This window comes from Paenibacillus sp. M-152, from assembly GCF_003856555.1.
GTDB classification, from domain to species: Bacteria; Bacillota; Bacilli; order Paenibacillales; family Paenibacillaceae; genus Paenibacillus; species Paenibacillus polymyxa_C.
Window position 1 is genome coordinate 3,504,901 of record NZ_CP034141.1, and the last position, 57,671, is coordinate 3,562,571.

The following is a 57,671-nucleotide window of genomic DNA, read 5'->3' on the forward strand; positions in this document are numbered from 1 at the left end:
GTCCCTATGTAGGGCTCTCTATGGAAGGGTATGACAAGCTATTCCGTTTTATACCACTTGGTCCTACACAGTAAATTCCGAACCAAAAAAGCTCCCCCGAACGCGTCTTCGTCGGTGAGAGCTTGGGTAGTCAGCTTATTAATCCTGGGATTTGTTTTTCTTGGTTTTGCCCGAGGATTTCTGGGCAGTTGTATCGTTCTTCGCCTTACAACGATAACAAATACCGTGGAAGTCCAAACGATGGTCCACTACAGTAAAATTATATTCCCGTTCCAAACGCTCCTCTAACGGTCCAAGCCAATCTTCCAGTATTTCATCTACACTGCCGCACTGCACACATATCAAATGGTGGTGGTGATGTTTGGCTGTATCGCCGCGTAAGTCATAACGCGCAACGCCATCGCCAAAATTAATTTTCTCCACGACATGCAGTTCACTTAGCAGTTCTAGGGTACGGTATACGGTTGCCAGACCGATTTCGGGAGCTTTCTCTTTGACGAGCATAAATACATCTTCCGCACTCAGATGATCATCTTCGTTCTCAAGTAAAACTCTGACGGTGGCTTCCCGCTGAGGCGTTAGTTTGTAGCCCTGGGATTGCAGCTGCTGCTTAATTTTTTCGATCCGTGCTTCCATGTGTCTCCCTCCCCCTGCAAAGCTACTGCCTACTGCACTTTTTTTCACTCCTATTATTATAGGGGGTCTATACAAATAAAGTCAAACATTTTGAAATGAGATCAAGATGTCACGGAAGCCGTCAGCATAGGAGTGACCCATTGCATCATAACCGGGGTGACCCAGGTTTCAAAGGATGCGCTGCCGATAAGCAGCACCATCATCACAGCAGTCAATCCTGCGTAAGAAAGCAATGGACGCAACATCCCGTCTGATGGCCGAGTAGCAAGTATTTTAGTTTTGATCATATGAATGGAAAAAGTCATCGCAGCCACACTACAGACGAGCAGTACCGGAATCACGAGCAGGTTATGTGGAGCAACGGAAACCAATGAAAATAATAGTCCTTTCCATGAATATTGTCCTACCATATAACCTACAGAAAATCCGATCAGTACACCCTTAAGAAAATTCAATACAAGAATACCTGGGAGTCCGATGACCGAAAGCCCGCATACCCAGATGAGGCCCACCCATTTAAGATGTAGTGATACGCTGTCCCAAAAGGTCGAGGCCGCCTGCGAATCAGCAAAGCCCTGCTTGTTTTGATTGACCGTCACAAAAAAATCCTTCAGGTAACGGGACAAATCCTGTAACTGTTCCAGGGAGAGTGCATTTACCATGAGTGCGCCAAAGACAACTCCCACTAGAAACAGTACAGCCAAGAAAACATAATACGGCGTCTGATCCTTTAACGTATGACGAAACCATTGCATCGGGTCCTGCCCCTTTCATCTGCTTGTTTGTCCAAAAAACAACCGTAATCCGACGGCTGATGGCTAGAAATGGGGCAGCTTTTCGCTGCAAATCTAACATCACGAATGATGCGCCAAGCCAACGGCAGAGATATTTTATGGTTATGAACAAGTAGACGCTGATATGCCTTTTTAGGGAGACAAGACTTGACTAGGACACTTTACTAGGATTTCGCTATTTTTCCGTATGTTCCACCACCACCGGATACCAGCGCCAGGCGTCCTTCGCGTGAAAGCACAATCTGCTCTGCCAACACTTTACCGACGACCTCTAACAGTTCCTCTTGCGTAACCTCATGGAAAATATTCATTTCTGTCCCGAAGGCTGCTAACAGCTGGTTCAGCTTGGCTTTACCCAAGCCTGGAATAAATTCCAGCGGAATCTGGTAAACGTACGGAGGACGATGGGAGGGAATTACGGGCTGTTCACGATCGGCAATGCTCCAGATTCGATCGAGCACACCCCGCACCAGCTTGGTATGCCCACAGTTAGGGCAACGTTTGTCCGCCATCTGCTGCTCATCAATAATCGTACCGCAGCTTTGACAGTAAGAGCGATGGTATTTTCCAAGTTTGGGATTCAAACCGTAGTTGGCACACACTCGTCGTCCTTCACGCCGCTCCAAAGCCATCCTGAATTCATCGAAACTCGGCTTCGCCAATGATAATTTGTTGTACTCTCGTCCAATTTTCCCAAGTGAATGGGCATCTGAATTCGTGAGAAAGCTGAAACGATCCAGCTCCGAAATCAAACCAGCCATAGATGAATCTGCGCTCAGCCCCAGTTCCACCCCGCTAATGAGCTCCATATCCAGCAGTTCCTCCATACGGGCTGCAGAACTGCCGTAAATGCCCTTATGCGGAGTGAACACATGCGCAGGCACCATAATGCCTCCACGACCGTAAATTTGCTGCTGCAACTCACGTGGCGGTGCGTAGATCCGTTGTGAGCTGAGATTGACATTTTTCATATGCTTACTCAACCATTGGGTAAAATCCTCCATCGCCGCCAGATCAGGAAAATAAGCCAGTACGTGTGCTTCGGGACGACGTTCAGCCCGTATTTCCAGCTCCGTGCCAAGTAGAATCACTGTATCCCTGTATGCGATGCCACCACCGCTGATTTCTTCCATTTCACCTGTATGCAAATAGCTACGAATATCTTCCTGTACATTAGGCGCATGGCAGTCAATAATCCCGATAAGCCCAATCCCTTTGCGACCGGAGGCTTCCTTGGCTATATTGGCAAACGTTAGATCACGGCTACCACTAATTTTGACTGGAGCTCCTTTCTCCGTTCTGCCAATATGAATATGCAAGTCTGCAAAGTAGTTGTTAAGTTCTATTATATTTGTATCCATACGCTTAGAAGCTCCCTGTTTGTTGGCGAAGTTGCCATGCATAGACGGCCAGAATCGTCTTGGCATCACTAATGCGTCCTTCACGAATAAGCGTGTGCGCTTCTTCCAGGGTCACTTCAAATAGCTCCAGAAATTCATCCTCATCCGGTTCCATCTCACCTCGCTCCAGGTCTTCGGCCACATACAGATGTATGATTTCATCCGCAAAGCCAGGAGATGTATAAAAAGAGTGCAGCAGCTTCAACGATTTGGCTGTATAACCTGTTTCTTCTCGCAATTCACGTCCCGCTGCTTCCATCGGGTCTTCACCTTGCTCCAGCTTGCCTGCGGGGATTTCAACCTCACATCGCCCCATAGCTTGTCTGTACTGATCCACCACCAGCATTTTCCCTTCATGCAGAGCCAAAACTGCCACCGCACCTGGATGCTTTACGATTTCACGCTTTCCAGTGGAACCGTCGGGAAGCTCTACCGTGTCTACCTGTACCGTAATGACCTTTCCTTCAAAAATAGGCTGTGTGGACACGGTCTTTTCCTCCAGCGCAGGATTGGAAAAAGGCTTGCGAAGTGTATTGTTTGTTGGATTGTTCACTTGTTCGTTCGTTTGGTCGTTCATCAGACATGTTGCCTCCTTCGTCTTCTATCTTTCTTTCATTATTAATTATCTCCAACATTAGTCTAACTTGTCCACTTGGGACATATGCTGGGGGTAGTATATCAAAACTTCTGCTATAAGGAGATTTCAGAACATGAAAAGTTACCGAACTGAAACCACCCTTCATATTGTTGGAAAAGCCTGGCAGATACAAGCCCTCCTGCGTCAATGGCAAAAGGAATACGGACCTACAGCCACTATTGCTTCGCTAACTGTTCCAAAAAAGGTTCAGATCTAAAGGAGGAACACCGTTCCTGTCTTTAGCCTGAACCCTTTTTTCGGTATATTGTAAATGTAAGAAGTAAGTCTTACTTTGTAGTTTCTTGGATCAGAGCTACGACTACTTCAGCAACCTTCACTAGATCATCGGCCTTGATCTTTTCCTCTGTGGTGTGGATGTTCTGGTAGCCTACCGCCAAATTCACCGTTGGAATACCAAGCCCGTTGAATACATTGGCATCTGAGCCGCCACCGGAATGGAAGGTTGATGTTGCCATTCCCAGTCCTTGAATGGCACGCTGTGCAACCTGTACAACTTCATCATGCTCCGTAAAGCTGAATGCTGGATAGATGACTTCACTGCGGAACTCTCCCTGAGCACCAAATTCACGCGTAGTGGTTTCGAGCGCTTCACGCATATGCTGAATCTGATGATTAACCTTTTCCTGTACAATACTGCGAGCCTCCGCACGGATCAATACAAAATCGCAGACCACATTCGTCGCGCCGCCGCCCTCGAAACTGCCGATGTTAGCAGTCGTCTCCTTATCAATGCGTCCCAATTTCATTTTAGAAATTGCTTTAGAAGCGACTTGAATGGCACTAATGCCATCTTCAGGATTGACCCCCGCATGAGCGGACTTTCCAGTAATTCTCATTTCAATACGTGCCTGTGTGGGAGCAGCTATACAAATAGAACCGACTTCACCGTTCGAATCCAAAGCGTATCCGAAGTCAGAATCCAGGACTTCCGGCTTCATCGCCCGTGCACCCATTAAACCAGATTCCTCGCCAGCCGTAATCACGAACTGAATTTGACCATGGGGTATGTTCTGCTCGCGCACGACACGAATCGCCTCGAACAAAGCAGCAATCCCAGCCTTGTCGTCCGCACCCAGAATTGTTGAACCATCACTGCGAATCCAGCCATCCTCACCCAACTGCGGTTTGATTCCTTTGCCTGGAGTCACGGTATCCATGTGACAGGTGAAAAATATTTTGGGTGCTTGCTCCACACCTTCCGCTTTCCAGGTAACAATCAAATTGCCCGAACCATGTCCCGTTCTTTCGCGAGAATCATCTTCTACGACTTCCAGTCCTAGTGCATTAAACTTTTCTTTCAGAACACGTGATATTTCCTGTTCATGCTTCGTTTCACTATCCACCTGTACGAGTTCCACAAATTCCTGTACGATTCGGTCTTTTACTATCTCTACTGTCATTAAACTTTCCTCTCTTTCCCGATTACGTTACAATACGGATAGATGTTCTTATCTATGACTTAAACCTATCCTAAAGGAGTTACACATGTCTAACAAAAAATGGGTTCGTTTTTTCGTCTACGTTATGCTCGCAGCTATGATTGGTTCTACACTGTTCATGGTGATTGAGCCGTTTATTATGCCACTATAATAGCTATACCGCTCAAGGTTGAACTACTTCAAGATCCGTTGAAGCTATGTGTAGACGAGCTGCTGCACAAGCAAAGAGGCGGGCTCCCGTGTTAATTACACAATTGCCCGCCTGACCTTTATTGGAAGGAATGCGTTTGCCATTGCGCAGCAAATGAAAATTGCTGTTCAAAGTACGGTACAATTTCCTTCGCAATCTGTTCCACCGAAAAAGACTGCTGTGTACAGTCCTCTAATGATGTCACACCGTATTCCTGAATTCCGCACGGAACAATGCCTTCAAAGCCCTCATGCTGTATTCCTGACTTGATGTTAAAGGCAAAGCCATGGCTGGTTACGAAGCCTCGACGGTGCTTACATTTGTTAAATTTGACACCAATGGCCGCAATTTTAAGATTCCCGATCCATACCCCCGTATATTCAGGCTTACGGCTCCCTTCAATCCCATAAGATGCCAGCAACTGAATGATCACTTCTTCCAGACTTCGAAGGTATCCGTGCAGATTTAACGCCTCTCGGTTGCCAAGCACAAGTAGAGGATATCCGACAAGTTGCCCTGGTCCATGATATGTAATGTCTCCCCCACGATCAATCTGAAAGACGCTGATTCCCTGCTCTTTCAGCTGCTCTGGTGTAAGGAGCAAATGCTCAGGATGCCTCTGGGAACCAATGGTGTAGGTTGGTGGATGCTGGAGAAGCATAAGCGTTTCTCTCGCCTCCCCCGCATCCAGCTTTCCCACAATCTCCTTCTGGACATCCCAAGCATGGGCATATTCCATCCTATTCGTATAGGTTACATCAAGCGGTCGTCTATTCACGGCCTGTCACTTCCTCTCCGTCCATTTACCTAACTGTTCGGATGATTAGTACAGCTTCGTATCCAAGGTGTAGCCTTCTAGATTTTCTTTAACCCGTTGCAGGAATCGTCCGCAAATCACTCCATCTAAAATACGATGATCCAGCGACAGACACAGATTAGCCATTGAGCGCACCGCAATCATATCATCAATAACCACTGGTCTTTTGACAATGGATTCAAAGGTAAGAATTGCAGCCTGCGGATAATTAATCACCGGATAAGATAAAATTGAACCAAAGGAACCTGTGTTGTTGACGGTGAACGTTCCACCCTGCATGTCGTCCAGTTTGAGTGTACCTTCGCGAGTTTTACGTGCCAAATCGTCAATTTCACGAGCTAAGCCAGCAATATTTTTCTGATCGGCCTTTTTAATAACAGGAGTAAGAACGGAGTCCTCTGTACCTACGGCCAACGAAATATTGATGTCTCTTTTGATGATAATTTTATCCACTGCCCATACCGAATTCATGATCGGATATTCCTTGATTGCATTCACGACTGCTTTCATGAGAAAAGCAAGATACGTAATATTGATGCCTTCTTTTTGTTTGAACTCGTTTTTGATCTTGTTGCGGAGCATCACCAGATTGGTCACATCCACTTCAATCGTCGTCCAGGCATGAGGAATTTCCGAAACACTTTGCCGCATATTGCGGGCAATTGCACTACGAATGGGTGTAACATCAATAAAATACTCGGATCTGTTATTGTTGCCACCCTCAACTTCGATCATAGGAACTTTTGGAGCTTCCGTTAAATGAATGCCGCTGTTGCGCACCGGAATCGCAGGGTCCATATTTTGAACTGGTGCACTATGCTGAACGGCAGACTGCTGGAGTCCTGTAAAAGGAGATCCTTGTCCTTGCGTGGTTCCACTCGTCTGACCAGTCACTCCAGTTGGAGCAGAGCCGCCCTGCTGCACAAAATTCAACACGTCTTTGCGGGTAATTCTTCCCCCCATGCCTGTGCCTGGCACTCTGCTTAGGTCTACATTGTGCTCAGCAGCCAGTGTTTGGACCGCTGGAGAAAAACGTCCGCGCATGGACTGATCCGATCCAACACTCTGCTGGGATTGTGCTTGCACGTTGCTTTGAGATGCTGGTGCCGCAGGTGTCCCTCCTGTTGATGCTGTAGGTGCAGCCGACTTCGTCTGGATACGGCAAATCAACTCGCCTACCGCTACCGTCTGACCTTCCTCTGCCAACAGGTCACCCATAATCCCATCCAATGTGGAAGGAATTTCTGCGTTCACTTTATCTGTAATGACCTCGCAAATTGGCTCGAATTGCTCTACTGGATCACCAGGTTGTTTCAGCCATTTGGCGATTGTCGCTGATACGAGCGATTCAGCCAATTGCGGCATGGTCACGTCGTTCCATTGTGTTTGGTCTGACATTTTTTTCAACTCCTTAACATCATAGAAGGGCGCGTTTTATCGCTGCCCCACTACACTTTTGGAATGCTTTCGCCCGAATCTGCTCTATATTAATACATTGCGAGACGACGCATGGCTTCCTTCACTTTATCCTTGTTTAACATATAAAACTTCTCCATCGGTGGACTGATCGGCATGGCTGGCACATCAGGAGCGCACAGACGCTCAATCGGTGCATCCAGTTCGAACAGACACTCTTCATTAATAATAGCCGATACTTCGGCACCGATACCGCCCGTTTTGTTGTCCTCATGAACGATTAAAACCTTACCTGTATGTCGTGCAGCCTCAATAATGGCTTCGCGATCCAAAGGCTGGAGTGTGCGCAAATCCACAACATGTGCGGTAATGCCCTCTTCCTTCTCCAATTCCTCAGCTGCCTGCATAACAAAATGCAACGGCTGGCTATATCCGATGACCGTAATATCGTCACCCTCACGTAGCAGATTAGCCTTGCCAATTGGAACGATATAATCATCCTCAGGCACTTCACCCTTAATCAGCTTGTAGGATTTTTTATTTTCAAAAAACAGCACTGGATCAGGGTCACGAATGGCTGCTTTCAACAATCCTTTGGCATCATAAGGTGTAAATGGAGCAACAATTTTTAAACCCGGTGTACCAAAAAAGATAGATTCTGGACACTGAGAATGATATAAACCACCAAAAATACCGCCACCGATGGGGGCGCGGATCACCACAGGGCAATTCCAATCGTTATTAGAGCGGTAGCGGATTTTAGCCGCTTCACTAATAATCTGATTCGTCGCCGGCAGCATGAAGTCCGAATATTGCATTTCGGCAATCGGCTTCATTCCGTACATTGCCGCACCAATCGCAACTCCTGCAATCGCCGACTCTGCCAATGGCGTATCCATGACACGTTGCTCACCGAATTGGTCCATGAGCCCCTTAGTCGTTGTAAAAACACCGCCTTTTACGCCGACGTCCTCACCTAATACAAAAACCGTTTCATCCTGCTCCATTTCTTCTTTCATAGCAAGACGTATCGCATCAATATATTCCATAATCGCCATCGTTACCGACCCTCCCCATCGCTATCAGCATACACATGCAGCAGCGTATCTTCAGGCTTTGGAAAAGGCGCATTGTCTGCATATTCAATGGCTTCCTTGACTTCGAGCAGCAGCTCGGCCGACAGATCTGCATCTTTGGCCTCGTCCCAAATGCCGCATTCAATCAAGTAACTCTTCATGCGGGCTACGCCGTCCTTGGCCCAGTTTTCATCCACTTCCTCCTTGGTCCGGTAAGCCAGATCATTATCCGAGGTGGAGTGAGGGGACAGACGGTACATCATCGCTTCGATTAGCGTAGGACCTTCACCGCGGACAGCACGTTCACGTGCTTCCTTCACCGCGGCATATACGGCTAGCGCATCATTACCGTCGACACGAATACCAGGGAATCCGTAACCCAATGCCCGGTCGCTTACCTTGCCTGCCAACTGCTTATGAATCGGAACCGATATTGCATATTGATTGTTCTCACACATAATGATGACTGGCAGCTTCTGTACACCTGCAAAGTTACAGCCTTCGTGAAAATCCCCCTGATTGCTGGAGCCTTCCCCAAACGTAACAAACGATACAAAATCCTTTTTTTGCATCTTGGCGGCCAACGCAACACCCACTGCATGTGGAACCTGTGTCGTCACTGGACTGGAGCCTGTCACAATACGCAGCCGTTTACTACCAAAATGCCCTGGCATCTGGCGCCCTCCACTATTAGGGTCATCTGCCTTGGCAAATGCCGACAGCATCAATTCGCGCGGCGTCATGCCGACTGCAAGCACGAATCCGTAATCCCGGTAATAGGGAAGGAAATAGTCCTTTTCCCGGTCTAGAGCGAAAGCTGCACCTACTTGTGCCGCTTCCTGTCCAATGCCGGAAACGTGGAAATTAATTTTCCCTGCCCGTTGCAGGAGCATGTTGCGCTCGTCAAATCTTCTTGCGAGCAACATATATCTGTACATATCAATTACTTGTCCGTGAGTAAGTCCCAGCTGCTCATGTCTGAAGCCAGCGTCTACAGCGCCTTTAGAACTCATTGAGGCACCTCCTTAAATGTCAAACATCCTACTTTCAGCACCTAGTACCATCTTGTCTTAAAACCTGGTACTAAACTCTGACTAACCCCATTATAATCCTTTTCGCCCCAAAAAGAAAAGTACCGATTTATTTGAAACGTTTATATGCCTATCGCTTGTCCATCGACTGCCAGCATCGCTTCTCCCAAAATCTCCGACAACGTTGGATGCGGATGAATAAGCTGTCCGACTTCCCAAGGCGTAGCATCCAGCAATTGCGCAAGAGCGGCCTCGCTGATCAGATCCGTCACATGCGTACCGATCATATGTACACCGAGAATATCATTGGTTTTCTGGTCCGCCACCACTTTCACGAAGCCGTCTCGACTACCGTATACTAGCGATTTTCCGATAGCTTGGAAAGGGAACTTCCCTGTTTTCACCTGGTGTCCACGTTCACGGGCTTCCTGCTCCGTTAAGCCGACGCTTGCGGCTTCAGGACGTGTGTAAATACACCGCGGAATCATATAGTTGGGTACGCTGTGAAACTCTTCGCCCGCCAAATGATGAACTGCCTGCAAGCCTTCATGACTCGCGGCATGGGCCAGTTGTAAGCCGCCGATGCAATCCCCGATGGCGTAGATATGTGGCTCATTTGTCTGCAAATGCTCATTAACCGAGATAAAGCCACGCTCCACGCGGATATCCGTATTTTCCAGCCCGATATTTTCCACATTCGCCTGACGACCTACAGAAATGAGCAGTTTGGAAGCACTGAGGGTTTCGGTTTCTTCACCTTTTTGCACGTCAATCTGTACGCCTTCCTCATCCTTGCCGTAGGTTTCAGCCAACACTTGTGCCCCCGTCAGCACCTTGACACCACGCTTGGTTAACAAGCGCTGCATTTCACGCGAAACGTCCTCGTCCTCCGTAGGAATAAGTCGATTCGCGGCCTCAACCACCGTAACCTCCACGCCAAAATCATTTAGCATGGAAGCCCATTCCACGCCAATGACCCCACCACCCACGATAATCAGAGATGCTGGCAGGTTCTCCATAGTCAATGCTTCGTCACTGCTCAGAATAAATTCGCCATCTGGCTCCAGTCCAGACAGCACACGCGGACGTGATCCTGTTGCAATAATGAGGTGTGCCGGAACAATCGTCTCCATCTCACCATCTTCTAGTTCCACAGCCACTGTACCGCTTTTAGGAGAAAATATAGACGGTCCAATCACGCGTCCCTTACCGCTCAGCACCGTAATTTTATTTTTACGCATCAAAAATTGAACGCCCTGGTGTAGCTGCTCCACAACGGCTTCCTTACGTTCCTGAACCTTGGGAAATACAAGCTGTGCTCCCGATGTCTCAATACCATATTGCGCACTTTCTTTAATCGTTGCATATACTTCCGCACTGCGCAGCAAAGCCTTGCTCGGAATACAACCACGGTGCAGACAGGTTCCGCCGAGCTTGTCCTTTTCGATGATCACCACTTCCTTGCCGAGCTGGGCTGCGCGAATTGCTGCTACATACCCTCCGGTTCCTCCACCCAAAATAGCGACATCACAATGTATAGTCATGTTTCTCCTCCATTAACATTGATTATATATAGCTTATTGTACTCTCTTTATTTCACTGTACAAAATTTAGCGTTTAGGCATAGGCTGCAAATCATCATCTACCTAATCTAGATATCTCTCCATATCATTCATACAGTGCATCTCGTAATTTCGTAGCCATTCTTGGACTTTGTGCTGATTTGGCTCGCAACGCCTTGCGAAACGATTCATTTTGCTTGCTCAGAAAATCAAGCTCTGTCTCCAACTCAATGATTAGCTCCAGAGCTTGCGGGCTAATCAGTCCTTGTTCCAGTAATACTCTTTTTTTGGCACTATAATCCGTGTTTTTTTCGTCCATGCCTTCCACTCTTCCCTTCATTCCACTACGCTTCACCATATCATGCCCGCGGCGGCAGAGCAATGACGACCACCTTTACGATTTAGGAATAGACATACAAAAACATGTCGAAAAACAATATATTTTCTCTAGTCTGTATGTGGCTCGTTATGGTAATCTATAATGGCGTTTTCTTTCGGAGATGAAGATTTACAGCGTTATGTACATGTTAAGAGAGGGGAATTCGCTTTGCCTACAGGACGAATTACGATTATAACAGGCCCCATGTTCAGCGAAAAATCCGGCGAATTGATTCGCCGTTGTCAGAAACTAATCCAATACGGGCATCGCAAGGTGGTCGCTTACAAACCAGCTGAAGACAACCGTTATGCGGAGGATGAAATTGTAAGCCGAATCGGATATCGGCTGCCCGCTATCTCTATTCCAAGAAAACTCACGGATGAGCTCGTTCAGCGTATTTTGCAAGAAACGAAAGATGCCGATGTGGTTGCCTTTGACGAAGTCCAGTTTTTCAGTCGGCATATTATGTCGCTCATACAAGAGTTAGCTTATTGCGGAAAGCATGTCATTGCCGATGGGCTAAATCTGGATTACCGAGGCAAGGAGTTCGGCTATGTCGGTGGTCTGCTCGCTATGGCAGATGACATCGAGAAACTGACTTCCTTCTGCGCTGTATGCGGCAGCTCGGAAGCAGTATTTACGCAGCGTATGGTCAATGGAAAACCTTCCACTGTAGGACCTATCGTGATGATCGGTGACTCTGAGGCTTATGAGCCTCGTTGTCGTAATTGCTTTATACCTCCTCATAAAGTGAACTGCGAATAGTAAGCTACATGGGGCGGCAAACTCCATACGCCCACTTGTTTTCCATTACTTTTTTCTTGCATTTTTTTGGAACGGTTCAAGCTATTTCCCCGTATATCCGTTAAGCTGTACAAGTTTTTATTTTTTTGTGCATAATAACCATAAGATTATCGGGGGGACGGAATGATGAGTTTCTTTAACAAGATCTTAGCAAGTGCAGGAATCGGTTCAGCCAAAGTCGATACGTTGGTGGATCAGACTGTATATGTGCCTGGAGAAGAACTTAGTGGCATCATACGTATCAAAGGCGGTAAAATTGATCAGGAAATCGGCAAAATTGATATTGAACTCAAGACTGAATATATCGTAGAGCACGATGATAAAAAAACCGTCACCACCTGCTGCATTGCGCGGATCAAGGTATCTGATGGCTTTCATCTAAAGCAAGGACAGGAGCTTGAAACTCCTTTTTCCTTTAGGTTGCCTTTGGAAACTCCTGTTACTCATGCCAAACAGCCTGTCTGGCTGGAAACAGCATTGGACATTGGCATGGCTTTGGACCCGACCGATCGTGATTCACTCAAAATCGAGCCACATCCTTATATGAGTACGGTGTTTGAGGCGGTTCACCTGTTAGGCTTCCGATTCCGTTCCTCCACCTGTGAACGTCACCCCAAGCTTGGACGCGGTGTTCCATTCGTGCAGGAGTTTGAGTTTACGCCTGGCTCGGAGTATGCACGGGATATCGAGGAGCTAGAGCTGATTATGCAGTTGGAACCCGAGGGTGTCCATGTGCTTGTAGAAGTAGATCGTAGAGGCAGAGGCTTGTCCGGTTGGCTGGAAAATGCCTTTGATATGGATGAGCGTCATGCCTGGTTGAGCTTAAGCCGGGAAGAACTATCCTATGGACCAGATCATATAGCTGATGCGCTAGAGGAATTGATTGACAGGCAAATTCGCTAACAATGTAGTAAAACACTAACAAAAAAACTCCTAACCAATTTACTTACATACGGTTGGGAGTTTTTATTAATTATAAGAATTATTTGATGATGGTTCTCCATAGTCTGTATAGACTAAAGTGGCAGCATATCCTGTCTTTCCGCCTTATGCTTACACTCTTTACATACCCCATACAGCGAACCATTATCATCGGCATAAAAGGTTAATTTTTCTTCTTTTTTACAAAAGGAGCATTTTTGTTTACTCGTGCTCTGAATGGAGTCAGACAGTCCAAATCCAGCTTGGGCCTGAATATCTGCCGCTTTTGTATTCGCGCGTGTACCCGAAAACACTTTAGACTTCATTTCATTGCCAGTGCGGGATTGTCGGGCGGGCTTACGAGGGCGAAATTCAACAACATTACTGCCCCGATGTTCATCCGATTGTTGTTGATTGCCGCTACGTCCACGCCATGCCATAACAATCCAACCCAACGCCACCAACAACACGCCGACGATCACCCAAGTCAGACTATTCCACATGCTCTCATCCCCTCTTTGCTTTAAAATCTTTTACATCCATACCACTAGCCCGTTCAATGCGATGACTTTTGCCTATAACATATGATTGTATATATCCGTGTATACAGCCTCTGTGTTGTTCATTCGATTGATACCCATGTAAAAATCTACCCTCCAGGGCAACATCCGACTCTCCTCTTAACGAGACATTGATCACGTTCGGTAAATCTTGTTATGCCGAGGAGTATATTGATCCTTTTTACAAATTGTACATGATTCTTTTGAAAAACGGTAATATCCACTCCATGGACACCGTTCTCCTTATTCATAATGCTTATCTACTTTCCAAAGGTGAGGACAAAAATGTCCCAGATGGCTACATTACTCCCCTTGATAATAAAAATCAATGAATCTTTTCGTCAACGGATTAAATTTATCAAAACGTTTGCGATGCGGTAAAAAGCCTGACTTATGTACTTGTTCTGCTAGTGTTTCTACATCTTCAAATCGCTTGAAAAAGGGCAACGCAAAAGTGTAGATATCTTCCACAATCTCTTGGATCACTCGTTCTCTTTCTACTTCTGTGGACACAAGGTAATCCCTGTTGCCCGTATATTTCTTGGTTAGAGCGATCAACTCACTGTGAAAACAAGCCCCTGTACTATACTTCTTTTTTATACTTTTGGATTCCACGGTAATGTAAACTTTTAATGCACTATATTTGGTCGCGCCGAAACAAATTTCAAATATAAATTCCTTGTTTTCTTTTTTCAAAACTTTTCTGCTTTTCAGATATTTAAAATCATTCAAAAATAGCATAGCTATGATTTTGTTTATCGCTAACTGACGCAGGTCGCTTGCTTTAAGTTCAGTTTTATTGTCCATGATATGACTCCAACCCAAAAGAATTTCCCACCATTATATCATATCTTTCCAATTACAGGCTCCGCATATCTCCATCTTTTAATCGCAAATATATTTATTAAAAAATGAATAGAAAAAGCCGCTCACAATAGAGCGGCTTTTCCCCTGAAATATAGAACCGGTATACGATTTATACTTTAAATTTACCAATTTGTCCTTGTAGGTCTTCTGCCATTTTGGACAGGTTTCTTGCAGAGGAAGCAATTTCCTCCATCGATGCCAATTGCTCTTGAGTCGCGGCAGATACGTGCTGCGTCCCAGCTGCAGCCTCTTCAGCAATCGCTGAAATTTGTCTAACAAAGCCAACAATCTCATCGGTACTTGCAGACATTTGCTCCGATCCAGCAGAGACCTCTTCAATTTCACTGGCCACTTTATTAACGGTTTCCTGAATAAGCTCAAAGGATGCACCCGCATTTTGTACGACTTCCCGACCTGTCATGACATCTCGCCCATTGGACGCTACCGCCTCAATAGCATGCGAGGTATCCTTTTGTATCAATCCCACCAGCTCCGTAATTTGTTGAGCAGAATGAGCCGATTGTTCAGCCAACTTACGCACTTCACCTGCAACTACAGCAAATCCGCTACCGTGATCTCCTGCGCGGGCTGCTTCAATGGCCGCGTTCAGGGCAAGAAGATTGGTCTGACTTGAAATATTGGTGATGACATCAATAATCTTCCCGATTTCATCTGAACGCTCTCCCAATCCAGCCATAAGATCAGCCAAGCTATTCATAGAGTCATTCACACTATTCATTTGGACAACAGCCTGCTGGATCATTTGATTACCTTCAGCTGATTTGTGAGCCGCATCCTGAGCTGATGCAAAAACATTTTGCGCACGGATTGCAATTTGTTCTACACCGATGGACATTTCCTCAATAGCCTGGGACGATTTGGTCACCATATCCACCTGGTCACCTGTCCCTGTAGCAACTTCTTGCACTGTTTCGGTAATTTGCGCAGTTGCTTGGCTATTTTGCTCTGCGCTGGCCGTCAATTCCTCCGAGGAAGTGGTTACCAGCTCGGTCGTACTACTTACAGACTGAATCAGTTGACGAAGATTTGCAACCATCGTATTAAAAGAATGGGCCAAAATACTAATCTCATCCTTGCCTTTCACGACAATGGCTTCCCCAGTAAGGTCACCGGACGCAATGCTTTCAGCAGCACGACTGATGCGCAAAATGGGCTTAGAAATAATTTGGGCTATAATGATCGCCATGATCAATGCTAGTATAACGGCTGCAATACTCAAAACGATAACTAATTGTCTGCCTAAAATAAAGTTGTCAACAGCTTCTTTCGTAATCAGTTTTGATCCATCTGCATTCAACTTAATGAGCTGACTGATCATATCGTTTGAACTATACCATAACTTATAGGATTCTTGGTGAAGGATGCTTGATTGAGTGTAATCATTAGCTCTCCCTGCTGCAATCATTTCTGGTAACTTAGTCAAATACTCCGTATAAGTTTTGGAGAATTGTTCATACATTTCACGTTCCTTAGGAGTAGCAATTAATTTTTCGTATGTTTTTCGGTCTTCTTCAACTTTCTTTAAAACCTTATCATATTCGGCCTGAACCTTCTCCATTTCCTCCGTGTCACGTTCTACAATAATGTTTAATGAGAGCCGCTCTACATCAGATATATCACCATTTAGTGTTCCGAGGATGGTCACACTTGGCATCCAATGGCTATCAATTTCCATTGAAGTATCGCCTAACTTTTTCATTCGCGAGATCGATACTGTACTAATCAAAACCAACAGGATTATTACCGCAAGGAAACCCAATAACAATTTTGTTCGAATGTTAAATTTCATATATTCGCTCCTTAGTTCTCTTTATAATAGATATTATATCGACAAGAATCGACACATTGTTTATATCAAAATTAAAGAGAATTTCAGAACTGTTTACAAAAGGAAAATTTCTCTTCGTGATCGTTATATAATGATTGACGCTTATTTTATAAACCGCGTGTGAGTATTATTTTTCGTCCATCCAATTCATCCGTTAAAGCATTGCAAGCAAAAAAGAGATACCCCCAAAGCGGGTATCCCTTTATGTTTTACTTCCTAGCTATAATCATAAATCGTTCTGCATTTGTCCTAATTCCTTTTGGAGTTTGGTTGTCCAGAATGAATTGTTGGAGTATTTCAAAATCCATTTGTTTTTGTCCAAAGTCAGGAATAATGGGAGTGTGTTTCAAAAGAAAAACTAAGTCTGCAGGAGTCTGATAATATTCGATTGCATTAAATTCAAATGACTGAATATCGTTAAAGCCCGCTTCATTGAGATCTGTAATACATTGAGTTTTCAACGAGTCTTTCTAGTACCCAATGCCTGCCCTCTTCCAAACGCTTCTTTAATGTTTAATTTGTCATTTTCGCTCACTTGCTGTGTTAAAAATATACCACCCTTAACTAACACCTTAGCTATTTCTTTTGCAGAGAAACACGAATGTCGAGAAGAGATTATATTAAAGAATTCCTTGGGAAAATTCAAATTTTCAGCATCCATCTGTAGAAAACGAACATTCGCTATGTCTGCAGAATTTTTTCTTGCTGTATCAATCATTCCAGCAGATTGGTCAATTCCGACTAAAAGCAATGCAGAAGCCGCTATTGACAAAATAGCTTCCCCGCCACCCGTGCCGATATTAAGCAATATGTCCGACTTCTCGCACGTCTTCGACACTTCATTATAGAAGTCCCATTTTACTCCTTCAGAAATACATTTCACATTGCTAAAATCCCATCCGTTGATTTTTCCAACCTTATCATAAAATTCTTTATATTCAATTGAATTCATTTTTATCCACCTTCAAATAAGATAATAAACTACGGAATAGCAGACCGAGATCATTCGAAATTTTAGTTTTGTAGTCAATGAGGCAGACTCCCCCCTTGACAGCTGGTACGCGTTTTTTTCCAGCCCGGAAACTAAATACTTCGAACAATACGGAAAGACATCCATTCACCTCATTTGAAAGTTTGCTTTAATTATATTTCTAATCAGACATGCCACAGTAACCCATATAGAGACAAGTTTAACATAAAATTATAAAGATTTATTAAAAAAGTCTATAGCAACCTGCGTAGAAAACTCATGTGTTACACCTCAACGTAATGTGAATACAAAATGTCCTCAAAACCCGCAGATGCGACAGAATTGCCTACAATAGTCGCTGACCGCATCTTACCTGTGATAGTATTGCCAGCTATTGAGATATTTTCTAGTCTGTTGGCTGTATTGGCCACCAGATTAACCCCTACACTATTTGCATTATTGAGTTTTATTTGATTGTCTTTAATGTTTGCAGTCAATATTGATGTATCTTCGTCCTTACCGATTGCTATTTGTGCTCTAGCTTTATTCAAGCAATTTATTGCATTTTTTACTACACGTATATCTCCTGCAATAGATTGATCATGCCCAAGTTGTAACACCAGTTCGGACATTGAGTTGATTTTGTTATTCTCTATAGTTATATTTTTTGGATTAGTTCCGTCAAGTAGCAACCCCCATATCCCTAGGTTTTTAGCTCGATCAACTTGAATTGTGGCCGTCCCATAGGTGTCTTGAAGATTATTACTGATAGAATCTCTCACGGTTATATTTCTCGAACCGCAAATGTCTACGAAATGTTGATCATGATTTAACGATTGGACACGCTCAATAAGTACATTATTCGCATGTCCCAACGCAATCAAGTCCCCGTAAGTCCTCGGCTTGGAGGTAACATCACCGTCTGTAATCGTGAAATTTCGTAACACGATATTGCCAGCTGCTTTATATCCACCCTTTGTGTCGTAGCCTTTATTAACGAGCAATACGCCGTTTTGCTTCCGTTCACTACTAATCCGTTTGATGATGGTGACACCCATACCAGAGCCTTCTATAATCACTCCGGCGGGTATGACAATACATGCCTTACTGTGAATACTCTTAGCGATACTTAGGAGATACGTACCTTTGCCAAGGATAAGCTTACCGCCTCCCACTCTCTCGAGGTAGTCAAGTGCAGACTGGATAGCTTTTGTCTGATCAGTCCCGTCTCCACTGGCACCAAACATATTAGATGTAACCGTGTTTTTTATTCCTCTATCCAGTTTAGCTTGTAGATCAGAAATGCCGGTAGTGAAAAACCAAACAATCACTAACAAAATTATTGAAATTTTTATCCGCATCATCTAACAACCTTCCCTAGTAATAGTGTATGTTAATACCTTACATTTTAATGGGAAGTAAAGTCAATAATATAATAACATTGGCAGATTTACACTCTGATGCGCATAAGGAGATAGACCGATGAACGTATAACGACAGCATTATTCGTAGAGTCCATTGCAATTGCAAGATTACATCTGTTCGATCTTGTATTTGTCGTAATAGTGTTTGTTACGCGCCCATTAGCATCATTTCGAAGTACGGTTTTGCTTAATGATATTCCTACTATAAAATGAACTCTCCGCAATTACCTCGCTCGTAGTCTCTCCTCATTAAATGCTTGGTATAATTCAACCTTGCATCTCTTAATTGCTCTTTGAACGTTCATACGATGAATCCAAGTATAGGGGCCCTCTATCGGTGAGTTACCCTAATTTGATGGATTTGCAAATTTGCGACATCTTGCAAAAAAATAACGCCCACCTCCGAAGAGATAAGCGTTATTCAAATAATTTTCACTTTTTTAGTATTAGTTTCAGCAAAAATACCTATTGATATGTGTGTAAAGCGTAAAATTCAACTCAATTGCGAAGAGCTTCATCGGAATCTCCGGCGCAACGATCGATAAATTATTGAGAATTTGCGTTCTACTCATGTTCATTTTTTCGCGTCTCATCAGACTTTCAGGACACCTTATTCTCAATCCGCAGCTTGTCTGCGACCATCGCTATAAATTCTGAGTTGGTTGGTTTGGACTTGCTGATATTGATAGTGTAACCGAACAGGTGGGAGATGCTGTCGATATTTCCACGGGTCCATGCTACCTCGATGGCATGGCGAATGGCGCGTTCTACGCGAGATGCCGTCGTTTTGAACTTTTCGGCAATTGCCGGATATAGGGTTTTGGTGATGGCTCCCAATATTTCGATATTATTGTACACCATCGTAATGGCTTCGCGTAGATATTGATAGCCCTTGATGTGAGCTGGTACGCCGATCTCATGGATGATAGCCGTGATGCTGGCATCCAGGTTTTTCGTCTTACCCATAGGCACAACGTTGGACCGCATGGATGAAACGGTTACCGGGCTATTGCTGACTAATTGCGGTCCTACCAATTGGCGTATACGGTTAGCAAGCACTTCCATGTCAAACGGCTTCAAAATATAATAAGATGCCCCGAGTTGAACGGCCCTCTGTGTAATATTTTCTTGACCGAATGCAGTCAGCATAATGATTTTCGGTTGTGGAGTCAGGTTCATTTCTCTTAAACGCTCCAATACACCGAGACCATCCAGATGAGGCATAATAATATCTAAAATAAGTACATCAGGTATGTTGCGGGATTCTGCGATGCGTTGGAGTACTTCTTCACCGTTAAAGGCGATTCCTGTAACTTCCATATCCTCCTGATCGGAAATATATTCAGCAAGCAAATTCGTAAATTCCCGGTTGTCATCAGCCAACAATACCTCAATTTTTTGCAATGTACTTCCTCCTTATTGAGTGTTATTCCATTGGGACATCTGTTTGCATTAAATAAATATTTCTTGTCGGAGTATATGATTTCGACATCGAATTATGAATTCCTTCTGTCGAAAATTATTTTTATTTATTTTTTTTATTAATTCAATTATAATTGAATTTTTATCTTGCAATTCTGAGTTATTCCCCTGCTTTTCGACAAAAAAATCTTAAGGCCACTAGCTCGCCTTAAGATTAGAGGATGACTTCAAGCTCAATTTATTATGCATGATTCCTGCATCACGCAACATCCATTCGATAAAACATCCGTAACCTGATTTAGGATCATTAACGAATACATGTGTTACAGCTCCGATCAGCTTACCATTTTGGATAATCGGACTCCCACTCATTCCTTGCACGATTCCGCCGGTCTTATCTAATAGCTTAGGATCTACAACCCGAATCACAAGCCCTTTGGTTGCCGGTTTATCCTGCTGAGAAATGTGTACAATTTCTGCCTGAAAACGCTGAATTTGTTGACCTTCCAATACAGTCAATATTTCTGCCGGTCCTTCTTTTACTTCATTCGCAAGTCCCACCGGAATGGGCGTCGAATACAATCCATTCTGCGGCTCATCTGACATTTTCCCAAATATTCCAAAGCTCGTATTTCGTTCTATATTTCCTAAGATCCGATGATCTTTGAGAAAATGAGCACGTTTTTCTCCTGGTTCCCCACTCTGGCTCTTCGCAATTGACGTCACATTGGATTGCACAATCTCTCCACTACCCACAACAATGGGAGTTTGAGTATTCATATCGGTAATTACATGACCCAAGGCCCCGTAAACCCCCTGGTCCGGTGCATAAAACGTTAATGTACCTACGCCTGCAGCCGAGTCTCTAATATACAACCCAAGCCGCCACGCTTTATCATCTTGATCGTATGCTGGGGTTAACTTGGTGGAAATCGTCTGCTCACCTCGACAAAGCGTGATGTCCAGCGGCTTTTTGTTTTTACCTGCCTCGTCCACGGCTTCCGCTACCCTGGCGAGACTATTAAGGGGTTTGCCGTTCATGTGTGTAATCCGGTCCCCTAGGCGAATACCAGCTGTCTCACCAGGTGACACCTTACGATCATTGCTTTCCTGAATGATATGGTGACCTACGACAAGCACTCCTGAAGATTTTACTTTGACCCCGATCGTCTGCCCCCCCGGGTATACTTTCAAATCGGGAACCACGCTTTCTTGGGTTGTTTGCATGCTTTTAGTGCCGAACAAATCCAAAGAAGCTTGTAGAGGCAGCGCTGCTTGCACATGCTGAGCGTTACCGAGAGAACACATAAGAAAAACAAGCAAAAGACCGAGCAATTTGATCCTGGAGTAAAAATTCAATGGCTGTCACGCTCCCTTTGCTTCTTTCGCTTGACGAGTAAAGGTGGTCGCCAATTGCGTACCTATAAGGTAACCTTGCCCCCAGGCTTTTATAACTGTTAATCATTACGCCAGCCGCTCTTTTCAGGCTTTCTTTCCTTCCGCCAAATTCAGCATTTCCTGTGCGTGATGCAATGTTTTTTCGGTAATTTCTACCCCACCCAGCATCCGTGCCAATTCCTTAACACGACCTTCCTCCGTTAGTCCCTCAATTTGAGTCATGGTCCGTCCGTCATGAACATTTTTCTCAATCAGGTACTGATGATCTGCCATACATGCCACCTGCGGCAAATGAGTAATGGAAAACACCTGACAAACGGAAGACAAACGATAAAGCTTCTCGGCTATGGACTGAGCTGCACGACCACTTACCCCGGTATCCACCTCGTCAAAAATGAGCACCGGAATTTGATCATGACGCGCAAAAATACTTTTCATCGCCAACATGATACGTGATAACTCACCACCGGAAGCGATTTTACCGAGTGGGCGAAGTGGCTCACCTGGATTGGGCGAAATCAGAAATTCCGCATTATCTATCCCTTGCTTGGTAGGTCGTACCTTTAGACCTTTATATTCATATCCACGTGGATCTTCAATTGGATCAATACGCACCTTGAGTGACGTTCTTTCCATTTGAAGATCTTTTAATTCCTGCTCTACTTGCTCTGCAAGCTCTTCAGCACAAATTTCACGTGCCTCTGTAAGCTCTTCAGCAATCTCCAGCAAATTCGAAAGCAACTCATCCCGCTTTGCAATGAGCTGCTCCAGCCGCTCATCTTTATTTTCCAACAGATCGGTTTCCTGCTCAATACGGCTATAGTATTCCAAAATCTGCTCTATACTATCACCATATTTTCGCTGTAACCCGGTAATTTGATTCAAACGTTGCTCCACCTCATGCAGCTTGCCCGGATTAAATTCAATATCCTCACGATAAGAGCGTAATTGAAACGCTGCATCCTCCAACTGATAGAAAGCAGATTGAATCTGCTCCGCAATGGGCTGAAGGCTTTTACTGTCGTAGCTCTGAACATCATTTAATCTGGACAACACGTTATTGACCGTATCCAGACCACCTCTGCCACTTAACAGCTCGTATGCTCCTGATACTCCATCCATCATTTTCTCACTATGGGATAGCTTGACCCGTTCCTCTGCCAATAATTCATCTTCACCCAATTTTAACTCCGCCGCAGCGATCTCTTCCAATTGGAAGCGATACATGTCCAATAGCTGATAAGCCTTTTGACTGGAGCTTTGCAATTCTCTTACTTCTTTTTCCGCTTTGACAAAAGCATTGTAGCGCTCCCGGTAAAGCGCTTTGACTGGACCAATGACCGAGTCACCGAACGTATCCAGCAGCGCAAGATGGCGATCCGCACGCAGCAAGCTTTGATGCTCATGCTGCCCGTGGATATTAACGAGTTGCTCACCTACCTCACGCAGCATCGTTAAATTAACCATCTGACCGTTAATTCGAGATGAGCTTTTCCCCTGAACTGTAAGTTCTCGACGAATCAGCAAATGCTCTTCTGGATTAGCCTTAATCCCTTGTTCCTCCAACGTATTCCAAACGGGATGTTTGACCGGCAATTCAAACAAGGCTTCCATTTCGGCTTTATCACATCCGTAACGCACTAGATCAGCAGATCCCCTGCCGCCCGCAATCAGCCCAAGTGCGTCGATAATAATGGATTTACCAGCACCAGTTTCTCCGCTCAATACATGAAATCCTTTATAAAAATGAACATCGACAGCTTCTACGACTGCCAAATTCCGTATAGACAAAGTGACCAGCATCGTTCTTTCACCTCTATGATGTACAAATTAAAACGCCTAATATGCGTACTTTATAATTAGGAAATGTAGCCCATAAGACGATTCACGATAGTTTCGCTATTTTCTTCCGATCGGCAGATAATCAAAATGGTGTCATCCCCGCTGATCGTACCCATGACCTCAGACCATTCAATATTATCTAATAAAGCAGCAATCGAGTTAGCTGTTCCTGGCAGGCACTTCATCACAATCAGATTGGTTGTGTAGTCAATATGCAAAAAGTTGTCAACCAATGTACGTTTCAGTTTCTGCGTCGGATTGTAGCGCTGGTCTGAAGGCATCGAATATTTATATCTGCCGTCGTCCATTGGAACCTTTATGAGCAGCAGTTCTTTGATATCCCGGGATACAGTTGCCTGCGTGACCTGGAAACCAGCCTCACGCAATGCTTCAACTAAATCATCCTGCGTTTCAATCTCATGTTGTGAAATAATTTCCCTGATTTTAATATGTCGTTGACCCTTCATATAATCCTCCTATGGATTAACCTTCATATTCCTCTTCTTCGAGGTCTTCCATTAATGTAATAAGGCGAATACTTTTCTCGTCCGTATCAACGTACAATACCCCCGCACAGCCCGGATAGAGCAGCAAATAAGGCATAAGCCTGTCCCGTAAATCAGGACCGTTCCACTCCATCGGTTTCTTGCGGCGTGACGTTTTGACCATATATGTCGAACCGTTACGTACAGCTACGTAATCAATAAACAAACGGCTATACACGGTATGTCCATTCACTTTAAAAGCAAGCGGTATTTTCATTTTCCCGCCCACCACTTCATACCCTGCTTCTTCTAGTTGGTCCACAGCAGGTCCTTCGTTCAATTCCTCGTTAATTGGTATCGTTTTTAGCACAAGCGGTCCCGGCTCTTTTAACCAGGCACGCAGGCTATATAAAGCCCATATCCCTAATATCACCCCGATCACAGTGATGATAACCGTATCGTATCGCGTGTCCATGAACCGATCACCTCATGGACATATTCTAGGACAAGATATAAAATCCCTTTTCCTCATACAGGTACGCTGTACCTGCGACCGGATATTCAATTGGGTTCATCACATCTGTGTGAATGAAAATACATATCTGCAATTATACCTCTCATTATAGGCGAACGTGAGTTCTACAATCAATCCCTCACACCAAAAAGAGGTTCTCTTAAGTTCACAGAACTCATGGAGAACCCCTGAATGTCACTTACGCGATGGGCCGTTATTAAAAGTCTGACCTGCTTCCTGAACGGTTCGTTCAATTAGTGGACTGAAATCCACCTTCTCCGGCTGTGATTTAGCAGACGGAAGGCCATCCAAACGCCAATGTGCTAAAAACTCAATATTTCCTTCGCCACCTGTAATAGGGGAAAAGGCCAAGCCTTGCAATGTCAGGCCAAGCTCATGCGCAAACATCAAGATGGTCTGCAGCACTTCTTTATGTGTAGCAGGATCTCGAACCACGCCAGATTTCCCAACCTTTTCGCGTCCAGCTTCGAATTGAGGCTTAATTAGAGCTACAATATCAGCAGGTTGATGCAGCAATGCAAGCAACGGTGGCAAAATAATTCGTAACGAAATAAAAGAAACATCAATACTTGCGAAATTAGGCACAGGACCGCCCAAATCTGCAGGTGTCATATATCTGAAATTTGTTTTCTCCATAACGCATACACGTTCATCATTACGAAGTGACCAATCCAGCTGATTATACCCCACATCAATGGCATACACGTACTCAACTCCATGCTGAAGCGCACAATCCGTAAAGCCTCCGGTTGATGAACCGATATCCAGCATCGTCCTGCCCTTCATGTCCAGCTCGAATTGACGGATGGCCTTTTCGAGCTTCAACCCTCCACGGCTTACATACGGATGCACCGCCCCTTTAACTTTAAGCTCGCTGGAACGTGGTACCTTCATTCCCGCTTTCTCGATCCGTTCGCTGTCCGCCAACACTAGACCTGCCATGATTGCGGCTTTAGCTTTTTCACGGCTTTCAAAAAAACCTTGTTCTACAAGCAATACATCAATGCGTTCCTTCGGAACAGACATGTTAATCTCCCTTTAGGCAGCCAGGCTGCTCTTGTCATACTTTTTATAATATCATGTTGTTTACTTTAAGTTACCCTATACAGATTGCCCCATGCCATATGCTGGCTCAGCAGACCACTTACGCAGCTTTAAGCACACAGCTTCAACGGTAAGTCCCACTTCAGCGCGCTGCTCTTTTATGGAGCCGTGCTCCACAAACAGATCGGGAATCCCCATTAAGCGCACCTGTGCATCTTGTATTTCTTCTTTAGCGTAAAATTCCAGTACAGCGCTACCCAAACTTCCCGCTTCAGAAGCTTCTTCCAATACGATCAGCTTCGTATGCTGGCGGGCCAGTTCACGCAACATCTCCTCATCCAAAGGCTTGAGGAAGCGTGCATTCACAACGCCCACTTGCATACCCTCACGTTTCATCGCCTCCGCAGCCTCTGTCGCCACTTGGAGCATTGGTCCTGAAGCGATTACAGCGAAGCCCTCACCTTTACGCAGAAACTCCCAACTGCCGATGGGAATAGCCCGCAATTCATTATCCAATGGCACACCAACCACGTTAACACGTGGGTAACGATAAGCAATTGGACCGTCTTCGTAGTCAAGTGCTGTTTTCATCATATGGCGCAGCTCATTTTCATCCTTTGGCATCATAAGCACCAGATTCGGGATATGACGCAGGAATGCTACATCAAACACGCCATGATGAGTTTCACCATCAGCACCAACAAAACCAGCACGATCAATCGCGAACATCACGTTGGCATTATGACGACAAATATCGTGCACAATTTGGTCATATGCACGCTGCATAAAAGTGGAATACACCGCAAATACCGGCTTCATCCCTTCCATTGCTAACGCTGCACACATGGTTGCAGCATGCTGCTCAGCGATACCGACGTCAATCATACGTGTAGGAAACTCTTTACTAAACGGTACTAGCCCTGATCCACCAGGCATTGCAGGGGTGACCGCAATGATCCGCTCATCCTGTTCAGCCAGCTCAATCAGCGTTCTACCGAAAATTTCTGTATACATCGGATTGCCCACGGCTTTGAGTACCTGACCTGATTCAATTTTGTATGGACTGATGCCGTGCCACTTGTGCGAATCGGCCTCCGCAGGTTTATAGCCTTTACCCTTGGTGGTTACGACATGCACTAATACGGGGCCAGTAACGTTATCAGCCTGCTGAAAAGTCTCAATTAGCTTGGACAAATCATGTCCATCGACCGGACCAAGATACGTAAATCCCAGCTCCTCAAACAGCACACCTGGCACCATCATATATTTAAGACTGTCCTTGACACGGCCAGCCGATTTGGCAAGTTTACCGCCTATAGCGGGTATTTTTTTCAGCAAAACTTCCAGCTCATCCTTTGCCCGCAAATAGTGACGGTCCGAGCGAATTTTGCTCAAATAATTATGCATGGCCCCTACATTCGGGGCGATGGACATTTCATTATCATTCAGAATGACCATTAAATTTTTACGTTCATGACCAATATGGTTTAATGCTTCGAAGGCCATGCCCCCAGTCAATGCTCCGTCCCCGATCATTGCAATAACTTTATTGTCCTCGCCCTTTAAATCTCGTGCCAAGGCCATCCCCATTGCAGCCGAAAGGGAAGTGCTGCTATGTCCAGCTTCCCAAACATCATGCTCGCTCTCGCTTCTTTTTACAAAACCACAAAGTCCATCACGCTGACGAAGTGTATCAAAACGATCCATTCGCCCTGTCAATATTTTGTGCACGTAGGCTTGGTGCCCAACGTCATAAATCATCTTGTCCTTTGGACTGTTATAGCAATAATGCAGGGCGATCGTGAGCTCAACCACTCCCAGATTCGATGCCAGATGCCCCCCAGTCACGGACAGCTTCTCAATCAAAAAGCTCCTGATTTCCTCGGCTAGAGAAGCCAACTCCTCAACCGACAGTGATTTCAGATCGCCTGGTTGCTTTATGTGTGGAAGCAGCACGCATATCTCCCCGCTTTCCTTCAAGTTTGTGTGTAAAGTTAACAAGTATTATATCACACTTTTGGACTGTGCTTAAACGCAGACAAGTCAAACCAGTTCTAATGCTACTAATGATCACGCTTCATCAGGTAATCCGCTATCTCCAGCAAACGCGAAGAATCGGGAATGCCACCTTCTGCAATCACTTTTTTGGCAGACACTGTGAGTTCCTCCACTTGTCGCAGAGATGCGTCCATACCGATGAAATACGGATAGGTAACCTTCTCTTGTTCAACATCACTCTGCGTTTTTTTTCCCATTTTGCTTTCATCGCCTACGAGATCCAATATATCGTCCTGAATTTGAAAGGCCAGGCCCAGATCTCGTCCAAAACAGCGAAGCGCCTCTAGTTGACTCTTGTCTGCCCCAGCAATCCGTCCACCTGCCAAGAGTGAGAAAATGATCAAATCAGCCGTTTTATGAAGGTGGATATATTCCAGTTCCTTAATCCCCGTCATTCCCTGCTCGCCTGACATATCTGCGACCTGTCCACCTACCATACCTCTGGCGCCGCTCATTTCGGATAAATCCTCAACTATGGACAATAGCGCGTCGGAAGAAACCCCGTGACGACGACCTGCCTGCACGATGCAATAAAACGCATGGGTCAGCAAAGCATCGCCCGCAAGAACAGCAACCGCCTCGCCGTATACCTTATGATTCGTCAGCTTTCCTCGCCGATAATCATCATCATCCATCGCCGGCAAATCGTCGTGAATGAGGGAATACGTATGTACCATTTCTACCGCACATGCTACTGGCAACGCCGCTTCCCTGCTTCCACCAAATGCTTCCGCAGCGGCGATCACAAGCAGAGGCCGCAGCCGTTTTCCGCCTGCGGTCAGTGAATAGTTCATAGATTCTCGAAGGACATCTGGAATGTCCCAATGCGCCGGAAACTGCTCGGTCAATGCAGACGAAACTGCATCTGCCGTCACAGCCAAATATTCCTTGAACGACAGTCTATTCAAGCCCTTCACCGCCGTTTTCATCCAATCCGCCACCGAAAGGCTTCTTGCGCAAATCTCCATCCTCTTCCACAATCATTTCAATTTTACGTTCGACCTGTTCCAGCTTCTGGCTGCAAAGCTGAGACAGCTTCATCCCCCGCTGGAACAAATCAATGGCTTGCTCCAGAGGAACGTCTCCATGCTCCAGTTGTCCGACAATTTCTTCAAGAGCGGCCATGGCCGCTTCAAAATTCAATTCCGCTTCATTCGCCACCGTGCTTCGCGTCCTCCTTCATTCCCCATACTTGACAGTCTAACTGCCCGTCACTCACTTTTATCTTAATGGAATCTCCCGGTTGTACATCTTTGAGCGACTTGATCAGCCGTTTCTCCTGCTCATCGTATACCAAGCTGTAGCCTCGGGCCATGACTTTGAGCGGACTCAGCGCATCCAGCTGACGAATTCCGGTATGCAGCTGCTGCCGTCCCGTTTTTGTGATCGCACGCATCGCAGACTCCAGCTGACGTTGTGCCATATCCGTCTGCTTGCGCGCCGAACGAATTTGTTCGCGCGGATTAAACCGCTCTAGTACCTGACGCATACGAGCATTTTTCTCTGCGTTTAAGCGTGAACGGTTAGCTGCTGCGCGGATCAGACGCTGATGCAGCATATCCATCCGCTCTGCATGCTGGAGCATGTAGCGGCGTGGATGCAGCAGCACTGGCGAACGCCGAAGCCTCAGCAAGCGTTCACGACTGGCTTCCAGCCGCTGCCTAAGGGCGTTGCGCAACCGTTGCTCCCGCTGGAGCAGCTGATCCCGAAGCTCTCCCTGGTGAGGCACAGCCAGCTCAGCTGCTGCGGTCGGCGTCGCTGCGCGTAAGTCAGCCACAAAATCGGCAATGGTAAAATCCGTTTCGTGTCCAACAGCCGAAATGACAGGAATGACCGATGCGTAAATGGCACGCGCAACCGCTTCCTCATTAAATGCCCACAGTTCTTCTAAGGAGCCACCGCCCCGTCCGACGATCATCACCTGAACCTCCTGCATACGATTCATGGCTTCAATTGCCTTAACGATCGAGGGGGCAGCACCCTTTCCTTGCACAAGAACAGGATACAACACGATTCCAGCCTGCGGGTATCGGCGTTGAAGTGTGGTGATAATATCACGCACAGCCGCTCCGGTCGGTGACGTAATTACACCGATGGTTGCCGGGTGAGCGGGCAGATTCCGTTTGCGAGCGGTATCAAACAGCCCTTCTGCATCAAGCTTTTGTTTGAGTTGTTCATAAGCCAAATAAAGGCTGCCTATACCGTCAGGCTGCATTTGCGTCGCATAAAATTGATATTGTCCATCCCGTTCATACACGGATACGTTTCCCCGGGCGATAACACGCGTACCTTCTTTTGGTACGAAAGGGAGCCGTCTATTATGGGTCGCAAACATAATCGAACGTATCCGGCTCCCCTCATCCTTGAGCGTAAAGTACATGTGACCACTCGAATGATGCGTAAAGTTAGAAATCTCCCCGCGTATCCATACATCAGACAGCACCTGATCGGATTCCAGTTTCATCCGGATATAACGATTCAGGTCCTTTATAGAATAAATACGTTGTTGTTCAGCCACAGGTAGCTGCCTTTATGCCAAACCGTACGACCGCTTGGCCGCTACGAGCGTATTTTGCATCAGCATTGTAATCGTCATTGGGCCTACTCCGCCGGGAACAGGCGTAATCGGACCGGACACTTGCTTTACGCTCTCAAAATCAACGTCACCCGCCAGCTTTCCGTTCTCCAGACGATTCATTCCCACATCGATAACTACTGCACCTGGTTTTACGAACGAAGCATCAATAAAATTGGCTTTACCGATGGCAACGACCAAAATATCCGCTTGTCTGCTGAGCTCGGCCATATTCGCTGTACGAGAGTGACACATCGTAACCGTAGCATTTTCACGCTGCAGCAATAAAGAGACTGGCTTGCCCACGATATTACTGCGACCAATAACAACTGCATGTTTACCAGCTATCTCTACTCCAGCACGCTTGATTAACTCAATGACTCCAGCGGGAGTACAAGGCAGTAGGCTATCATCACCGATGACCAGGTTTCCTACGTTTACCGGATGAAATCCGTCAACATCTTTCTCCACTGCAATCGCGTCAATGACAGCTTTTTCCTGAATATGCTTTGGCAATGGCAGTTGCACCAATATCCCATGGATATTACTTTGATGATTCAGCTTATCCACCAGTTTCAGTAATGCTTCTTGCGAAGTATCTGCCGCCAGTCGATGAACCTCAGAGTAATAGCCGAGATCATGACACGCCTTTTCCTTATTTTTAACATACACCTTAGAAGCAGGATCTTCGCCCACCAGTACAACAGCCAGTCCGGGTTGAAAGCTGTGTTCTTTCAAACGAATGACCTCTTGCTGAATGCTTGCCCGGATATCCTGAGAGATTTGTTTACCATCAATGATCGGTGCTGACATGTTTAACCACTCCCCAACCTGATTCAGTAGTCTCTAATTAAAAACGTGCTTTCAATTGCTCCAGCTCTTGTATAACTCGTCCCAGTACACCATTAACAAATTTACCCGATTCCTCGGTACCAAAGTGCTTCGACAATTCAATGGCTTCATTGACTGATACCTTGGCTGGAACATCCTCGCGAAAAATCATTTCATATACCGCAAGCCTCAAAATTTGACGATCCACACGTGAAAGTCGGCTGATCTGCCAGCCTTTCAGGTAATCCGCCAACAGCCCGTCAATAGCTTCCTTGTGCTCCCATGTGCCACGCACATGCTCCAAAACATATGCTCTTAACACTTCCGCGTTTTTAATCACAACTTCGGCTTCGTTTTCCTCAGCCGCTTCCTGAAGCAGCATGTCTACAGCTGCCGCCGCATCCACTTCATTCATTTCCATATGGTACATACTCTGTACCGCTAATTCCCTCGCCAGACGTCTTTTCATGCCCTGCCTCCTACGCTTGCCTATATCTATTTTTCATTCTAACCAATTTCCACAAAAAAACCTGTGAACGCATCCTCCAAAACCGTTGGGCGCAAATAAGCTACAGCTGTATTTTGGAGAACACGTATCACAGGGTTCATTTAAAAGGACGCCAACGTTGCGACAACCATTCGCTCCATTCTTTCCAAGGGAGGAATGAACCAAGCGCTGAATCGCTACGCCTTCCTAGCGTATATCCGATGAACACCATCAATGCAAAGAACAACATATTCCAAAAGCCTGCCCACAAATAAATAAAACCGAAAAAAATACCGGCCGTGATCCCCATGATCCGGCCCTTGTAACTTCCCCATATTTCTTTCCAGGGCATCAGGGAAAATCACCTCTATTCCACACGACTCTTAAAGCTTGGTGACTGAGAAACATTAGCGATGTACACCGACACATTGGATACTGGAATTCCTGTAATTTCTTCCACATGGTCGTGTACCCCCTTTTGTACCTCGGAGGTTAACACTGGAATGGAGCTTTCCCCGTCAACAATCGCCCGAATCGTAATATCAAGTCCCGATTCCAACACACGAACGCGTGCTTTTAGATCCTGCATCCCGCGAAATCGGGAAGCCGCTTTGAGGCACAGGTTTTCGATGGTATCCACCGAAATCTGAATGTCACCATATTCGGTTCGCTGATCAATAGAATGCTGTACGGTTTGGTTCCGTCGAATAGAGATATAAAAAACCCGAAGACTCAATAACAACAGAACTCCTGCAATAATCAAGCTGGTAAACCACACCACTCGCTCATCCTCAATGCTTAAAACATACGGAATGGCCCCGCTCAGGAGGAGGATGGCGAGAATGGAAATAATTCCGATACTTAAGCTGTACAAAAACAGCAGAAGTCTGTCCATAACTTTAGCCACGAAACGCACAGCCTCCTTAAATTAGAGTAAACCCTCGACCCATAAGGGTCGGGGGTTTGTACAAAGTATCGCTCTATTTAACCCGTCCGGCGCCCAGCACTTCCGGCTCTTCTACTTTTTCAGCATTTTTGAATTGAACATCATGAATTTGCACGTTCACTTCTACCACGTTAAGACCTGTCATGTTTTCAATGGAACGCTTAACATTATGCTGAATAGCAGCAGCCACCTCAGGCAGACGGTTACCATACTCAATAATGACGGAGACGTCTACAGCAGCTTCACGCTGTCCGACTTCCACTTTTACACCTTTAGATAAATTTTTGCGGCCTAGCAGTTCGGCAAATCCGCCAGCAAATCCGCCACTCATTCCCGCTACACCTGGTACTTCAACGGTAGCCAGTCCGGCAATGACTTCAATAACTTCCGGGGCAATTTGAATTTCCCCAATTTCTGTACGTTCGAATTCGGTTGGCACTGTGCTCATACCTTCAACACCTTTCGGTCAAAATAAGTTTCATTCCAGCTTTGGATATCAAAGCAGACATGCTCACTTATTATCCATACTATATCATTTGGCGTTCATTATGACAAACTGAGGAAATATACCGATTAAACTTCGTTTTCCTCCAAAAATTTAATATCAAAATCGCCTTCAATAAAGGTCGGATGCTCTAGCAAGCGCTGGTGAAAAGAAATCGTTGTGGGTATGCCCTCAATAGCAAACTCAGCTAAAGCCCGCTTCATTTTGGCAATCGCCTCCTGCCGTGTAGGCGCCCATACAATCAGCTTGGCGATCATTGAGTCATAGTAAGGCGGAATGCTATAGCCTGGATAAGCAGCGCTGTCTACCCGTACTCCAGGACCGCCTGGAGGCAGATAAAATCCGATTTTACCCGGTGCAGGCATAAAATTACGATCCGGGTCCTCAGCGTTAATGCGGCATTCGATTGCCCAGCCATTAATCGTGACTTCTTCCTGAGTAAAGGAAAGCGGATGCCCTTCAGCGACCGAAATCATTTCTTTAATCAGGTCTACACCGGTAATCATTTCTGTTACTGGATGTTCTACCTGAATACGTGTGTTCATTTCCATGAAATAGAATTTATTGTCCGGGCCAAGCAAAAATTCAAGCGTACCTGCGCCAGAGTATTGAACGGCCAAAGCTGCACGAACAGCCGCCTGTCCCATTTCTTCACGAACATCCTGCGAAAGTACTGGACATGGTGCTTCCTCCAACAACTTCTGACGACGACGCTGTACAGAGCAGTCCCGTTCGCCCAAATAGGCAACATTACCATGCTTGTCCGCGATGATCTGTATTTCCACGTGTTTCATACCGGTCAAATATTTTTCCAGATACACACCCGCATTGCCAAAGGCCTTTTGCGCTTCCTGCTGAGCAGTAGTGATTTGTTGAATAAGGTTATCCTCATCTTCGGCGATACGAATACCTTTACCACCACCACCTGCTGTGGCCTTGATAATGACCGGATATCCGATATCACGTGCGATGCTGATCGCATCCTGCACATCCTCAACCAGTCCGTCTGAACCTGGAATAACCGGAACCCCGGCATCCTTCATGGTCTGCTTGGCTACAGCCTTGTCTCCCATTTTGTTAATTGCTTCAGGAGAAGGTCCGATAAACGTAATATTGCACGATTCGCAAATTTCAGCGAAGTCTGCATTTTCCGCCAAAAATCCGTAACCTGGATGAATGGCATCACATTCAGTCAATGTAGCAACACTCATCAGGTTCGTAAAATTAAGGTAGCTGTCCTTAGACAACGTCGGTCCGATACAGTAAGCCTCATCTGCGAGACGTACATGTAACGAATCCTTGTCAGCTTCCGAATAAACGGCAACTGTCGAAATATTCATTTCGCGGCAAGCGCGAATGATACGAACTGCAATTTCTCCACGGTTCGCGATTAATACTTTTTGAAATGTCATGACTTTATCCTCCCTGGGAGCAGTCTTGCCGAACCCTCAAAAAAGGGGACAAACAAGCTTCTTACTCCGGTTTCACAAGGAACAATGGCTGGCCATACTCAACCAACTGTCCGTTTTCGGCCAAAATTTCAACAATTTCGCCCTTCACTTCAGCTTCCAACTCGTTCATCAACTTCATCGCTTCAATAATACATACCGTTGTTTTATCGCCTACTTTACTGCCGATACTCACATACGGGGCCGTATCCGGGGATGAAGAACTATAGAAAGTGCCCACCATCGGAGATACGATTTTATGTAGATTGCTTGCATATTCCTTCGGTTCCCCAGCAGTTGCATGTCCAACATCGGACTGTGCTTGTGGATTCGGAATTGCAGCTTGTGGCGCCACTGTATAAGCAGGTGCTGTTACAGGAGCCTGTACCGTAACGATCTCGCTTTTGCCCGGTTTACGGATCATGAGGCGAGTTCCTTCATTTTCAATTTCAAGCTCATGCACAGACGTTTCATCCACCAGCTTGATCAATTCCTTAATCTCGCTTAATTTAAACATCTCTATTAATCACTCCTTCAGCATTTTGCCGGTTGCTGATAACATTTTTGAAACAGCTTTATGTATTATATCACAATCATTAAAAATAGAAAGAGCCCGGGATTGTGCAGAAATCCGGGCTTTTTCGCGTTTTTTGTCTTATTGTGTAACATACTGGACACTGATCTTGTCCTGCGTAACGTTTAATTCCTTCATGACTTTATCGACAATCGTTACCGCTTGCTTAGCATCCAATTTTTCACTCAGAACCACTACTTTGTATTTATCAGCATCTTCCTCGCGGACGACTGCATTGGCGAATTGCTGCTGTAGCTCTTCTTCGATACCGGTAATTTTGGCCTGTTTATCTTCAAGTACATGTAATTCCTTTTGCGCCTCTGCAGCTTTCTGAGGTGTACTATCATTCATTGCCGTAGTCAGCTCGTCATTTTTCTTTTGATTTTCCACATCCCGCTCCAGCAAATAGTTGTCAATCACAGCTGCCGCTGTTGGTTGGGCTGCTTGTTCGTTTGCTACTTGATCAAGTACCTGCTTGTCGGTTTTGGCGCTAGAAGCTGCTTTGTCATCACTTTTAGCTGTCGTGTCTGTCTTAGCTGTAGTTGTGTTTTGATCGGATGCAGTCGATTCAGTAGCAGGGGCGGCGGCTGTGTCTTTACCGGCTTTTGATGATTCTGTTGCTGGATCAGTTGTAGAAGCCGTGTCCTTTGTGGAAGTCCCTGCTGTTCCGTCAGTTACTTCTCCATTGGTTACCACTTCATTTACTTTCAGTTCGTTCATTTGTTCTTCTGCCTTTGACGTTGCTTCCTGGGCAGCATCCTGTTTAACCTTGCTCACCTGCTCGCTGTCTGCCACGGGCGGATTCGCCGGACTAGAGTCCTCCGTAAACAAATAATATGCAGACAGTACCACCATTAAACTCAGCATGGACACCAGCCAAACGGTTTGTCTTTTATTATTCATGTTCTGTCCTCCATATTCATAAGTGGTTTGCAATATTAACTTCTTTGTTCTTAAATTCCATATTATCCCTGCTTACGCGGAACGACTGATATTTTGTATGAAGGTACGTTCAGTCCCTTCTGCACAGCATCCACAATGAGCTGCTTCACCGTAGGGTTTTCTGCCCCCATAGCCACAACAAGCACTCCCCTTACCTGTGGTTTTACTTTTTTCGTAACAATCGGAGTATGCTGACCACCAGATGATTCATAGGTGACAATCTCACCATCGCGTGTATATTGAGTAGTGTGCCTTTGTCCACCATTAGCGTCCGTCTCGTTATTTTCTTCCTGCATGTCCTTCACATTCCGTTGAACGATCACTTCTTCGGTAGAGTCTACCGTAACCATGACATCGACGGTTCCTACGCCAACAATCTGCTCTAGCATCTGTTTCATATTGTCCTCAAAAGCCTTCTCGATTCCGGCAAAGGAACTGTCCTCACCTACCGTTGTTTCTAACGCAGGCTCATTTTTCATTACGCCAGGCGGTTCCCTCCCTACGTTTTCCGGGTCGACTTTTTTCACATTAACGAATGAATTAAAGAGCATGATCGCTACACCGATAAGGCCAAGAATAAGTAGCCAACGAAATGAATTGAACTTTTTCGCTCCGTCTCCCCCTTCACCCATCCATTGCTCCAGCTTTTTCCTCCATTTACCCATTTCGGTTCACCTCCTGTTACCATTCATGTGTTCCATCCTGCGAATTAATCACCTGAACATGTGTGCTGTCGATCCCCCATTTTTCACGTAGAATGCCTGTGATTAAGCCAAAAGCTTTCTGATCCGCAGGTTTGCCATCCTCTGTTGTTTCGTCAGGACTACGATCATCTTCTCGCGTTCCTTCATTATGATTAGAGGTTTTTGACTGTGTCGGCTCTACACGAATATTCACTGTCTTTTCAGCTACAGGCTCCACGATAACCGGCTTGATATCTGTATCCGGCGGGACGTTTGTGTTTTTTTCTTTTTCTGCCTTCTGCTCCGCCAATTTGACCACTACTGACTGAACACCCGTTCCTGCCTCTAGCCCCGATTCTTTCTGCTGAATCTGCGCAAGGGTCACCTGGACCGACTGAATTGCTAACCCAGTGTACTGCTCCAATTGCCCTTTCATTTCCTTAGCTACCTCTTTGCCTGCCCATTGCAAGGAGCTTTGTTCCTGCTGTTGCTTTAGCTTGTTGCCTTTGGCTAAGATTTCCTCCAATGTCGGTTCCCTGTTACCTGTCTCTGCCTGGCGTTGCAGATCCAATGCTCGCCCCAGAACCTCTGAGGGACTGCTGCTCAGCAAGCGCACAATCGGAGATAGCAATGTCAGCAAAACAAGCAGGCTGAGTACGAGTTTGACATACCTTTCCATAGATCGGCTCGGTAAGATCATATCGACAAAAGAAGCCAGCAGCACGATTAGCACTAGTTCCTTGAGCCAGCCTCCCAGCCAGGTCACGTCACTCGCCTCCCTCTCGTTGGATTATGTGCATGTATTCACCTCATCATGACCGTCATATTGCCTGCTGCGAGCATGACGGTAATCGCAAGGAAGGACATTAATCCCACTGCCGCCAGTGCCGCAAAAACATAAATCATACTCTTGCCGATGGCATCCAAACATTCCACAATAGGCGTATCTCCCAAAGGCTGCATGATTGCTGCGGTCACTTTATAAATGAGAGCTAGTGTCAGAATCTTGAGAGCAGGAAAAGCGCATAGGAACAAAATAATGATGACTCCCACAAGACCGATGGCATTTTTAACGAGCAGTGATGCCGAAATGACCGTATCAGTTGCATCTGCCAGCGCCTTGCCTACCACTGGAACAAAGCTACCTGTAATATATTTAGCTGTACGGATTGTTAATCCGTCAGTAACCGAAGAGGTTAATCCCTGTACCGAAATGACTCCTAGAAAAATAGTCAGAAGCACTCCCAGCACGGCAACACCAGCGTTCCGCAGTAGGTCAGCTAACTGGGTCAGCTTGTATTTGCCCGTGAGCGAGTTGACCAAGTACAGCACAGCCGAGAAGAAAAGCAGCGGGAAAACAAGCGTATGAATGACTGTTCCGACCGTGTTGATCATAAATACAATCAGCGGGTGGGTCACCGAAACTGTGACAACGTTACCCATCGAGGCCAACATGGTAAACAGCAAGGGCAACATCGCCATCATGAAATGAATCATGCTGTCAATTGCTTCTTTGGCATAACCAATCGCTACACTAAAGCTATTAATCGCCAAAATGATAATGACCATGTACACGATAGCGTAGGCAACTTTGCTGACCTGCTTGCTTTCAAAAGCGCTTTGCAGCGTTTCCAGCACCATACTCATAATGCTGAGCATGACGATGGTGACGAGCAGCTTGGCATTCACCCGGATTTCATGGATGAAAAAATCAGCTATAGCCATCAACACACCTTTTATGGTGAATCCTTCACCACCCGGAAGCAGCATGTCCATGAAAGAAGGCGTTTTCTGGTCAGGGAAAAATCCGCCGTATTGCTTCATGAGTCCGTCCCAATAATGTTCAACATCATCTTTGGGCATTTGCTCCGCCTGTTGTCTGATCCATTCGTTTGTAGGTGTATCTGCGAAGAGGACCGCAGCCGAGGCGCACCAGAGACATAGCAGCAAAATCACAATAACTTTGAGATTCGGCATGCCCCCCAGCCTTTTCATGGCATCACCCCCTCAGGCGGGCATCAGCTTCAGAATGGTATCAATAATAATGCTGATAATCGGGATTGCGAGTACCATGATGAGTACCTTTCCAGTAAGCTCTATCTTGGAAGCAATACCGTCTTGTCCCGCATCCCGTACGATCTGTGCTCCAAATTCAGCAATATAAGCGATACCGATTATTTTTAATACGGTTTTAAAATAAATCATGTCCATGCCTGAAGACCTGGCCAGTCGCTCCAGCACGGCAACCACAGATCCGATCTTGCCAATCAGCAGCAAAAAAATGACGATTCCCGCAGCTGTTGCAATCAAAAAGGCAAACATCGGCTTCTGTTCCTTGATAACTAAGATGAGGACTGTGGCAACGAGGGCGAAGCCCACCACTTGAATAATTTCCATGTGTTCACCTACTGAAAAAGAAAAATAGATTTGATCTCTTGCAGAAGGTTATCCAGCATTCGCACCACCATGAACAGCACTACAACGAAACCGATGACCGTCACCCAATGGGCCATGTCTTCCTTGCCCATTTGCTTTAGTACGGTATGAATCATAGCGATAATAATGCCAATTCCGGCAATCTGGAAAATTGCGTTCACTTCTAAATTCATTCGAGCACCCCGCTAATAGATCAAAATGACGATCAATGCTCCGATCAGCAGTCCCAGGCTTCTGCTCATACGCTCGTATCTCACCTGATCTGCCTGCGCCTGCGCTTCTTCATGGGATAACTGCTGGATGGTCAGCGCAATGTGCTTGATCTGGTCCTCACGGTCGCTGGTTCCAAGGCTGTAAGCAAGCTGACGCATCGCTTCCTTCTCGGCCTGCTTCATAGAGGAACGGCTCCACGAGACTTCAATCGCTTTATGCAAGCTTTCTCTGGCGGTCAGGCCAAACGAGGGGTGCATCCAGCGTGAGGCTTGCTGAAACAGAGAGCGCAGCGGCTCTCGCAAGGGCTCTCCTGTCTTGGCGAAAGCATCTGGTAACGGAGACACCCCGTAAGAAACCTCGGTGGTCAGTCTTTGCAGTGCGAGAATTAACTCTCTGATTTGCCGCGGCCTCATGGCAAATTGCCTTGCCCGCTGCCAGCCTGCCAGTGTGGTGGCTAGTATAACCAAGACAGCTCCCAGCAACTTAAGCATAGGAGATGCCCCCGTTCTGCCCTTCCCCAGGCAGTGTCAGCCTGCGCTGCTTGGCATCTGCCAGGCGAAAAGAGACACCCCGGCTCGTCCGCTCCAGCATGACGTAGAGCTGGAACAGCTCCTGTCCTGTAGCTAATCCAGCAAAGGCAGATCGGCTCGCCATTTCAGCCACATCGCGACCATGTGCGGAAGCAATGACTGCGATGCCTGCGTGAAGTGCTTCACGCACCGCCTCTGCATCTTCTGGCCGCCCGATTTCATCAACAATCAGGACATCCGGTGACATCGAGCGAATCATCATCATCATGCCCTCTGCTTTCGGGCATCCGTCCAATACATCGGTGCGAGGTCCGACATCAAAACCGGGGATGCCCTTGTGACTGCCAGCAATCTCAGAGCGTTCATCTATAATACCCACCTTAAGTCCATTTCGTCGCCCTCCGTTGCTTTCCATCCCTCCGTAACTCAGTTGCCGAGCCAAGTCCCTAAGCAACGTCGTCTTGCCATGCTGAGGCGGTGACAAGATGAGCGTATGCCGTATCATTCCAGATTTTCGATCCGCTACATAAGGCAATATCCGATCAGCTATGCCAGGAATGGCCCGAGCAATTCGTACATTAAAGCTGCTTATATCTCGCAAATGCTCTACTCGCCCTCGGTTGAGCACGGTTCTCCCTGCCAAGCCAATACGATGACCGCCAGGGATCGTAATAAACCCTTTGCGAAGCTCCTCTTCCATGGTGTACAAGGAATGATTACTGATAAAATCCAGTAATCGGTGGGCATCCTCGCGGTTAGGCTTATAGGCTTCAACAGGATTCAAAGTCAGCCGACCAGCAGTCGTAACAAAATGATGATCACCATTCGCATTAACTTCCAGCGGCCTTCCTTCCCGGATCCGGATTTCTTCCAGTTGCTTAAATACGGTTTCTGGAAGCCTTCCGAGTATACCGTGCAACGGTTCCGGAAATAACTCCAGCCATTCCATACCAGTGCCGCCCCCTCACAGTTGTCCTTTTTCTTTAAGACAAGTCTATGGCTGACTCTCGCTTTTTATGCCGAAAATATATTGAAAATTCAGTCGAACATTTGCTCACTCCTATCCACGCTCAGCGGACCTTTCCCCCGCTCATTCAAGCCCCTTTCCCTGCTTTATATAATAAAAAAAGGTTCCCTCTAAGCCTTGGCGGCTAAGGGATACCCTTAAATAAAAAAGCTAGATTTAGAGCAAAAAGAGGCTGCTCCACAGTCTGACTCTCACTGATGGAACAACCTCTTAACCTACTGCTGTATTCTATGATTTATCCATCTATAACTAGGGAGCGTATAATATATTCCCCGTTATAGCGTTTCCCTAAATCATTTGATGTTATTAACGACGGTCTTTAGGTCCGCCCACAAACGCTTGCTCCTCGGTATCCAGATTATAAGCTGTATGCAACGCTTGAATAACCTCATGAAGCTTTCCAGCTTCAATTACACACGATACCTTGATTTCGGATGTGCTTACCATTTTAATGCTAACGCCTTGCTCGGCCAGCACGGCAAACATTTGCGCTGCAACACCCGGGTGGCTAACCATTCCCGCACCTACAATGGATACCTTCACCAGATTTTCCTCAGACGTTACTTCACGATATGGAAGCTCTCCGCGAATACCTTCCAGTGTCTTAAGTGCAGCTTCACGATCCGTCAGAGCTACTGTAAAGGAGAAATCTGCTTTTCCAGCTTCAACCCCGCTCTGCACAATAATGTCTACATCAATTTTGGCTGCTGCCAGTGTTCCGAAAACTTTTGCCAGTACACCAGGGATATCTGCAACGCCCAAAATACTGATTCTTGCTACATTTTTATCATATGCAATTCCACTGACTACAACGCCTTGCTCCATTACTGCATCCTCCTTTACGACTGTTCCTTCATTATGGTTAAAACTGGACCGCACAATCAACGGTACCCGGTTATGTTTGGCATACTCTACCGCACGGGGATGTAAAACAGCCGCACCTAAATTGGCTAATTCCAGCATCTCATCATAAGAAATTTCTTTTAGCTTACGTGCCACCTTCACGATTCGTGGATCTGTTGAATATATGCCGTCCACATCCGTGTAAATTTCACAGGCATCCGCTTGAATCGCCGCCGCCAGCGCAACGGCCGTCGTATCAGAACCACCACGTCCCAGCGTAGTAATATCTCCATCTGCAGACATCCCCTGGAAACCAGCTACAACAACAATCTTGTTGCTGCTCAGTGCATCCAGCACACGCTGAGGTTGAATATCCGTAATCCGTGCCCGACCAAAGTCAGATTCAGTACGGAAGCCAGCCTGCCATCCTGTAAACGATACCGCTTCATGACCCAGCTGCTGAATAGCCATCGACAACAATGCGATTGAAATTTGCTCGCCTGTCGTCATCAACATATCCAGCTCACGTGCAGGCAACTGCTCATTTAATAATTTAGCCTGGTCAATCAATTCGTCTGTCGTGTCTCCCATTGCGGAAACGACCACTACACATTGATGCCCTTCACTCTGTTTCTCAACGACGCGTTTTGCCACGCGTTTCATGCGCTCCGTGTCACCGACGGAACTGCCTCCGAATTTCATGACATACAAAGACAACGATATTCACTCCCTCAGACTCACAGTATGTAACCTTGAGATGGCACCAAACGATTTGAACGTGACATCCTGCGGCATAACTTTAGTACAGTATAATACGAAAGTGCTGTGTGGAGCCAATGTTTTTTAATATTCCTATATATAAAAATATCCCCCGCCCTTAACAAGGACAGAGGATACCAGAAACTGTAAATTCTATGCGCGTGACATGTATTTGCCGTCACGAGTATCAATTAACAATACGTCATCTTGGTTAATAAACAGAGGAACTTGAACATTCAAACCTGTTTCCAGTTTGGCATTTTTGGTTGCACCTGTAGCTGTATTCCCTTTAATACCTGGTTCTGTTTCAATTACTTTGAGCTCCACGCTGGTAGGCAAGTTGATACCCAGGATTTCTCCGTTGTAGCTTATGATGTTTACATTCATGTTTTCTTTCAGGAAGTTAAGCTCCCATTTCAGTTGATCGCTGGACAATGTAAATTGATCATATGTTTCGTTGTCCATGAATGTGTGATCGTCTGCACTAGCATACAGATAAGATACACCACGATTTTCGATTTGCGCCCGGCCAATTGTTTCACCCGCACGGAATGTACGTTCAACCGTATTACCGTTACGCAGGTTTTTCAACTTGGAGCGTACGAATGCTGCGCCTTTACCTGGTTTTACGTGTTGAAAATCCAGCACTGTAAAAATATCTCCGTCTACCTCGACGGTCAAACCTGTTTTAAAATCATTAACGTTAATCACTAAAATACCCCTCCTACAGGACTGTTATCGTTATTAAACGACTGTAAATTCTTTGCTCGAATGCGTTAATACTTTGATGCCGCTATCTGTAATAACGATATCATCCTCGATCCGTACACCGCCAAATCCAGGCACATAGATACCTGGTTCGACCGTTACAACCATGCCCGGCTCCAGAATATCATCACTTGCCTTCGACAGACGTGTAGATTCATGCACTTCAAGACCCAGACCATGACCTGTACTGTGTCCGAAATTGTCTCCATAGCCATGGCTCGCAATAATATCCCGGGTCAACGCATCCGCTTCACGGCCTGTCATGCCCGGCTTAATATGTTCGAGTGCGTGAAGCTGCGCCTTAAGTACAATATCATAGATCTCGCGCAACTGAGGCGCCAAATCCCCTTGTGTAGCCACTGTACGGGTCAAATCGGAGCAATAGCCATCCAGCAACGCACCAAAATCAAACGTAATCAGCTCACCTGCTTGTACTAACTTTGCACTGGCTACTCCATGAGGCAATGCCGAACGAACTCCGGATGCCACAATCGTGTCAAATGAAGAAGAAGTAGCTCCCTGCTTGCGCATGAAGAATTCCATTTCCAGATCCAGCTCACGCTCGCTGACTCCTGGTTTGATGTAAGGTAAAATGTGTGCAAATGTAGCATCTGCCAAATCCGCTGCCCGTTGCATCACTTCCAGCTCTTCCGCATCCTTGTACACCCGCAGCTTTTCCACAATGCCCGATACCGGAACCAGCTTAATAGGTGACAAATCTTCGCTATAAGCTTTATGTGTCGCAACAGTTACATCATCCTGCTCAAAGCCTGTTTCGCTAATCTGATGGGAGGACAGCAATTCTTTTACTGTTTCCATGACCTGCGCAGCGTGCTGCACTACCGTAAAGCCTTGGGCTTGTTCGGTCGCTTGTGTCATATAACGAAAGTCAGTCAGCAAATAGCTATGGGATTCTGTAATCAGCACATAACCCGCTGAACCTGTGAAGCCTGTCAAATATCGACGATTGACAGGGCTAGTAATCAGCATAGCCCGCAGATTATGCTCGCCCAGCGCCTGCCGCAACTTTAGCACCCGGTCATTCTTCATCTTCATTCCGCTCCCCTCTGTCAAATAACCAAATGCTATTTTAACACAGGGGATAGGCGCTTGAGAAGTTTTTGTTACGTTCTGCCCCCAGCCTTCTCAGGCTCGCGCATTCTTTCATCCGTATACTCGACTGCAACGGTATATCCGATAAATAGTCCCCACAGTATAAATACACAAACTTCCGTATATATGGAATTCCATGTTAACCGATGAGGGGGGTTCATCATCCCTAACTTAGGACCTGTTAACACAAATAAAACAACCCACCAGATCAGACCGTATATAATACCGGGTATAGGGCCATTAAACCTGCGCAAAATCAAAGTGTACACCAATGACGCTACAACGGACAATGCAATAAAAAACAGCAGCCCTACCAAATGACCTGCCATGGTGTTCATGAACGAATGCTTAAAAAACGGCTCTGCCAGAAAGCCAGGCGCCACTACTGTAAAGTGCAGCGTATAAAACAGCCAGCGCAGCAATCCCCAGAGCAAACCCGCAAAAAAACCCAGCTCAAGTGCAAAGGGAATGAGCGGTGTATGTACTTTGCCTGACTGTTGTCTACCTCTACTACTGTTGTCATTATGATTACGTTGATCTTGAGATTCGCGAGACTGTTCCTGGTCATGACCTATTTTCGGTATAGAGTAAGTTTCACTCATGTGGTTGGATCTCCTTTCGAAATGCATAAATTTTCTCATGGTAAAGACTCATTGTTATAAGGAAAAGCATGTGTACTTTCACCAGATTCGTGCCTATCCATTTTGAGAGGTAGTATGCTCCAGTGGGGGGTATTTTAACAATGAAATTGAATGGATTTTGTATTCTTTTCATTGACAAAAATTCAATCCTGTTTCATAATATAATGATGAAAATGATAATCATTATCATTTTATAATAATGTTTATACAGGAGAACGCAATCTATGAAAAAGGGATTTATCGGATTCTTATTGTTACTGACTTTTATGCTCACACTGGCAGGTTGTGGAGCAACTGACAATGTAGCGAATAAAGGCCAGACAGCTACGTCGGGTAGCAAACCTACTGAAGCAGCGAACGGTCCTGTGACAGTAAAGCACAACCGTGGTGAGCTCACGCTTGACAAGCCCGCTCAGCGTGTCGTAGTACTGGAATGGACATTCACGGAGGATTTGATTGCATTGGGCGTGCAGCCGATTGGTAATGCGGACAATGCCAACTATAAGGTGTATGTGACTCCAGAGGCAGCTCTGGACAGTAACGTGGTCGATGTGGGTACACGCAACGAGCCTAATTTGGAGGCGATTGCTGCATTAAAGCCGGATCTCATCATCTCCAACTTTGATGGGAATGAAGCAATCTATGAGCAACTCAAGGCTATCGCACCGACGATTGAATATAATCTGAACGATGGTAACGGCTACGACTATGATAAGATGGTAGAGATTTTTAATAGTATCGCAGTCGCTCTTGGAAAAGAGGATAAAGCTAAGCAGGTGCTTGCCGATCTGGATCAGCATTATGCCGAAGCCAAACAAAAGCTCGCCGCTGCAGACAAGTCGGATTTTCATTTTATACTGACACAGGCTTTCACTTCCCAAAATGCAGCCAGCCTGCGTATGTTTTCAGATAATTCAGTCGTCGTGGGAACATTGGCGAAGATCGGTTTGGTCAACGATTGGAAACCGAGCAAGGTTGAATCATATGGCTTTTCAACTGTAGGCATTGAAGCTCTGTCAGCTGTTCAGGACAGTAACTTTATCTATATTGTGCAGCCGGACGATAATGTTTTCGGCTCATCTATGAAAAATAATTCTGTTTGGAACGGTTTGAAATTCGTCAAAGAAAAACGTACTTATCCGTTGGCCAGTACAACATGGACGTTTGGCGGCCCGGTCTCGTCAAAGGGACTAGTTGATGGGGTTGTAGGGGCAATCACGCAATAAATTTGATGTTGACGATTCCGTCTGGATTTATAACTGACGATAATAAGCATTTATGGGGGCAGTTTGACCGCTCTCATAAATGCTTTTTTAAACCTATGGTATGAGTCTCCCCCACACACTACAAGGATTTCCATCTTCTCCGTTATGACTAATTAGCCTTTTCAAATGATAAAATTAGCAGGTCACCACATCCCATTTTCGTCTAACTAGATATTCCCTTCCAAATTCGATACAATATACAAAAAAGCATGTATTAAGAGAGGTGAGACGGTTGTCACAAGCATCCAAGCCTGTGAGCTACGGCGGTCAGGCAGTCATTGAAGGTGTCATGTTCGGCGGCAAGCGTGTCAATGTCACGGCAGTTCGCCGCAAATCTGGCGAAATCACATATTTGGAAGTACCACGCAAGGAGCAATCCTGGGTGTCCAAATTCCGCAGAATTCCGTTATTGCGGGGGATTGTCAGCATCATCGACTCCAGTGCCAAGGGTACCAAGCATTTGAACTATTCAGCCGATGCGTATGCTGATGATGAAGTAGATCCAGAAGAACGCGCTGAACAAAAGAAAAAAGAGGAATCCCGTTGGAGCCTGAGCATGATGATCGGCGTGGCTGCGGTCGGTATATTGTCCTTCCTCTTTGGCAAAATTGTATTAACCCTCGTTCCAGTTGTTGTGGAGAGTTTCCTGTTTGACGGTTTGTTTCACAACCAGATTTTGCATAATCTCGCTGAAGGAGCTATTAAGCTGATTTTGCTGCTGGCTTATTTATGGGGTATTTCCCAGACTCCGTTAATCAAGCGACTGTTTCAATATCACGGCGCGGAGCATAAAGTGATTACTGCATTTGAAGCAGGGGAAGAACTAACTCCAGCCAACGTACAAAAATATAGTCGACTGCATTACCGCTGCGGCAGCAGCTTTATTATGCTCACCGTGATTATCGGGGTACTTGTCTATTCCCTGTTTACCTACGATAATCTGTGGGAGCGCATGGGGCAACGTCTTTTACTGCTTCCGATCGTATTGGGTCTTTCTTTTGAATTCCTCAAGCTGACCAATGCACTTCGGGAAATTCCAGTGCTTCGTTATCTAGGTTACCCCGGCCTATGGCTGCAGTTGCTTACCACCAAAGAACCGACCGATGATCAAGTCGAGGTATCGATTGCCTCATTTAAGCGTATGCTTGAATTGGATGCTGAGTTGGAAAATGTACCTGTAAAGGAGACCCTCAACAGTCCGGTCCTTGATCCTGTGAAAGGATGAGTGAATGATGTACAGACATGCCGTTATTTTCTGGCTTACCCTTGCTTTGGGCGCATATGGAATTATAGATATGCTATGGAAAGGTAGCTGGGGCTTTCTCATTAGTTTACTAATCCCTGTTTTTATTTTTGCAGTTATATTTCTGCTGTACAAATACCAGCCTGGACAACGCAAGCGAACTCCCAAAATTAAGCCCTCTGTGCGCACCATGGCCAAAACAGCCAGCACACGTAAGCAGCAAACTACAAGCAAACGCAAAACTTATCCTTTTCATGTTATTGAGGGTTCCAAGGGTAAAAATGAAGAGGAACAACCCAAATATCATTAATAATCATCAACCTTTAAAATGTAGCACAAAGGAGCCATTACCCGTGTTTTGAAATATGACCGGGAAGAGGCTCCTTTCTTACTTTCATTAAATTACTTCACCTGCCAGTAAGTGGTGCTTATTTCATGGCGTACATGGTATCTTTCATCAATTGATACTTACTATACTGCTGCTGGTAAGAAGTGATACTCCATTTGTGGAAAAAAGCTTCTCCTGCCTGCACACCGGAAGCATATAACAAATCACTTTGCTCTAGTGAAATGCTGAATTGTGCTGTGCGGATACCTAAAGTTGGAATTTTAATGGTCCGATACCGATTCTCCTGCTCAATATACCGTTCATCATGTGCCGATAGCATTGTATCAAAAATAGCCTGCAGCATGGTCAATGGGCCTCGTATATAAGAAACTTTGGTCTCCGTCCCTGTTTTGCCCACCATTTGAAACCCTACCGTTGGAATCGTTTTGGCCTCACGTTCATTTACAGGCTCATCAAAAAGCCACAAAGGCAAATTACTGAGCAAGGCCCCGTCAACTACAAATACAAATTGCTGGGAAAAGGTTTTTCCCTTGGCAAGTGCAGAATCAAGTCTTAACATAACAGGATCAAAAAAATAAGGGATACTGGTGCTCATCCGAATGGCCTTGGCTACCTCCAGCGAAGAGGGGTTTATACCAAAACGTTTGATGTCCTCAGGAAGCACCAAAATGCGTCCATTCGTAATGTCTGATGCAATAATGCGCAGCTTGCCAGGAGGTAGATCCGCGAACGTACGCACTCCTTTAGCTCGTAACAGCTCGCGTACCCAATGCTCCAGTGCCTCCCCTGAGTAGAGCCCTTTTTTAAGAAAGATACGTGCTGCTGGCCCAACCCACTTAATGTTGAATACTGGAGAACGTCGTAACAACTTGACCAAGGGGGTTTTCTCAATTACGGCTTTCATTTCATCCGCCGTATATCCCGCAGCCAATAAAGCAGCTACAATAGCACCTGATGATGTACCTGCCAAACGATTGAATACAATATCATGATCCTCGGCAGCCTTAACTGCACCCGCCAGCGATATTCCCTTAACCCCTCCACCCTGGAACACAGCATTGATCAGCATAGATCAAAAAACCTCCGTTCTCTTGGGAGTAAGCAGTTCTACTGCTTATCTATGAGAACGGAGGTCCATATAGAACCTAAATGATCCAATTTATATCATAATTTATAATAATTTTGAAGAAGTTGAATGAGTCCGTATGGATTTTTGCGCAAATGCTGTGCACTAAAATAAATATCCCCTTTAACCTGTTTATAATTCTCGTTCAGTTCAAGCTGCTTAATTAACTCTTGAGCTGATTGCCACCCTTTTTCAGGGGTGCCGATTTTATAAGGTGAATGACCGATATACAGCTTAACATCTGAATTTTTGACCTCATTGGACCACCATGCGACAAGCTTGTCATATCCAGCCGCTGGGAAACCGATACTCCAGTAAATTTGTGGAGCTACATAATCAATCCATTCTTTGTTAATCCAGGTTCTTACATCCGCAAATGTCGTGTCATATGCAGTAACGCCTGCCTTGGTGTCTGAACCCGTTATATCCTGAGACTTGTTGCGCCACACCCCAAAAGGACTAATCCCGAATTGAACTTTCGACTTGCTGGCATGAATGCTTTTGCCCAAATCGCGAACAAAACTATTCACATTATCTCTCCGCCAGTCACCTTTGTTAGAGATTTTGTTGGCGTTATATGCTTTGAAGGTCGCATCATCATCAAAAGTCCCGCTGTAAGGATAAAAATAATCGTCCAAATGGACACCGTCAATATCGTATCCGTTTACGACTTCCATAATCGCAGCAATGACATGCTGACGTGCAGCAGGAATTCCAGGATTGATGTACAACTGGCTACCATTCTTAACAATCCAATCCGGGTGCTGATTAGCTACATGGTTTGCTGCCAAACCGCTAGTTGTTCCTGTAGAATTCGCACGGAACGGATTAAACCAGGCATGAAATTCCATCCCCCGCTTGTGTGATTCGCTAATCATAAATTTCAACGGATCATAGCCTGGATTTTTACCCTGGGTATTTGTTAAATACTTGCTCCATGGCACAAGATCAGACGGATAGAGCGCATCACCGCTGGCACGAACCTGAACGAATACTGCATTAATTCCCATGCCCTGCAGATCATCGAGCATTTTTGTAAACTCTTGCTTTTGCTTCTCGGAGCTGCTTCGGGCAGCCGAAGAAGGCCAATCTCCATTAATGGTGGAAATCCATGCTCCTCGCATAGAGGTTGTAGCCTTTACCTGAGCCACATTTCCCTGGGAGGAACCTGAGCTGTCCTCATTAGTAGATGTGGAAGATGAGTTGGCTACGTCCTGTCCATCATCTTTAACTCCCTGATCCGTGCTTACACTTTCCTGATTGCCAAACGCTGATGTATCTGATGATGAGCTACTGCTTCCCACAGCAGAAGTGTTCCCACTAGTAGAGGCACCTTCTTTACCACTGCTTAACGTAATGACCCGTTCTGAGGCTTGCCAGTCTACCTTTAAGCCCAACTCTTCCCCAACAAAACGCAACGGTACCATGACTCTCCCACTTGACATACGCGCAGATGCGTCCAAGCGAACCGACTTACCATTCACAGTAGCGCTTTGTGCACCATTATCCATAGATATATTTTTGTTCTGTGCTGTAATCGTTACCGTACCAGACGATGCCGACCAGTTAACCTGAGCGCCTAATCCCTCACTAATCACTCGCAAAGGAACCATCGTGACATTCGCTCCCTGTACAATGTACGGTGATGCATCACTTTGCAGGGACTGTCCGTCCAATATAATCTCAATCTCACCAGTTGGTGCCGCTTGAACTCCAGGCACGATGGCAGTCTGTACTGCTAAGAGTAGACCCGCAACCATGAGCCCTATTTTCTTCCGATTCATATCTTTATAATCCTCCGCTACCCCTGTTAATTTTAACCCCTATCTTGTCCTGCTATATAATGGGTAGACGCTATTAACCGGATATTTGTTGCGGTCAGGACAAATAAAAAAAGCATCGTCCGTAAGGACAGATGCTTTTAGGAATCTCCACTTAATTCCTTGTGTATGTCATGAAGCTGGCGCAAGCGATCTTCATCCCGGCGGAAATATTCAACCAATGTCTCGATACGGGTGATGGAATCCCAGCTCAAATGGTGTTCAATACCTTCCACATCTTTATATATCAGGTCCTTGTCAACCCCAATCATATCCAGAAATTGCTCTAGTAACTGGTGGCGGTCAACCAACCGTTTGCCGACCTTTTTCCCTTTTGGTGTCAAAATCAGTCCCCGATACTTCTCATATACAAGATAATCGTCCTTATCCAACTTCTGAATCATCTTGGTGACGGACGAAGGATGCACTTCCAAACCTTCTGCGATATCCGAGACACGAGCATATCCCTTCTCATCGATCAGTTGGTAAATGCGCTCCAAATAATCTTCCATGCTTGGCGTTGGCACTTGTTTCCCTCTTTTCTGTTATTGAACGGGCGCTTACCGCCTTCATTTCCTGCATTAAACCTACTATGTAATGATACATGTTATCATCGCTCATTGGCAAGTCTCGTCCCTCCACTCACATCTATTGCCACGATTTGTTCAATTTAAGCAGGGTACACTAATGTTGTCGCCCCTGTCTCGTTGCTTTCTGCGGAGATACTTTAGAGTTGGACACCAGAGCACAGAGGATTTATTTCGAAAGGAGCGTTAGCCATGTCTACGCTTGAGCGTACTCCTGTCCAAACCAGAGGAACCAAGCCATTCATGCCTGATCTGGTGTTTTTTGAGCCAGACGCACTAAATTATCCCAAAGGCCAGCGTATTATGGATTGGGTCAAAGCTAAGGATATTCCGTATCGTATGACGACCTCTCACAACCGAATTACCAATTTACCAGGTGAAACTGAAGTTGAAAAGTACCGAATGGCAAAAAAGACACTGGTTGTCGGAATCCGTAAAACATTAACTTTTGACCAATCCAAACCCTCTGCCGAATATGCCATCCCTATTTCGACCGGCTGCATGGGGCACTGTCACTACTGTTATTTACAAACAACCTTGGGAGCGAAACCGTATATTCGCATCTATGTCAACACTGACGACATCATATCAGCAGCTAAAGGCTATATCGATGAGCGAGTGCCTGAAATTACTCGTTTTGAAGCAGCTTGTACCTCTGATCCGGTTGGTTTGGAGCATATCACCGGATCGCTTGGAGACTTGATTCGTTTCATGGCAGATGAGGAATTTGGCCGACTTCGTTTTGTTACCAAATATCATCATGTGGATCCATTGCTGGATATTAAACATAATGGTCATACTCGCATCCGCTTTAGCATTAATTCCGATTATGTTATTAAACAGTTTGAACCTGCAACTTCGCGCTTCGAGGAACGTATTGAAGCAGCGGGCAAAATCGCACGGGCTGGTTATCCGCTGGGATTCATCATTGCACCCATCATTTGGTATGACGGCTGGGAAGCTGGTTACGGAGAGCTTCTGCGTAGATTGGGAGAAACCTTGCCCCAGCATGCTACAAAGGATCTGACATTCGAACTAATTCAGCATCGCTTTACCAAAACATCCAAAGCGGTTATCGAGAAGCGTTACCCGAAAACCAAACTGGAAATGGACATAGAGAAACGCAAGAAAAAATGGGGCCGCTGGGGACAGAATAAATATGTTTATCCCGATGAACAGCAAAATGCACTGCGGGAATTTATCACTGAACGCATTTTTGAACATTTTCCTTTAAGTCGTATTGAATATTTCACATAACTAGCATCCAATCCGGGGTAATCCGTTGTAAAAAAAGCGTTACATCTGTCATATGATCCGTTACCAACAAAACGCCGGTGATCACAAGTAACATGCCACCTATTTGGAGAAGTATGGAAGTATAACGGGACGATAACTTAACAGAGCCTGCCAGCAAAGCCAATACAAAAAACGGAATCGCAAAACCAAGCGCGTAGCCAGTAATCAACTTGAACCACATGTGATGCTCTACCGCTGCCAAAGCGATAATAGCTGTTAGCATAGGACCGATACAGGGAGACCAGCCTGCCGCAAACCCAATTCCGATTACAAAGGAACCGGCGTATCCGGCAGGCTTCCATGTCCAGCGCAGCTTATGCTCTCTCATTAGAAACAATGGACGGACGAAACCAAGAGATACCAGACCCATGAGTATAATAAGCAGCCCTGCTACGATTCTTAGCGTATCCCCATAATTGGCAAACCATTCTCCAAGTAACCCGACACTTGCCCCCAGTGAATAGAAAACAACCGAAAAGCCTAATACAAAAGCAAGCGTGTGCCCCATCGTACGATAGCGAATTTCTGCCTTGTGCCGTCCTTCAGCCAGTTCACGTGCCGACATTCCTGTTATATACGATAAAAATGATGGATATAGTGGCAAGCAGCACGGTGAAAAAAAAGAAACCAGTCCGGCAACGATTGCCAACCCGGCGTTGACATCTGACATCATTATTTCCTCCCACCTGTCTTAGTGAACACGCAGAGCAGATACAAGCCCTGCCTACTAAAACATACGTGTAGACAGAGAAAAATATGATGCAAGCCAAAAAGCGTATGCCTGGGGAGAATAACACCCAAGCATACGCTTTTTACGTTCTTTTATTTTATATAGCCTCTTATTTTACAATCGCACCATTCGGCATACCTTCCGGTACAGTGGCCAATGTAAGCTGATCCCCATGTGATGCTGCCAAAATCATACCCTGCGACAGCTCACCCCGAAGTTTTACTGGCTTAAGATTGGTCACACAGATCACCTTACGCCCAATGATATCTTCAGGGGTATAAAATTTTGCAATTCCCGACACCACCTGCCGCTGCTCATAGCCAAGATCGAGCTGTAGCTTTAACAGTTTATCAGCCTTCTTCACAGGCTCACAGGCAACAACCTGAGCAACGCGCAGCTCTACCTTGGCAAAATCCTCAATGCCAATCTCTTCTTTCGCTTCTGGTGCTTCCTGGCTCGCCTCAGATGCATTCAGCGGTTGAGCTTGTGTCGCAGCTTCCTCCAGTTTCTTACCTCCAGTCATTGCTTCTACAATAAAAGCAACCTCTTGCTCAGAGTCCAGACGAGGGAAGATCGGATTCCCTTTAACCAACTGCGTTCCTTCTGGAATACGCCCAAATTGCTTACCGCTATCCCATGTAGTCAGCTCTCCTTGACGAATACCGAGTTGTTCCCAAATTTGGTGAGGCGCACGTGTCAAGAAAGGCTGAAGTAAAATGGAAGCAATACGCAAGCTTTCTACCAAATGCACCATAACAGATGCCAATTCGCTACGTTTTGCCTCATCCTTAGCCAGACTCCACGGTTGAGTCTCGTCAATATACTTGTTGCTGCGGCTAATAAATTGGCTAATCGCCGTTAAAGCCACGGAAAATTCCATATTTTCCATAGCTTCTTCAACTTTACTATAAGTCGATGTTGCCATATCTACCAAAGTTGCGTCGAATGAGGTAACATTGGCTTCATAAGCGGGAACTTTACCGTCAAAATATTTGTCTACCATCGCTACAGTACGATTCAACAAGTTGCCCAGATCATTGGCCAAATCTGAATTTACACGATCTACAAAACTTTCAGGTGTGAATGTTCCATCCGCTCCAAATGGCACCTCGCGCAGCAAGTAGTACCGAAGTTGATCCAGACCATAACGGTCAATCAACGTTACCGGGTCTACCACATTGCCTTTAGATTTCGACATTTTACCATCTTTCATGAGTAACCAACCATGTGCAAATACTTTTTTAGGCAACGGAAGATCCAGTGCCATCAGCATGATTGGCCAATATATCGTGTGGAATCGTACAATCTCTTTACCTACGATATGCACATTTGCTGGCCAAAATTTATCGTACAGCTCAGTATTAGAAGAGCCATACCCCAAGGCTGTGATGTAGTTGGAAAGTGCGTCAATCCACACGTATACGACATGCTTCGGGTCCCCCTTAACCTTAACTCCCCAATCAAACGTTGTACGGGAAACAGCCAGATCCTCTAGCCCCGGCTTGATGAAGTTGTTAATCATTTCTTTTTTCCGGGATTCCGGTTGGATAAACTGCGGGTTCTCTTCATAAAATTGCAGCAACCGATCAGCATACTTGCTCATGCGGAAAAAGTAGCTCTCTTCCTTGACTAGTTCTACAGGGTGTCCACTATCTGGGCTCTTACCTCCAGTGACATTGCCTTCAGCGTCCTTCACTACGTCAACGAGTTGAGTTTCTGTGTAGTAAGTCTCGTCAGGAATGCTGTACCAACCTTCATATTCTCCCTTGTAAATATCGCCTTGTTTTAATAAACGATCAAAGATTTCCTGTACGACAGCCTTATGACGTTCCTCCGTAGTACGGATAAAATCGTCATTGGAAATGTCAAGCTTCCGCCACAGGTCTTGGATACCTGCCACAATGTCATCTACGAAACGTTGCGGCGTTTTCCCAGCTGCACTTGCCTTTTGCTCAATCTTCTGACCATGCTCATCCGTTCCTGTCAAATAACGAACCTCATAGCCCCGTAGCCTCTTATAGCGAGCCATCGCATCACCCGCTACCGTCGTGTAGGCATGACCTATATGGAGCTTGTCACTGGGATAATAGATCGGTGTTGTAATGTAAAATGTGTTCTCACTAGACATGTATGTTCCTCCTGTTTTGTTCACGGCTGCAAAAGATTTGCTACCATGATAGGTACTCCAATTCATGAATTAGACACAAATTGGCACAAAAAAGACCCCCGTCCCTATGGGACGAGAGTCACCTCACGCGTTACCACCCAAATTCCCTGTACCCTCGCAGAATACAGGCTTCACCGGTCACATCTGACCGCCCATTAACGCTGGATCACGCCTCCTCCTTACGATTGCCTCTTAAACACAGCTTCACTATGGCAAATACGCTCGAAAAAGGTTCCTCCAGGACCATATTCAGGCTTCACTCCAGACCGGTTTTCAGCTAACTCCGGCTCTCTGTACTGGACGACTTACCTTACTCATCCCTTCACAGGAAAACAATATTAACCAAAATATAACCAAATCGGCACGGCGCTGTCAAGTCAGACCCTTCTCGGTATGGGTAGCCAAACGATCTTTGTCAGACTTATCTACCCCTTTTTTTGCAGGAGGGACCAAATCTACGCCGCCGGGATGAAATGGATGGCATTTAGCTATTCGCTTTGCAGCCAGCCATGAGCCTTTGAGTGCACCATGCACTTCTACCGCCTCCAGCGCGTACGCCGAACACGTCGGATAGAACCTGCAGGTAGCAGGTTTTAATGGTGAAATGTATGCACGATAAAACTGAATCGGAGCCTGTACCACTCTACGTGTGGTGATTTTCATTTCAGTAGCCTCCGTGGCTGTGAGTGTGACTGCTCGTCTGTCTGAAACCCCCATCCGAATTACTTTCAGTATGCCCATTCTTCTGCTGGCAGTCTTTGCAATAACCAAAAATTTCAAACTTATGCTCAACGATTTGGAATTGATCTGTCGGATCTGTCATTTGCATTGGACAAAAAGAAATCGGCAATGTTTTCTGACAACTCAAGCAAATCATATGGTGGTGGTGGTGATGTTCATTACAGCTCACCTTGAACTTCATTCCATCCTCAAAAGATACCTGCTCCAGTACACCCAATTCCTGCATTACACGCAGATTGCGATAAACTGTATCAAAGCTAAGTCCGCTGTACTTCTTACCCATATATTCATAAACGTCTTTGGGGGACAGATACCCTTCATTCTCGGAAAATAACGTGGCCAACGTCTTGCGCTGATCTGTAATACGCAGCCCTTGAGCGGACATCGTTGCGATAATCTCATCCTTTGTCAGCATGCGTTTCACCCTCCCCTGTCTATAGTTTCAGGTTTTCTGATGCAGGCTTAGGCTTGCATCTATTCATTATACCACGATTAAAGTCAATATTATAAGAGATATTCGTGCTACTCATAAGAAAAAGACGTTCTCCAGTGCTGCAACCAAGTTCGCAACGGGAGAACGCCTATATTCTGCAAGTGACATCGACTTTTAAAACGGTGAATGATGAGACTCAAGTGGTCTAAGCCGGTAAACAGCACCGGTTATTTCAAATTAATTTTTAATAGCTGGTAAAGGCATAACTACTACGGAAACTGGAAGATTACTACCAGCAGCTGCAGTGAAATACATCTCTACACTTTCCTCAATATGACCTGTACGATACAGTACACTCATTTCATTCGGAGCCCATACAGAACCATTTGTCGGTATACCCACAACCTGATTGTTAACCATCGCATAGCCGGAATATTCGCCTCCCCGCGGGTTAAACGTAATCAGTGAATATGGCGCTACATGGTCCAACTTAACCTTATATACAACACCAAAGTTACCGGCATTGGAAGCAGAAGAACCGTCCAGACCGTCGGTACCAATCAGGTTCGGGTCTACCTTATTATCACCAAGAACGATACGTTGAGCTGTTTTACCAACCTCTTCGGTATAATTGAGTGAAATATCCGAATTTGCGTACGTTCCACGGTTATGAATACCGTCCTTAGGCAGTTTTGCCAGAGTAGGCAACGCAGTCAACGGATCTACATTTGCATCCAGCACAACCACCGTATATTGAATAGGTTGATCCGTATACAAATCAGATAACAAAGAAATAACTTGTTTTTGCTTGATTTTTTGCGCGTTCAAATCTTCCAAAATAACACGGCTTTCGCCTGGGTTCAGAACCGTGCTGGAACGTTTGCTTCCGTCCAGCATAGATTGAAAATACCGTTGAATCGAAACTTTACCCGCAGCTGTGGCAAATTCAGATGGTCCAGCAAAACCGGAATTTTCAACATTTATGTTGGTTGGAGCAAGATTGTTGTTCGTCGCAA

Annotated in this window: 60 protein-coding genes and 1 pseudogene (1 of these 61 running past the window's edge); 8 read left to right on the forward strand and 53 right to left on the reverse strand. The window is 45.6% G+C overall.

Annotated elements, in window-relative coordinates; all coding sequences use genetic code 11:
• Positions 1–138: 138 nt before the first annotated feature.
• The 4 genes from fur to EGM68_RS15345 all read right to left on the reverse strand — a co-directional run bounded on the left by fur (position 139) and on the right by EGM68_RS15345 (position 3,407).
• A complete protein-coding gene (gene fur, locus EGM68_RS15330; protein WP_013371742.1) occupies positions 139–636 on the reverse strand; it encodes a ferric iron uptake transcriptional regulator in 498 nt (165 codons plus the stop codon).
• Positions 637–737: 101 nt separating this feature from the next.
• A complete protein-coding gene (gene spoIIM, locus EGM68_RS15335; protein ID WP_013371743.1) occupies positions 738–1,391 on the reverse strand; it encodes a stage II sporulation protein M in 654 nt (217 codons plus the stop codon).
• A gap of 203 nt (positions 1,392–1,594) precedes the next feature.
• Positions 1,595–2,791 (reverse strand): endonuclease Q family protein, encoded by a 1,197-nt coding sequence (locus EGM68_RS15340; RefSeq protein WP_129549523.1) that lies wholly within the window; start codon positions 2,789–2,791, stop codon positions 1,595–1,597.
• A 4-nt stretch (positions 2,792–2,795) separates the two neighbouring features.
• Positions 2,796–3,407 carry an NUDIX domain-containing protein gene (locus tag EGM68_RS15345; RefSeq protein ID WP_126666165.1) on the reverse strand — a complete coding sequence of 204 codons (612 nt, stop codon included), beginning with the start codon at positions 3,405–3,407 and terminating at the stop codon, positions 2,796–2,798.
• A gap of 133 nt (positions 3,408–3,540) precedes the next feature.
• On the opposite strand from EGM68_RS15345, the gene mciZ reads away from it, so the two are divergent.
• Positions 3,541–3,684, forward strand: coding sequence for a Z-ring formation inhibitor MciZ (gene mciZ / locus EGM68_RS15350; protein WP_013371746.1), 144 nt, complete (start codon positions 3,541–3,543; stop codon positions 3,682–3,684).
• 70 nt (positions 3,685–3,754) lie between these two features.
• Here mciZ and EGM68_RS15355 read toward each other — a convergent pair whose 3' ends face one another.
• Positions 3,755–4,888, reverse strand: coding sequence for a tripeptidase T (locus EGM68_RS15355; protein WP_025675625.1), 1,134 nt, complete (start codon positions 4,886–4,888; stop codon positions 3,755–3,757).
• Positions 4,889–4,973: 85 nt separating this feature from the next.
• On the opposite strand from EGM68_RS15355, the gene prli42 reads away from it, so the two are divergent.
• On the forward strand, positions 4,974–5,078 hold the full coding sequence (prli42, locus tag EGM68_RS15360) for a stressosome-associated protein Prli42 (RefSeq protein WP_016822268.1): 105 nt from the start codon (positions 4,974–4,976) through the stop codon (positions 5,076–5,078).
• A gap of 118 nt (positions 5,079–5,196) precedes the next feature.
• On the opposite strand, the gene lipB is transcribed toward prli42, so the two are convergent.
• The 6 genes from lipB to EGM68_RS15390 all read right to left on the reverse strand — a co-directional run bounded on the left by lipB (position 5,197) and on the right by EGM68_RS15390 (position 11,401).
• The gene (gene lipB, locus EGM68_RS15365; RefSeq protein WP_025675624.1) at positions 5,197–5,895 is read right to left on the reverse strand and encodes a lipoyl(octanoyl) transferase LipB; all 699 of its coding nucleotides are present in this window, start codon (positions 5,893–5,895) and stop codon (positions 5,197–5,199) included.
• A gap of 45 nt (positions 5,896–5,940) precedes the next feature.
• Positions 5,941–7,332, reverse strand: a complete 1,392-nt coding sequence (locus EGM68_RS15370) for a dihydrolipoamide acetyltransferase family protein (RefSeq protein WP_013371749.1) — start codon at positions 7,330–7,332, stop codon at positions 5,941–5,943.
• Positions 7,333–7,421: 89 nt separating this feature from the next.
• Positions 7,422–8,408 (reverse strand): alpha-ketoacid dehydrogenase subunit beta, encoded by a 987-nt coding sequence (locus tag EGM68_RS15375; protein WP_013310796.1) that lies wholly within the window; start codon positions 8,406–8,408, stop codon positions 7,422–7,424.
• A 2-nt stretch (positions 8,409–8,410) separates the two neighbouring features.
• A complete protein-coding gene (locus EGM68_RS15380; protein ID WP_013371751.1) occupies positions 8,411–9,439 on the reverse strand; it encodes a thiamine pyrophosphate-dependent dehydrogenase E1 component subunit alpha in 1,029 nt (342 codons plus the stop codon).
• Between the two features lie 140 nt (positions 9,440–9,579).
• Entirely contained in the window at positions 9,580–11,001 is a 1,422-nt protein-coding gene (gene lpdA, locus EGM68_RS15385) for a dihydrolipoyl dehydrogenase (protein WP_129549524.1), read from the reverse strand.
• A 124-nt stretch (positions 11,002–11,125) separates the two neighbouring features.
• Positions 11,126–11,401, reverse strand: coding sequence for a hypothetical protein (locus EGM68_RS15390; protein WP_240664051.1), 276 nt, complete (start codon positions 11,399–11,401; stop codon positions 11,126–11,128).
• 165 nt (positions 11,402–11,566) lie between these two features.
• Between EGM68_RS15390 and EGM68_RS15395 the strand changes: the two genes are divergently transcribed.
• Both EGM68_RS15395 and EGM68_RS15400 read left to right on the forward strand, forming a co-directional pair.
• Positions 11,567–12,163 (forward strand): thymidine kinase, encoded by a 597-nt coding sequence (locus EGM68_RS15395; RefSeq protein WP_170973174.1) that lies wholly within the window; start codon positions 11,567–11,569, stop codon positions 12,161–12,163.
• Between the two features lie 165 nt (positions 12,164–12,328).
• Positions 12,329–13,105, forward strand: a complete 777-nt coding sequence (locus tag EGM68_RS15400) for a sporulation protein (protein WP_017427508.1) — start codon at positions 12,329–12,331, stop codon at positions 13,103–13,105.
• Between the two features lie 113 nt (positions 13,106–13,218).
• Here EGM68_RS15400 and EGM68_RS15405 read toward each other — a convergent pair whose 3' ends face one another.
• From EGM68_RS15405 to EGM68_RS15570, 34 genes and pseudogenes are all read right to left on the reverse strand, one after another.
• On the reverse strand, positions 13,219–13,626 hold the full coding sequence (locus EGM68_RS15405; protein ID WP_025675622.1) for a hypothetical protein: 408 nt from the start codon (positions 13,624–13,626) through the stop codon (positions 13,219–13,221).
• A 360-nt stretch (positions 13,627–13,986) separates the two neighbouring features.
• Positions 13,987–14,490, reverse strand: coding sequence for a hypothetical protein (locus tag EGM68_RS15410; protein ID WP_129549525.1), 504 nt, complete (start codon positions 14,488–14,490; stop codon positions 13,987–13,989).
• A 169-nt stretch (positions 14,491–14,659) separates the two neighbouring features.
• On the reverse strand, positions 14,660–16,360 hold the full coding sequence (locus EGM68_RS15415) for a methyl-accepting chemotaxis protein (protein ID WP_129549526.1): 1,701 nt from the start codon (positions 16,358–16,360) through the stop codon (positions 14,660–14,662).
• Between the two features lie 248 nt (positions 16,361–16,608).
• Positions 16,609–17,351: pseudogene (locus EGM68_RS15420) on the reverse strand (class I SAM-dependent methyltransferase).
• A gap of 302 nt (positions 17,352–17,653) precedes the next feature.
• Positions 17,654–18,733 (reverse strand): hypothetical protein, encoded by a 1,080-nt coding sequence (locus EGM68_RS15425; RefSeq protein WP_058829760.1) that lies wholly within the window; start codon positions 18,731–18,733, stop codon positions 17,654–17,656.
• Between the two features lie 660 nt (positions 18,734–19,393).
• Positions 19,394–20,197, reverse strand: coding sequence for a sporulation transcription factor Spo0A (gene spo0A, locus EGM68_RS15430; RefSeq protein ID WP_013371763.1), 804 nt, complete (start codon positions 20,195–20,197; stop codon positions 19,394–19,396).
• Positions 20,198–20,413: 216 nt separating this feature from the next.
• Positions 20,414–21,574, reverse strand: a complete 1,161-nt coding sequence (spoIVB, locus tag EGM68_RS15435; RefSeq protein ID WP_058829761.1) for a SpoIVB peptidase — start codon at positions 21,572–21,574, stop codon at positions 20,414–20,416.
• A 123-nt stretch (positions 21,575–21,697) separates the two neighbouring features.
• Positions 21,698–23,416 (reverse strand): DNA repair protein RecN, encoded by a 1,719-nt coding sequence (gene recN / locus EGM68_RS15440; RefSeq protein WP_025675616.1) that lies wholly within the window; start codon positions 23,414–23,416, stop codon positions 21,698–21,700.
• Between the two features lie 56 nt (positions 23,417–23,472).
• Positions 23,473–23,922 (reverse strand): transcriptional regulator AhrC/ArgR, encoded by a 450-nt coding sequence (gene ahrC / locus EGM68_RS15445; protein ID WP_013371768.1) that lies wholly within the window; start codon positions 23,920–23,922, stop codon positions 23,473–23,475.
• A gap of 16 nt (positions 23,923–23,938) precedes the next feature.
• Positions 23,939–24,415, reverse strand: coding sequence for a hypothetical protein (locus EGM68_RS15450; RefSeq protein WP_129549527.1), 477 nt, complete (start codon positions 24,413–24,415; stop codon positions 23,939–23,941).
• 234 nt (positions 24,416–24,649) lie between these two features.
• Positions 24,650–25,501 carry a TlyA family RNA methyltransferase gene (locus EGM68_RS15455; protein ID WP_129549528.1) on the reverse strand — a complete coding sequence of 284 codons (852 nt, stop codon included), beginning with the start codon at positions 25,499–25,501 and terminating at the stop codon, positions 24,650–24,652.
• Between the two features lie 75 nt (positions 25,502–25,576).
• Positions 25,577–27,475, reverse strand: coding sequence for a 1-deoxy-D-xylulose-5-phosphate synthase (gene dxs / locus EGM68_RS15460; protein ID WP_013371771.1), 1,899 nt, complete (start codon positions 27,473–27,475; stop codon positions 25,577–25,579).
• A gap of 107 nt (positions 27,476–27,582) precedes the next feature.
• On the reverse strand, positions 27,583–28,506 hold the full coding sequence (locus EGM68_RS15465) for a polyprenyl synthetase family protein (protein ID WP_129549529.1): 924 nt from the start codon (positions 28,504–28,506) through the stop codon (positions 27,583–27,585).
• On the reverse strand, positions 28,478–28,738 hold the full coding sequence (gene xseB / locus EGM68_RS15470) for an exodeoxyribonuclease VII small subunit (RefSeq protein WP_013371773.1): 261 nt from the start codon (positions 28,736–28,738) through the stop codon (positions 28,478–28,480). The genes EGM68_RS15465 and xseB overlap by 29 nt, the downstream gene beginning before the upstream one ends.
• Positions 28,728–30,041, reverse strand: a complete 1,314-nt coding sequence (gene xseA, locus EGM68_RS15475; RefSeq protein WP_043886124.1) for an exodeoxyribonuclease VII large subunit — start codon at positions 30,039–30,041, stop codon at positions 28,728–28,730. The genes xseB and xseA overlap by 11 nt, the downstream gene beginning before the upstream one ends.
• Positions 30,042–30,107: 66 nt before the next feature.
• Entirely contained in the window at positions 30,108–30,965 is an 858-nt protein-coding gene (gene folD / locus EGM68_RS15480) for a bifunctional methylenetetrahydrofolate dehydrogenase/methenyltetrahydrofolate cyclohydrolase FolD (protein WP_129549530.1), read from the reverse strand.
• 37 nt (positions 30,966–31,002) lie between these two features.
• A complete protein-coding gene (gene nusB / locus EGM68_RS15485; RefSeq protein WP_129549531.1) occupies positions 31,003–31,452 on the reverse strand; it encodes a transcription antitermination factor NusB in 450 nt (149 codons plus the stop codon).
• 136 nt (positions 31,453–31,588) lie between these two features.
• The gene (locus EGM68_RS15490; protein ID WP_013371777.1) at positions 31,589–31,822 is read right to left on the reverse strand and encodes a DUF2273 domain-containing protein; all 234 of its coding nucleotides are present in this window, start codon (positions 31,820–31,822) and stop codon (positions 31,589–31,591) included.
• Between the two features lie 15 nt (positions 31,823–31,837).
• Positions 31,838–32,377 (reverse strand): alkaline shock response membrane anchor protein AmaP, encoded by a 540-nt coding sequence (gene amaP, locus EGM68_RS15495; protein WP_013371778.1) that lies wholly within the window; start codon positions 32,375–32,377, stop codon positions 31,838–31,840.
• A 73-nt stretch (positions 32,378–32,450) separates the two neighbouring features.
• Positions 32,451–32,864 carry an Asp23/Gls24 family envelope stress response protein gene (locus EGM68_RS15500; protein WP_013310820.1) on the reverse strand — a complete coding sequence of 138 codons (414 nt, stop codon included), beginning with the start codon at positions 32,862–32,864 and terminating at the stop codon, positions 32,451–32,453.
• Positions 32,865–32,989: 125 nt separating this feature from the next.
• Positions 32,990–34,333 carry an acetyl-CoA carboxylase biotin carboxylase subunit gene (gene accC / locus EGM68_RS15505; protein WP_013371779.1) on the reverse strand — a complete coding sequence of 448 codons (1,344 nt, stop codon included), beginning with the start codon at positions 34,331–34,333 and terminating at the stop codon, positions 32,990–32,992.
• A gap of 61 nt (positions 34,334–34,394) precedes the next feature.
• A complete protein-coding gene (gene accB / locus EGM68_RS15510) occupies positions 34,395–34,886 on the reverse strand; it encodes an acetyl-CoA carboxylase biotin carboxyl carrier protein (protein ID WP_013371780.1) in 492 nt (163 codons plus the stop codon).
• A 138-nt stretch (positions 34,887–35,024) separates the two neighbouring features.
• Entirely contained in the window at positions 35,025–35,846 is an 822-nt protein-coding gene (locus EGM68_RS15515; protein ID WP_058711536.1) for a SpoIIIAH-like family protein, read from the reverse strand.
• Between the two features lie 62 nt (positions 35,847–35,908).
• Positions 35,909–36,550, reverse strand: coding sequence for a stage III sporulation protein AG (spoIIIAG, locus tag EGM68_RS15520; RefSeq protein ID WP_129549532.1), 642 nt, complete (start codon positions 36,548–36,550; stop codon positions 35,909–35,911).
• Between the two features lie 16 nt (positions 36,551–36,566).
• Positions 36,567–37,334, reverse strand: a complete 768-nt coding sequence (gene spoIIIAF, locus EGM68_RS15525; protein ID WP_102163675.1) for a stage III sporulation protein AF — start codon at positions 37,332–37,334, stop codon at positions 36,567–36,569.
• Positions 37,335–37,372: 38 nt separating this feature from the next.
• Positions 37,373–38,563, reverse strand: a complete 1,191-nt coding sequence (gene spoIIIAE / locus EGM68_RS15530) for a stage III sporulation protein AE (protein WP_013371784.1) — start codon at positions 38,561–38,563, stop codon at positions 37,373–37,375.
• Positions 38,564–38,575: 12 nt separating this feature from the next.
• A complete protein-coding gene (gene spoIIIAD / locus EGM68_RS15535) occupies positions 38,576–38,965 on the reverse strand; it encodes a stage III sporulation protein AD (protein WP_013371785.1) in 390 nt (129 codons plus the stop codon).
• Positions 38,966–38,973: 8 nt separating this feature from the next.
• Entirely contained in the window at positions 38,974–39,177 is a 204-nt protein-coding gene (spoIIIAC, locus tag EGM68_RS15540) for a stage III sporulation protein AC (protein WP_010345636.1), read from the reverse strand.
• Positions 39,178–39,189: 12 nt separating this feature from the next.
• Positions 39,190–39,708 carry a stage III sporulation protein SpoIIIAB gene (gene spoIIIAB, locus EGM68_RS15545; RefSeq protein ID WP_013371786.1) on the reverse strand — a complete coding sequence of 173 codons (519 nt, stop codon included), beginning with the start codon at positions 39,706–39,708 and terminating at the stop codon, positions 39,190–39,192.
• Positions 39,701–40,696 (reverse strand): stage III sporulation protein AA, encoded by a 996-nt coding sequence (spoIIIAA, locus tag EGM68_RS15550; protein WP_129549533.1) that lies wholly within the window; start codon positions 40,694–40,696, stop codon positions 39,701–39,703. Before spoIIIAA ends, spoIIIAB begins: the two co-directional genes overlap by 8 nt.
• Positions 40,697–41,080: 384 nt before the next feature.
• A complete protein-coding gene (locus EGM68_RS15555) occupies positions 41,081–42,334 on the reverse strand; it encodes an aspartate kinase (RefSeq protein ID WP_013371788.1) in 1,254 nt (417 codons plus the stop codon).
• A 195-nt stretch (positions 42,335–42,529) separates the two neighbouring features.
• Entirely contained in the window at positions 42,530–43,087 is a 558-nt protein-coding gene (efp, locus tag EGM68_RS15560; protein ID WP_013371789.1) for an elongation factor P, read from the reverse strand.
• A 33-nt stretch (positions 43,088–43,120) separates the two neighbouring features.
• Complete coding sequence (locus EGM68_RS15565) at positions 43,121–44,194, reverse strand: M24 family metallopeptidase (protein ID WP_129550334.1); 1,074 nt, start codon at positions 44,192–44,194, stop codon at positions 43,121–43,123.
• 74 nt (positions 44,195–44,268) lie between these two features.
• Positions 44,269–44,859: a YqhR family membrane protein gene (locus EGM68_RS15570; protein WP_040103443.1), complete on the reverse strand. Its 591-nt coding sequence runs from the start codon at positions 44,857–44,859 to the stop codon at positions 44,269–44,271.
• 263 nt (positions 44,860–45,122) lie between these two features.
• Here EGM68_RS15570 and EGM68_RS15575 point away from each other — a divergent pair, with 263 nt between their 5' ends.
• From EGM68_RS15575 to EGM68_RS15585, 3 genes are all read left to right on the forward strand, one after another.
• A complete protein-coding gene (locus EGM68_RS15575; RefSeq protein ID WP_129549534.1) occupies positions 45,123–46,124 on the forward strand; it encodes an ABC transporter substrate-binding protein in 1,002 nt (333 codons plus the stop codon).
• A 271-nt stretch (positions 46,125–46,395) separates the two neighbouring features.
• Positions 46,396–47,388: a DUF1385 domain-containing protein gene (locus EGM68_RS15580; RefSeq protein WP_013371793.1), complete on the forward strand. Its 993-nt coding sequence runs from the start codon at positions 46,396–46,398 to the stop codon at positions 47,386–47,388.
• 7 nt (positions 47,389–47,395) lie between these two features.
• Complete coding sequence (locus EGM68_RS15585) at positions 47,396–47,716, forward strand: hypothetical protein (RefSeq protein ID WP_170973184.1); 321 nt, start codon at positions 47,396–47,398, stop codon at positions 47,714–47,716.
• A 118-nt stretch (positions 47,717–47,834) separates the two neighbouring features.
• On the opposite strand, the gene EGM68_RS15590 is transcribed toward EGM68_RS15585, so the two are convergent.
• The 3 genes from EGM68_RS15590 to mntR all read right to left on the reverse strand — a co-directional run bounded on the left by EGM68_RS15590 (position 47,835) and on the right by mntR (position 51,228).
• Positions 47,835–48,824, reverse strand: coding sequence for a patatin-like phospholipase family protein (locus EGM68_RS15590; protein ID WP_013371795.1), 990 nt, complete (start codon positions 48,822–48,824; stop codon positions 47,835–47,837).
• A 95-nt stretch (positions 48,825–48,919) separates the two neighbouring features.
• Positions 48,920–50,665 (reverse strand): family 10 glycosylhydrolase, encoded by a 1,746-nt coding sequence (locus EGM68_RS15595; protein ID WP_129549535.1) that lies wholly within the window; start codon positions 50,663–50,665, stop codon positions 48,920–48,922.
• Between the two features lie 137 nt (positions 50,666–50,802).
• Positions 50,803–51,228 (reverse strand): transcriptional regulator MntR, encoded by a 426-nt coding sequence (gene mntR, locus EGM68_RS15600; RefSeq protein WP_007430946.1) that lies wholly within the window; start codon positions 51,226–51,228, stop codon positions 50,803–50,805.
• A gap of 252 nt (positions 51,229–51,480) precedes the next feature.
• On the opposite strand from mntR, the gene splB reads away from it, so the two are divergent.
• Positions 51,481–52,545, forward strand: coding sequence for a spore photoproduct lyase (splB, locus tag EGM68_RS15605; protein ID WP_025675003.1), 1,065 nt, complete (start codon positions 51,481–51,483; stop codon positions 52,543–52,545).
• Here the strand turns inward: splB and EGM68_RS15610 are convergent.
• From EGM68_RS15610 to EGM68_RS15630, 5 genes are all read right to left on the reverse strand, one after another.
• Entirely contained in the window at positions 52,538–53,254 is a 717-nt protein-coding gene (locus tag EGM68_RS15610) for a cytochrome c biogenesis CcdA family protein (RefSeq protein ID WP_165264103.1), read from the reverse strand. The genes splB and EGM68_RS15610 overlap by 8 nt on opposite strands.
• A 169-nt stretch (positions 53,255–53,423) precedes the next feature.
• Positions 53,424–55,442, reverse strand: a complete 2,019-nt coding sequence (gene metG / locus EGM68_RS15615) for a methionine--tRNA ligase (RefSeq protein WP_129549537.1) — start codon at positions 55,440–55,442, stop codon at positions 53,424–53,426.
• 411 nt (positions 55,443–55,853) lie between these two features.
• Complete coding sequence (gene yidD / locus EGM68_RS15620; RefSeq protein ID WP_013371800.1) at positions 55,854–56,144, reverse strand: membrane protein insertion efficiency factor YidD; 291 nt, start codon at positions 56,142–56,144, stop codon at positions 55,854–55,856.
• 1 nt (position 56,145) lies between these two features.
• Positions 56,146–56,637: a Fur family transcriptional regulator gene (locus tag EGM68_RS15625; protein ID WP_013371801.1), complete on the reverse strand. Its 492-nt coding sequence runs from the start codon at positions 56,635–56,637 to the stop codon at positions 56,146–56,148.
• 255 nt (positions 56,638–56,892) lie between these two features.
• Positions 56,893–57,671 carry the 3' portion of a copper amine oxidase N-terminal domain-containing protein gene (locus EGM68_RS15630; RefSeq protein WP_129549538.1) on the reverse strand. The gene runs 1,444 nt beyond the window's last position, so 779 of the gene's 2,223 nt are visible here — the last part of the coding sequence; its start codon lies beyond the right edge, outside the window; it ends in the stop codon at positions 56,893–56,895.

Excerpts from the sequence above, each read along its gene's own strand:
- fur (WP_013371742.1), bottom strand. The coding sequence starts at position 636 with ATGGAAGCACGGATCGAAAAAATTAAGCAGCAGCTGCAATCCCAGGGC.
- spoIIM (WP_013371743.1), bottom strand. The coding sequence starts at position 1,391 with ATGCAATGGTTTCGTCATACGTTAAAGGATCAGACGCCGTATTATGTT.
- EGM68_RS15340 (WP_129549523.1), bottom strand. The coding sequence starts at position 2,791 with ATGGATACAAATATAATAGAACTTAACAACTACTTTGCAGACTTGCAT.
- EGM68_RS15345 (WP_126666165.1), bottom strand. The coding sequence starts at position 3,407 with ATGAACGACCAAACGAACGAACAAGTGAACAATCCAACAAACAATACA.
- mciZ (WP_013371746.1), top strand. The coding sequence starts at position 3,541 with ATGAAAAGTTACCGAACTGAAACCACCCTTCATATTGTTGGAAAAGCC.
- EGM68_RS15355 (WP_025675625.1), bottom strand. The coding sequence starts at position 4,888 with ATGACAGTAGAGATAGTAAAAGACCGAATCGTACAGGAATTTGTGGAA.
- prli42 (WP_016822268.1), top strand. The coding sequence starts at position 4,974 with ATGTCTAACAAAAAATGGGTTCGTTTTTTCGTCTACGTTATGCTCGCA.
- EGM68_RS15370 (WP_013371749.1), bottom strand. The coding sequence starts at position 7,332 with ATGTCAGACCAAACACAATGGAACGACGTGACCATGCCGCAATTGGCT.
- EGM68_RS15375 (WP_013310796.1), bottom strand. The coding sequence starts at position 8,408 with ATGGCGATTATGGAATATATTGATGCGATACGTCTTGCTATGAAAGAA.
- EGM68_RS15380 (WP_013371751.1), bottom strand. The coding sequence starts at position 9,439 with ATGAGTTCTAAAGGCGCTGTAGACGCTGGCTTCAGACATGAGCAGCTG.
- lpdA (WP_129549524.1), bottom strand. The coding sequence starts at position 11,001 with ATGACTATACATTGTGATGTCGCTATTTTGGGTGGAGGAACCGGAGGG.
- EGM68_RS15400 (WP_017427508.1), top strand. The coding sequence starts at position 12,329 with ATGAGTTTCTTTAACAAGATCTTAGCAAGTGCAGGAATCGGTTCAGCC.
- EGM68_RS15405 (WP_025675622.1), bottom strand. The coding sequence starts at position 13,626 with ATGTGGAATAGTCTGACTTGGGTGATCGTCGGCGTGTTGTTGGTGGCG.
- EGM68_RS15410 (WP_129549525.1), bottom strand. The coding sequence starts at position 14,490 with ATGGACAATAAAACTGAACTTAAAGCAAGCGACCTGCGTCAGTTAGCG.
- EGM68_RS15415 (WP_129549526.1), bottom strand. The coding sequence starts at position 16,360 with ATGAAATTTAACATTCGAACAAAATTGTTATTGGGTTTCCTTGCGGTA.
- EGM68_RS15425 (WP_058829760.1), bottom strand. The coding sequence starts at position 18,733 with ATGATGCGGATAAAAATTTCAATAATTTTGTTAGTGATTGTTTGGTTT.
- recN (WP_025675616.1), bottom strand. The coding sequence starts at position 23,416 with ATGCTGGTCACTTTGTCTATACGGAATTTGGCAGTCGTAGAAGCTGTC.
- ahrC (WP_013371768.1), bottom strand. The coding sequence starts at position 23,922 with ATGAAGGGTCAACGACATATTAAAATCAGGGAAATTATTTCACAACAT.
- EGM68_RS15450 (WP_129549527.1), bottom strand. The coding sequence starts at position 24,415 with ATGGACACGCGATACGATACGGTTATCATCACTGTGATCGGGGTGATA.
- EGM68_RS15455 (WP_129549528.1), bottom strand. The coding sequence starts at position 25,501 with ATGTCTGTTCCGAAGGAACGCATTGATGTATTGCTTGTAGAACAAGGT.
- EGM68_RS15465 (WP_129549529.1), bottom strand. The coding sequence starts at position 28,506 with ATGAAAACGGCGGTGAAGGGCTTGAATAGACTGTCGTTCAAGGAATAT.
- xseA (WP_043886124.1), bottom strand. The coding sequence starts at position 30,041 with ATGAAACTGGAATCCGATCAGGTGCTGTCTGATGTATGGATACGCGGG.
- folD (WP_129549530.1), bottom strand. The coding sequence starts at position 30,965 with ATGTCAGCACCGATCATTGATGGTAAACAAATCTCTCAGGATATCCGG.
- nusB (WP_129549531.1), bottom strand. The coding sequence starts at position 31,452 with ATGAAAAGACGTCTGGCGAGGGAATTAGCGGTACAGAGTATGTACCAT.
- EGM68_RS15490 (WP_013371777.1), bottom strand. The coding sequence starts at position 31,822 with ATGCCCTGGAAAGAAATATGGGGAAGTTACAAGGGCCGGATCATGGGG.
- EGM68_RS15500 (WP_013310820.1), bottom strand. The coding sequence starts at position 32,864 with ATGAGCACAGTGCCAACCGAATTCGAACGTACAGAAATTGGGGAAATT.
- accC (WP_013371779.1), bottom strand. The coding sequence starts at position 34,333 with ATGACATTTCAAAAAGTATTAATCGCGAACCGTGGAGAAATTGCAGTT.
- accB (WP_013371780.1), bottom strand. The coding sequence starts at position 34,886 with ATGTTTAAATTAAGCGAGATTAAGGAATTGATCAAGCTGGTGGATGAA.
- EGM68_RS15515 (WP_058711536.1), bottom strand. The coding sequence starts at position 35,846 with ATGAATAATAAAAGACAAACCGTTTGGCTGGTGTCCATGCTGAGTTTA.
- spoIIIAG (WP_129549532.1), bottom strand. The coding sequence starts at position 36,550 with ATGGGTAAATGGAGGAAAAAGCTGGAGCAATGGATGGGTGAAGGGGGA.
- spoIIIAE (WP_013371784.1), bottom strand. The coding sequence starts at position 38,563 with ATGAAAAGGCTGGGGGGCATGCCGAATCTCAAAGTTATTGTGATTTTG.
- spoIIIAD (WP_013371785.1), bottom strand. The coding sequence starts at position 38,965 with ATGGAAATTATTCAAGTGGTGGGCTTCGCCCTCGTTGCCACAGTCCTC.
- spoIIIAC (WP_010345636.1), bottom strand. The coding sequence starts at position 39,177 with ATGAATTTAGAAGTGAACGCAATTTTCCAGATTGCCGGAATTGGCATT.
- spoIIIAB (WP_013371786.1), bottom strand. The coding sequence starts at position 39,708 with ATGCTTAAGTTGCTGGGAGCTGTCTTGGTTATACTAGCCACCACACTG.
- spoIIIAA (WP_129549533.1), bottom strand. The coding sequence starts at position 40,696 with ATGGAATGGCTGGAGTTATTTCCGGAACCGTTGCACGGTATACTCGGA.
- EGM68_RS15565 (WP_129550334.1), bottom strand. The coding sequence starts at position 44,194 with ATGAAGAATGACCGGGTGCTAAAGTTGCGGCAGGCGCTGGGCGAGCAT.
- EGM68_RS15570 (WP_040103443.1), bottom strand. The coding sequence starts at position 44,859 with ATGAGTGAAACTTACTCTATACCGAAAATAGGTCATGACCAGGAACAG.
- EGM68_RS15575 (WP_129549534.1), top strand. The coding sequence starts at position 45,123 with ATGAAAAAGGGATTTATCGGATTCTTATTGTTACTGACTTTTATGCTC.
- EGM68_RS15585 (WP_170973184.1), top strand. The coding sequence starts at position 47,396 with ATGTACAGACATGCCGTTATTTTCTGGCTTACCCTTGCTTTGGGCGCA.
- EGM68_RS15590 (WP_013371795.1), bottom strand. The coding sequence starts at position 48,824 with ATGCTGATCAATGCTGTGTTCCAGGGTGGAGGGGTTAAGGGAATATCG.
- EGM68_RS15595 (WP_129549535.1), bottom strand. The coding sequence starts at position 50,665 with ATGAATCGGAAGAAAATAGGGCTCATGGTTGCGGGTCTACTCTTAGCA.
- splB (WP_025675003.1), top strand. The coding sequence starts at position 51,481 with ATGTCTACGCTTGAGCGTACTCCTGTCCAAACCAGAGGAACCAAGCCA.
- EGM68_RS15610 (WP_165264103.1), bottom strand. The coding sequence starts at position 53,254 with ATGTCAGATGTCAACGCCGGGTTGGCAATCGTTGCCGGACTGGTTTCT.
- metG (WP_129549537.1), bottom strand. The coding sequence starts at position 55,442 with ATGTCTAGTGAGAACACATTTTACATTACAACACCGATCTATTATCCC.
- yidD (WP_013371800.1), bottom strand. The coding sequence starts at position 56,144 with ATGAAAATCACCACACGTAGAGTGGTACAGGCTCCGATTCAGTTTTAT.
- EGM68_RS15625 (WP_013371801.1), bottom strand. The coding sequence starts at position 56,637 with ATGCTGACAAAGGATGAGATTATCGCAACGATGTCCGCTCAAGGGCTG.